Consider the following 40726-nt stretch of genomic DNA (forward strand, 5'->3'; position numbering starts at 1 on the left):
CGATGAAGACGCAAGGTTTTGAAGCACGATTCTCTCAAAATCTTGCACCTGTTTCGCGAGAAAAGCCACAAAACCCTTACCTTGCCTACATTTCACCTTTATTCAGCAAGCCCTAATTAGTTTAATTTTCTTTCTGGAAAACTTGAACTTTAAGTCTCCTGGTAGTCAGTACACTCGGCGCAGCCTCAACCCTCAAGCGCAAACTAAAACCATCCAAATCTACTGAAAAAGAAACCAGAAAAGTAGGCTAAATTGCTTCTAAAAATACCATAAACGCCCCTTCATTTACTCCCTTGAAGGGGATTATTTTTTTCCACCTTTTTAAACTCTAAAAATTTCAGAGTTCACAGCTTATCGCTTACTTATAGCGGTGTGCAGTCGTATGAGGTACAGTGTCACGAGCTATAAACCATGCTAGGCAAAGCTTGGTCTGTATCTCACTCAAGCGCTTACCGCTATAAGACGGATGATTATTAGGATTTTCCATCAGCAATCCCTCACTGATCACAGCGACATTCAATTCATTATCTGCCGAGACAAAAGTGATAGAAGGTAAACCACTAGCTAGGCAAAGTGTATTAACAGCACAACCTACTGCTAACTGGATTGCGTCATAACCTCTTAAACCATAAGTTTCCGCTAATACCATTCCTGAATTAATTATACTTTCGGTAATTTCAATGACTTGATAATCTTTAAGCGAGTCCTTTCTCAACTGATGAACTATTGCCGTTGCATCCGTAACCCTAATACTTCCAGTGCGGGATCTTCGCGTAATAGCAGCCACAATTTCTACCTTGGCGATTGCGGCAATAAATATTTCATTATTTAAAGCAGCAGCAAATAATCCCAATACCCACGCTGAACCGGTTTCGCTGATATAACGCTTGACCAAGGCACTACTATCTAGGAAATAAAGTGCCATTTAACGGCGTTCCTCAATAATCGTTTCTGAAATAGGTTTTCCCTCGATTTCAATCAATCGTCGCTCAGTTATCGGTTGAGATGAAGGACGCTTAATCTGCTTGACTAATCCAGCATCAAGAAGAGATTGGTGAAATACCGCTTGTTTCTCAGCTTCTTCTTTATCCATAAGATACTGTTGAATCTTCTGATTAAGCAGCTGAAGTTCTTTTAGCTCAAGAGTCTCAAGCTGATTCAAGATTTGAGTAAGGATTGCCTGTGTCATAATCTGCTACTTTTTTTGCTGTCTGAGTAATTAATATTTTATAGCAAAGTTATAATTGAGTTAGTACAATGGACAGTATCATAAAAATTCACTCTTTAGACCTGCTTGATCGTAAATTTTTAGATTCTAGGCGCTTAATATCCTCTTGCCAGTAGCTGTTGAAAAGCAAAATGATCAAATCCTAGAGAACCGCTTGGATATTTGTTTGATTCTTGGCTAATTCTGCCAATGTCATTCCCTTTGTAAGTCGTTCAATTTCACTGCATCAGCTTAATTCCTTGCCAATGAATCAAATAAAGACAAAGACTTTACCCCCAGTTTTGGCAACTATTCTCGGTGTGAGAGGAGGAGGCAGATTTTGCTGCCGTTTCCTCCTGATAGCTAAGACAGGATCAGTTTTTGCGGTAAAAAATCTTACTGCCTTGGTCACTGACAAAATGACAATTGCGGTAGGACCGCCAGAGAGATTTGAAAATCGGTTCTTTCGAGACGCGATAATAGTCTCCTAAGACGGGACGGATGGCCTCGGTTGCTTCTTGGAGATGATAGTGGGGAATAGTGATAAAAATATGATGGGCGACGTGAGTACCAATTTGGTGATGGATGGGATTAAAGATGCCATAATCGCGATCGATGGTAGAAAGCGCCCCTTTGAGAAAGTACCAGTCTTGACCGCGATACCAGGGAATATCATCTTCGGTGTGGTGTAGGAATGTCACTAGGTCTAACCAAACCACAAAGACGATATAGGGCATGATGTAGTAGTTAAACAGAAACCAAAAGCCGTAGCTGATACCCACCCCGATTAATAGACCTAACATAAAGGTACAGCAAACGGTGCTAGTCAGTACCTGCCACCGTTCCGAGGGGCGAAAGAGGGGGCTTTCGGGCATAAAATGGGACCCCTGTTTATTAGGGGAACGACGGAAAAGATAAAGGGGATAAACAAATAAAATTAGCTGAAAACGAGCTAATTTTTCGTACCAGGCCATATTGTTATACTGGGTTTCCGTGACGGGATACCAACTTTCATCGGTGTCGATATTGCCGGTATTAGCGTGATGGGTGCGATGACTGATACGCCAACCGTGGAAAGGTACGAGAATGGGAGTATGACTGAGATGACCGATTAAGTTATTTAACCAACGATAACGGGAAAAGGAACCGTGACCGCAATCGTGACCGACGACAAATAAGGCCCAAAACATGGTTCCCTGCATAAACCAAAAAAGTGGGAAGAACCATGCTTGATTAATCTGGTAAGTTATCCAGTAAAGTAGGGTAATGATGCCAATATCAAAAAAAAAGTAGGCTAAAGAGCGAAAAACGCTTGATTGGAAGCAACGGGCCGGGATAGCTAGACGGACATCCTGTAGGGTAAATGGCAAAAATTCTCTTTTTAGGGAGGGTTTAGGTAGGGTTTGGGACACTAGGTTATAACTCAAGATAGATGACAAGGGCAGTATTGACGAAAGCTTGAGAGATCAAGTTTTCTGTTTCTCGATGCGCTATCTTTTCTCTGTCTCAGCTAGGAGCAGATAAGACCGAGCGATCGAGCGAATTTCGTCTAACTCACCAGAATTTTATTGTAGGGCTTAATGTAACTTAACAAAAGCCCCGATGAATTATCAATTATGAATTATGAATTATGAATTAACGCAATGTGCAACTGAAAACGACAGAATCAGGGTTCCAGAGGATACTTTATCTCTGCTGATTTCTGAGAGCCTTGTAAATCAAGACTAAAAATATAGTTGCACAGGGGGTGAATCATGAATTATGAATTGGGGAGCAGGGAGACTACTTCGCGTGCGTTGCGGGGTAGAATAAATAAAAGCTGACGGCTGAAGGCTAATAGCTAAGTGGTTAAAACCAAAAAAAAGGGCGAACAAAATTCACCCTAACAGACAAAGTAATCATCCTACAAAGTACCGATAAACTGATCAAGGCGATCGAATCCTTTTTCAATCGTCTTTAGGTCTGTAGCGTAGGAAAGACGAATACAATCATCGGCACCGAAAGCAATACCGGGGATAGCAGCTACTTTTTGGGTTTCGAGGAGTTTCTGACAAAAATCCCGGGATTTTAAACCAGTTTGACTAATATCGATAAACACATAAAAAGCACCGTTGGGAGTAGGACAATTGAGTCCGGGAATGGCTCGCACTCGTTCTAAAATATACTGTCGGCGCTCGCTAAAAGCTTTGACCATTTCCTCGATGCAATCTTGGGGACTCTCTAAAGCAGCGATCGCACCGTATTGGGCAAAAGTGCAGACATTGGAGGTACTATGACTTTGGATCTTAGTCATGGCCTTGACAATTTCCACCGGTCCTGCTATGTAACCGACGCGCCACCCCGTCATCGAGAAAGCTTTAGCAAAACCATTACTAATAATACTGCGCTGAAAGATTTCCGGACCAAAAGAAGCGATACTGCGGTGAATTGCGCCATCGTAGAGGATTTTCTCGTAAATTTCATCAGAAACGACTAAAATATCCTTTTCAACCACAATTTTTGCTAAAGCTGCGATTTCTTCGGGAGTATAGACAATACCGGTGGGATTAGAGGGAGAATTGAGGACAAATAATTTAGTTTTCGGTGTAATTGCCGCTTCTAGCTGTTCGGGGGTGATTTTATAGTGATTCTCTAGGCTAGTGTTGACGATAACCGATGTTCCCCCCGCTAACGTTACCATTTCAGGATAACTCAACCAGTAGGGTGCGGGAATAATTACTTCGTCCCCCGCTTCAATTAACGCCATGATCAGATTGTAGAGAGACTGTTTACCGCCATTGGTGACGATGACATTATCGGCATTGTATGCTAATTGATTATCCCGCAGCAATTTCTCGGCGATGGCTTTTCTTAACCCCGCTTCCCCGGCAGCCGGTCCGTAGCGAGTTTTTCCCTCATCGAGGGCCTTTTTCGCGGCAGCTCTGATGTGAGTGGGTGTGTCGAAATCTGGCTCCCCGGCGCTAAAACTACAGACATCTTCGCCGTTTTTCTTCATTTCCTTGGCCAGAGAGTCGATAGCTAGGGTAAGGGAGGGGGTGACTTGATTGACTCGTGACGCTAGTTTCATAGTATTTTACCCTGAAAGGGCTTTTCTGATGACCTACACAACCTTTAGTATTGTCCATCACCTCGATTGTTCTGGGTGTTTTTTTATATAATCTCCGGAATTGCGGCGCTTAGGTATGGGAATGGGGAAGTGGGGTGTGGGGTGTGGGAAGTGGGGTGATGAGGAAGTGGGGTGGTCACTGCGTGCGCGTTGCGGGGGGAAGTGGGGTGATGGGGAGAATAAATAAAAATAATCTCCTTTTGACTATTGCCTATTGCATATTGCCTTCGTTATTGAGGATTTTTTCTTTTCGGGGGTTTTTGTTTGCTGGTAGGGAGTAGGGGAGCGGTTAATTTTTCATAGAGTTCAAAAAGGTATTCAATGCGGTTTAATTCACTGGTAAAGGGTTGGTGACGATAACACAAATCAACGGCTTTGTCAAGTTTTTGGTGAGCTTTGAGCAAGTCGGGAGGCATGGTTAAAGGATCGTATAAATCCGCAAGGCTACTATCGGGATATTTTACCCTAGTATCTAGCACAGTTTGAGCGCAAGTTTCGACGGTTTGTTTTTGTTTGTCGGTGATATTTTCTGGAAAAGGAAAATTATTATAAACAATATCTTTTGAATAACGATAATCACTTTTTAATCGTCCACACACATATTTAACCCATGCCATGTGCATTTCTGAAGTAAGAATACCAAATAAATATAAATTTGCATTAGGAATTAATAAAACTTGATCATTACCAATCACATTTTTATTCATAAAACCTATTGGAATATATTTTCTTCTTTCAGATGAGACGCGGGGAACAAGTAAATAATTCGTTTCGGGTTGTGCTATTTGACAGAATAGAGTAGGTGTCGCCGCAAATTTGCGAGTAGAAGCAGCTTTACTTTTTAATCTAAAATTTTTAACCTTATCTACTTTTTTTATGACTTCTGGTAATGTCTTTAATTCCCTGGGAGAAATATCAATTAACCATAGACAGTAGCGACTATAACCATTAATAAATTCTTGCGCTCCTGTATAAGGTCTAATCCATTTTTCTGCCTTCGGCTCTAATTTTAAAAATTCTTCTTTTTCTGGTTCTGTAAAAATAAAATTACCACCATCTCTTGGCATACTACCAAAACGCATTAATGGAACATTAGATAAAGGAAAACTTCGGTTAGAAATAATGATGTCACTTCCATCAACCAAATAGGGATTAATATTATTAGACTGAATGACTAATGATTCACCTTGAATATCTTCATAATCAAAGAGGATTTTATTTGTTATATTAAAACTTCCAAAGCCAATAATTATACAATGAACTGCGGCGTTTCCTTTGGCTTCATTACTCCATTTAAAAGTACGATGGGCAAAATGAATTTTTAACTGATATTTTTGAAAAAGAATATTCCAAAGTAAGGCAACTTGCTCCCCTTGAGATATAGAATTTGTGGAAACAAAAGCAACCCTGATTCTATTGCCATGAATTATTTGAGCAGCCTTAATATACCATGCACACACATAATCTAAAACGCCTATTCCTTTCTCACTGTCGAAAACATAAGCCATATCATTCCTTTGCTGTTCGTTCATAATCATCGCACCAACAAAAGGAGGATTTCCTAAAATAAAATTGAGCTTCTCTTTTGATATAACTTCCTCCCAATCAATCCGCAACGCATTTCCATTAACAATCTTTGCCGCTTTCTTTAATGGCAAACGCACAAAATACTGACCAAAAGTATTACTAACCTTAATATTCATCTGATGATCAATTAACCACATCGCCACCTCTGCAACCCTCACCGCAAACTCATCGTATTCAATACCAGCAAACTGATTCACATCCACCTGAATAATGGTACTAATATCTGTTACTAACTGCCCCGTTTTATTTAATTCCTGTAATACCAAAATTTCTAAATCCCGTAACTCCCGATAGGTAATAATTAAAAAATTGCCGCAACCACAGGCAGGATCAAGAAAATATAAATTAGCAATCTTTTTGTGAAATTCTAGTAATTTAGTGCGATTGCCTTTAATCTTCTCAAATTCTCTGTGTAAATCATCTAAAAATAACGGTTTAATCACCTTTTGAATATTCTTCTCGGAGGTATAATGCGCCCCTAAATTGCGTCGTTCTTTTGGATTCATTACCGACTGAAACATAGAACCAAAAATAGCAGGAGAAATTTTTCCCCAATCAAAAGCACAAGCTTCTAATAACATGACTCGCATCTTGCTATCAAAAACCGCTAAAGGTAACGATTCCTCAAATAAATTGCCATTTATGTAGGGAAATTGAGTTAAATTTTCATCGAGATTTTTTAATCTTTTTTCTTCTGGTGTATTCAAAACCTGAAAAATATAAGCGATGTGCATCGCCAAATCACTGCCATCTTCCTTGGTATGTAGATCGATATATTCCCAGAAAATCCCCTTATTAAAAATACCCGTATCATCGGCAAATAAACAAAATAATAAACGCACTAGATAAACTTCTAAATTATGCCCCATATAACCAATTTCTTTGAGGCAATCATGAAGTTTTCCCATTAACTCGGCAGCTTGAAGATTGACGGGATCTTCGTCTTTATAAACTCGCTTTTCGTAACCGGCAATAAAATCAAATAAATGAACATTATCAACAAAATTACTTAATTCAAATTCCCATTGATTACCCGAATCTAAATCATATAATTTAAACCGTTGAAAATCCGAGACTAAAATATAACGCGGTAACTCATGTTCCTTTAAATTTGGGAAATAATCCTTAGCCTGTTGTGTGGCTTTTTCTAAATCTTTCCCCTTCGATTTATGCTCAACTAAAATCGTTCCTTTCCAGAGTAAATCAATAAAACCCTGCTTATTATCTGCTTTTTTTATCGGTTGCTCAAAACTGGCTACCCTACGCCGTGAAATGCCAAAGACATGAAAAAACTCATTCCAAAAAGATTGAGATTCTGCTTTTTCTGAAGTCTCTCCTTGCCACTCTTTTTGAAAAGCGATGGCGCGATTTTTTATTTCATTCCAACTTAAAGGCATAGTTTTAACTCCTTATCTTTCGCCGGTTTGCTCAAAGATAGTAGAAAATGGTGTAGGGAGCCATAGGCAGTCAGCAAGGGATACAGATAAGTAGCTGGTTATAATTAAATTGAAGATAAATTTTAGGTTCGATCCCCCCTGCCCCCCTTGATAAGGGGGGTGCCGATAGGCGGGGGGATCTCCCCTTAATAAGGGGGGTGCCGATAGGTGGGGGGATATCCCCTTAATAAGGGGGGTGCCGATCCCCCCTTAGTCCCCCCTTGATAAGGGGGGCATCTGATAATTTTTAACGCCTACCTACTTAGTTTCCATTTTAGGTGATTTTTTGGTAAACTACAAGGGAAGCTAGAAATTAGCAACGCCTTGAGAATTGTATTCCCTTAGTTATCAATGCAGTTATTGACTCCAACGAACAACTTATCGCTATGTCCAAAACTCTCTACGAACAAGATTTTCAAGTATGGCTCGCAACAACAATTAGCCACCTACAGAAGCGGGAATTTGCTGCGCTGGATACTGATAACTTAATTGAGGAGTTAACCGAGTTGGGAAAATCGGAAAAAAGAACTTTAGAAAGTAATTTGATGATTCTTTTAGCTCATTTGCTCAAATTAAAAGTACAGCAGGACGCACCGCCATCAATGAAGGATAGCTGGTATTGTTCTATTATTGAGCATCGCCAGCGAATTGAGAAAAACTTACGCGATACGCCTTCCCTGAAATCCCATCTAGAAACTGCTATCGAGGAAGCTTATCCAGATGCTCGTCAAGTGGCAATTAAGGAAGGGAAACTTGCTCAATTTGGTGTTCGGATTCCCCCAGAAAATGATTATCCTAAAATTTGTCCTTTCTTGCCAGAGCAAATCTTAGATGAGAACTTCTATGGCAATTGACCAAATGTGTCTCAGCTTATAATAATATGAACAACCACAAAGGCACAAAGGACACAAAGATTAGGTTTTTCTGGCAACCCTAACTAAAACTTACCTAAACAAAAGCCCCCAGAAAACATCACTTTCTAGGGGTTTAATTACAATTGACGGAAAACAAACTTATGGGGAGGTTAACCTCCAGCCACCGCAGGAACGATACTGACTTCATCGCCATCTTTTAAGGGGGTTTGTGTCCCATCGAGGAAGCGAATATCTTCACTGTTGACGTAGAAATTTAAAAAGCGCCGGGGTGCGCCCTCTTCATCGCATAAGCGGGCTTTAATACCGGGGAAACTTGCTTCTAAGGATTCGATTAAATCACCGACATTACTAGCACTACACTCGACGGTAGCCTTATTTTTTGTAAGTTGTTGCAGGGGAGTAGGAATGAGAACTTTTACAGCCATAGATATCAAGGAAAAAGTGGAAAGGACAGTAAGCTGCGCGCGAATTTAAATTGCTTGTGGAGATGAGGCAAGAGGATAATTGCCCCATCATCCCTGAACATCAATTCTAGACGAGAACCTGTTGCCATTCGAGGCGTTCGAGGGTGCGGGAACGTTCCAGGGCCCGTTCAAAGCTTTCTAATTTCGGTTCGATTAACAGGGGTTCACCGATATAACCCTGTACCGCTTCTTGGGTTTTTAGACCATTACCGGTGATATAAACGACCGTGGTTTCTTCGGGGTCGATTTTACCTGCTTCTACTAATTTTTTCAAGACAGCGATAGTCGTACCGCCTGCGGTTTCTGTGAAAATGCCTTCCGTTTCTGCCAAAAGTTTAATACCTTCGATAATTTCGGCATCGGTGACGGATTCAATATTACCGCCAGTTTTACGCGCAATATCAAGGGCATAAACACCATCGGCGGGATTACCAATAGCGATCGATTTGGCGATAGTATTGGGTTTAACTGGGGCGACAAAATCCCGTCCTTCCTTGAAAGCTTGGGCAATGGGGGAACAACCCTCCGCTTGAGCGCCACTAAAACGCACTGCTTTATCTGCCACCAAACCGACTTTAATGAATTCTTGGAAGCCTTTATAAATCTTGGTAAAGAGCGAACCACTGGCTAAAGGTGCGACAATATGATCGGGGAGTTTCCAGCCTAATTGTTCGGCTACTTCAAAGCCTAAGGTTTTGGAACCTTCGGAATAGTAGGGACGCAGATTGATGTTGACAAAACCCCAACCGTAGGTATTGCCCACTTCTGAACAGAGACGGTTGACCTGATCGTAATTGCCTTTAACCGCCATTACCGTGGGATTATAGATTAGGGTTCCGAGAATTTTACCCGCTTCTAAATCGGAGGGAATGAAAACACAACAGTCTAAACCGGCGTGAGCGGCAATAGCGGCGGTGGAATTGGCCAGATTTCCCGTACTAGCACAGGAAACGGTGGTAAAACCTAATTCTTTGGCGCGGGTAAGGGCGACGGATACCACTCTATCTTTGAAGCTGAGAGTGGGCATATTGACGGCATCATTTTTAATGTAGAGATTTTTTAGACCCAAGCGCCGGGCTAAACGGTGGGATTTAACTAGGGGAGTCATACCCGTACCCACATCGATAGGATTTTCACTTTCCACCGGCAAAAAGGAACGATAGCGCCAGATGGAATTGGGACCTGCTTGAATGCTTTCTCTGGTAACGGTGCGACGGATGAGGTCGTAATCGTAGTCCACTTCCAGGGGGGCAAAGGTTTCTTCGCAGATATTCAGCGCTTTCAGGGGGTAGGATGTCCCTCCTTCCTTAGAAACCAAGCGGGTAAAGGTGGGGATGAATTTTGAGGTTTCGATGTTTGTCGCTAGGGTCATGATTTTCCTGTCTTGCCGTCAACTAAATCTACAAGCATCCTATCACCGGCAAAATCTTGGTGTCAAATATACCCGACTATTTTTGTCGGGTATAAATTTATACAAAAACTAGGGGATAATCTGGGGAGCAGCAAGGGTTAAGGGGAAATGGTTAAGCTGCCGTGTCAGAAAACTTCGGTGTAGTTTCAGGTCAAAAAAAGGACTAGGAGAAGGGATTTAAGTTTTTTAGGAGGCTATAGCCTATTTACTGCGAATTTTATCGAAATAAGCCCTAATTTTTCTTTAAATAGCTTAAACAGGAGGCGATTAACTACGGTTGTCAGAAAGTTTCTCGCTTTACTCCGGATGATTGTCAAGAAAAGTGACAAATTATGTGATTTTGTTGAGAAATAATAATTTTTTCTGGACTGTCAAATAAAATTGACCATTTTCGGCGGTCGGCAGGAGATTATTTTTATTTATTCTCCCTTCTCCCTAGGAAGGTAGGGTTGATTCATGAATCAACCCTACGGGGGCAGGGGGGATCAAACCTTAAGAGTCAGTGGTCAGGAGACATCTGCTTTTTGATAAAAAGTTAAGGTGGTATTGCCGTAGCGTTTCTGACGACAAATGGTTAAACCTTCTAGATTAATTGCTTGCCAAGATTTGGGATTATGTTCCACGGCAATTTCCCCCAGAGAATCTAATAAATTAAATTGAGAGATGGCAGTTAGTACGGGTAAATATAAACCGCTTTCGTAGGGAGGGTCAAAATAAATTAAATCAAAACTTTTCCCCGCTAAAGTGGCTAACTTTGTCACCACATCCCCCCGAATTACTTGGAATTGCTGGGGAGAAGTTGCTAAATTGCGCCAATTTTCCTTGATAATTTCGCCAGCGCGTCCTGATTGTTCAATTCCGATTACTAGACTCGCACCTCGACATAAAGCTTCCGCACCCATGGAACCATTACCCGCACAAAGATCCAACCAACGACAGCCAGATAATTTCTGTTGCCAGATATTAAATAAAGCTTCTCGCACCCTTGCTGTCGTCGGACGGGTTAATTGTCCTGCTAGGGTTTTTATGGGACGATTGCCGTAAATTCTCATTAGTTAAAAGGCAAATTCAGTTAATCTTTTTTGTAATAAATCAGGAAAAAGAGCATAGTATCTTTGATTGAGAGGAGAGGGATGGGGGAGAGGCAATAAAGTCACTTTCTTTTGCTGTTTTAATCCATCTTCATCGGTAGCGGTAAGGGTAACTAGCAGTTTTTTAGTAAAGCGTTCTTTATCAAGATAGAATTTATCCACTTCTTTGGGTTTCCCGTAGGGTTCAAACCATTTAAAAGCTTCCGTGCCAAGGGGAATGATATGATCACCTTGCCAATAAAAAACTAGCAGTTTTTCTATAAATGGACGAAAACGATCTTTCACTTCCCCAGAATAAGCTTTATTACCAGGAGGTTTGTAGGGAACTGTATTAGTTAGGAAAATTCGATCGCACACGGATAATAACTCTTGACGATCATGAGATTTTCTCCCCTGCCAAGCTTGAAAAAATCCCTCTCTCACCATTCTACCGGCAGCCCCGATCAAAGGTTGTCCTGCATACACTTCATCTCGTCCTAAATCCCGCCCAAAAAAGCATAACTGACTAGCCAGATTACCTGCATACAAAACCGGTTCAAAGGGGTCTTTTTTGGCCTCTTGGTAAATTAGGGTATCGATCGGAAAATCCTCTTTTTTTGCCTCTTGGTGTACCTGTTTAATTAGGGTTTTAATATCGGTCATTTCAGTTATCAGTTATCAGTTATCAGTTATCAGTTTTCAGTTATCAGTTTTCAGTTATCAGTTCACTGTTTACCGATCACTGAAAAAAGCTTCTCCCTACACCCTACACCCTACACCCTACACCCCACACCCCAATTCACTCCTCGGTGCGATAGCCAAATTCTGCTAAAAGTGAGCGAGATTGTCGCCATTTTGGTTCTACCTTCACAAATAATTTTAAATATACCTCCCCGGCGATTAACTTTTGAATAGCCGATCGAGCCGAAGAGCCGATCGCTTTTAACATACTGCCATTTTTACCGATGACGATCCCTTTTTGGGAATCTCGTTCCACGTTAATGGCGGCAAAAACCTTGGTTAAAGCGGGAGTTTCCTCGACGCGTTCAATCACCACTGCCACAGAATGGGGAATTTCCTGACGGGTTTGCCGTAAAATCTGTTCGCGGATTAATTCGCCCATAATAAACCTTTCCGGTTGATCGGTGACTAAATCGGGGGGATAGTAATAGGGACCGACTTCCAGGGAATCAATTAACAGATTTTGCAATGCTTCGATTCCCGTCCCCTCCAGTGCCGAAAATTTGAGTAGAGACCAGTTATTTTCCGCCGCTAAGGTACGATAACTATCGTCTAGAGGCTCCGGGTCTTCCGGTTGCTGATCGGCTTTATTTAGCCCTAAAATCGTGGGATTTTGGTTTTTAGTCAGTAAATCGGCGATATAGCGATCGCCACCACCCAAAAAATTGCTACTATCGACAACAAATAAAACTAAATCTACAGAATTTATGGCGTTTTCAGCATTTTTAACTAAAACTTTGCCTAATTCGTGATGAGGCTTGTGAATGCCGGGGGTATCGACAAAAATCATCTGGGCGCGCTCGCTGGTGACAATGCCGCGTAAACGGTTGCGGGTAGTTTGAGCGATGGGGGAAGTAATGGCGATTTTTTGTCCCACTAATTGATTCATCAGGGTAGATTTGCCCACATTAGGACGGCCAATAATGCCAATAAAACCCGATTTAAAACCGGTCGGTGCGATGGGAATTACTGCCGAATCGAGATTAACGGCTTGAGAGTTGATAAAATCGTTCATAATTAAAGAATATTACTTAAAAAATATTTTTACCCATGCAAAGGATAATTTTGTTCTTGTTAGTATTGATTCTAGGCTGTAGTAACCATTTAGAATTATCTATAGCGGGAAATTTAAGCGATCGCTTAACCGATTATCCTCGCTGGATGACTAAACCGGTGGTTAGTTTTGCCAGCGGAGATTTAGTTTATCCCGATTGGATGGTAGGCAATTGGACTGTCACCAGTACCCTGATTGATTTAACCGCTCCTCTTGCTCCCCAGATTATCACACCTGGTTTTGAAAGTAATCGTCGTTACCTAGAACAATCGATCGAGTTTCCAGTGAGATTCATTGAGAAAGCTATGTCCAGACCGATAAATGCTGCCTTTTTATCCACCATTATCAGTAAACCATCAACTGTGGCCGATCGATCCTTTAATGGTTTAGCAATTAGTCGCGCCTATTTAGGTAATCAATCGGTATTATCGGTAAAAACTGACCCCAATAATCCCAATCGTCAGATTGCCTTTTTACGGGGCGCTCATCAACTAATTTCCACGGTAATTGCCAGAAATAGCGAAACTCCTAGCCGAAATCAATTTATTGCCACAGAAATTATTCAACAAATTTTCCGGGGAGAAACCAATACTTATCTTAATGAGGTGGAAACCACCACCGCCTATCAGTTATTATCTCCTAATAAAATTCTAGGCGATCAGGTGACAGCCATTTATCTTTCCCCCCAATCGCCTGATTATTTCCAAGCGCCGAATCGTCCTGTGGCTTTGTATCGTTATCGCTTACAATTGCTGAAAGATTAATATAGATCCTGAAAAAATCAAAAATCTTCCCTTAGGTGAGGAGACAGGAAGAGAAAAAGACAAGAGACAATTCTAGCCATAAAACCTAAGATTATGTCCAAAAGGAATTAAGAGAACTTTCCTGGGCCTAGTTTTCGGACTTTATTGGAGGACTTGGGGACGATTTGCTTGAATACTCTTAATCCCTCCTACAGCAGATGTTATGGCCTTTTGTCAACGGGGAAGTTCAGTTATACTGCCTTTTAGTCAGCCAAGAAAGCGAGGCTCCCACCGCCATTAACTGCTCAATGTCAGCTAAGTTTCTTTTTCTTGAATTGGTCTTTGATGGGTTTGTAGGTGGGGTTAATAGTCCAGTTATTCAACCTTTTTTAACGCATTATTTCTGTGAGGTAAATGTTATGACTAATATAGCGGTAAGCGCTTGAGTGAGATACAGACCAAGCTTTGCCTAGCATGGTTTATAGCTCGTGACACTGTACCTCATACGACTGCACACCGCTATATCATAGGGTCTGCTGAAAAAGTAGGGGCGAAGCATTCGGGCAATAACCTATCGGTGAAACCGTAGATTTTCTATCCGAATGCTTCGCCCCTACAGGACGCGGGCCGATGAAGACACCAGGTTTTGAAGCACGATTCTCTCAAAATCTTGCACCTGTTTCGCAAGAAAAGCCACAAAACCCTTACCATGCCTATATTTCACATTTATTCAGCAAGCCCTATCATAGGAATAGGTTCTTCTGCAGCAGGATTAAGCACTTATCTTGCGACTTTAGCTTATCATCAAAAACATCAGGTAAAATCTAAAAAGGTTTTATCTTGTCAAGTAACACCGAGTAATCCGTCTGCAAGAAACTTGAGTTATAAGGCAGAAAACATTTTAAAAAAGCAATTGATGTTAGACGCAACACAATTTAAAGGTAGCTTTTGCGATCATCCTTTCTATCGTTTTACTATTACTCTGGAAATAAAAGGATTATTTTGGGCTAAAAATACAGAAGAAGTTTCATTTGATATCTACGATATGCCAGATAGTCTCTTGAGAGATATTAGAAAGTTTTCATCATCTCATAGCTTCACAGAATATTATGATGATTTATTTAGTGATATAGGTGGATATTTCTTACCAATAGATGGAACATCTCATCGAGAAGATGAGGTATATGCTAAGTCTTTAGAAAAATTTACTACAGATTTAACACAGCGTAACCCTCAAGGTTGTCCTATCGCTTTTGCTGTCACGAAATGTGATTTATCAGAACTTTGGGTTAATCGAGATGATCCTCGTGGTATGGTACAAAGACGCTTTCCTAAAATGTATGAAATTCTAGAAAATTGGACTCAAGAAAACAAGGAAAAAGTTGAATATTTTACCACTTCATCCTTCGGAGTATTTGGTCAATATTGCGACCCTAATTCAATTATTCAATCAAAAAGTAAAGAGGGAACATCGGCCGTGATTAGAAATCCTCAAGAATGGCAACCTTTTGGCCTAATTGAACCCTTATATTGGTTATGTACGGGTAAAATGCTATAATTATTGTAGGAAAAACTAATATTGCTTGCCCAAAAAAATATTGAGTGATTCGGGAAATTATGAAAATGAAACGCTATCAACTTCTTCAAGAAAAACGAGAGAATATTATAAAAATTGCTCGAAAACATGGAGCATTTAATATTCTCATATTTGGATCAGTTGCCAGAGGAGAAGACAGCAATGACAGTGATATTGACTTTTTAGTAGAAATGGAACAAGGGCGCAACTTATTAGATAGAATTGGTTTAATTCAAGACTTAGAAGATTATTTAGGCTGTAAAGTTGATGTGGCTACTATTAACAGTTTACGAGATTGTTTTCGGGAAAGAATCATGAAAGAGGTGATTCCTTTATGGGTGATGACTTAATTTATTTAGGTGATATTTTAGATAGAATTGAACGAATCGAATCTTATACACAGGAGGGAAAAGACAGATTATATCAATCTTTATTAATTCAATCATCAAATTATTGCCAATGAAAAGAATTACAATTAGTTGACAACATGGAGGTTAAACAAGTGAATCAAATTATTTGTATCGGCGATCGCGTTGCAGGAAAAACACATCTTTGTCTAGAAATTCTTAATCCTGATGGTCATTATATCAAAGTTGTAGAACCCGATTATAAATTCATGAAATCTTTGATACTTGACGATAGAGGAATTACAAGAGCAGGAACAATAAACGGGTGCAGGTTTTCTGAAACATATATGGAGTTTAAGGCTTATTTAACAGCTGGTCTTCAAACAATTGACTTAGATATAATTGATACATTAGGAGAAATTTGGCGAAAATCTTGGCAAGATGTTCATGATGAGATGTGGCAAGAAACATTAAATAAAATTCAGACAGCAGATGCGGTTTTAGTTATTTTAGAACCTTATCGAGAGATTATTAATCCTGAAAAAGACAATCTAGATCATTTTATTACTCGTCAACAATGGATCAAAAGATTTGAAAAATGGGTTGACTTTTTGCTCAAAGAATGCTCTCAAGTTTCTCACTTATTAATCTGTTTAAATAAAGTGGATCTCTGTCCGATTAATCTCACGGAAGAAGCTAAAAAACTAGCTTATGATCCTCATTATCAATACCTTAATTGGCAAGAAAAAGACAGTTATGTTTATCATCGTTATTTTACCCCCGTACAGTCTCAAATTCAACGACTAAATCAGCATCGAGAAAAGGCTGCACGTTTCTTTATTACTAGCATTTATCAGCGAGATTTACTAGAACTTCCGTTAATTTATATCAGTAGTTATGTAAATTTCTCTTAATTATTTCAAGACAACTTTATTATACAATGCTATAGGCGATCGCTTTGATTTAATTCCTCAAATATAGCGTTATTGGTTGTGTACGGGTAAAATGCTATGATCAGGAAAGAAAATTTTCATCAATGACAAGTATTATTTATAGCGGTAAGCGCTTGAGTGAGATACAGACCAAGCTTTGCCTAGCATGGTTTATAGCTCGTGACACTGTACCTCATACGACTGCACACCGCTATATTAGATTGCAGGGTGTAACTATCTAATATTTTTTTTATTTTCTTCAAGATAATTAAACCAGTTAATTAAATCAGATTGAGAGGTAAAATCTAATAAAGCTTCTCCTAAATCTTCTAATTGTTCTAAAGATAATTCTTGAATTTTGTTGACCCAATCAGTTGAAATATTACCAACTCGGCGATTAATTTGTTTAAGAATTAGATTGGCTTCGCCTTTTTTAAAGCCTAAAATCTCACCTTCTGTGATTCCTTTAGCGAGAATTTCTTGATAAATAACCGATTCCTTCATAATTTCCTCCTTGAGTAATCTTTTAATGATAGATTGATTTAAAACTAACCCTGCAATAATACCAGTTGAGGCAGCAATGTTATTTCTCTCTATGTTATCAGAAATTTTTTCAATTTGACGAGCTACTTGTTGTAATACTTTTTCTGGATTATCAGTTTGAGACAACACTGCAAACGGAAGTAAACCTGATACATCTAGAAAGGTTTCACTGGGAACTTCCCAGAGTCTAACTACATTATAACGATGTTGTAGTTCTAATAACTCAAAGGTATTAATTTTGACAGCAGCAGATTGATTTTTTCTCAGATAAATAACCACTTGATAAACTCTTTTTCGAGGAAGCCAACGATAAATCCTCAGACGATAATCAGCCATTCTAAAAGGAATATCTTCTTTCGGATCTGTCTGAAATTCGATGTGAAGAATTAAGTCTTCTGATTGTAAAAAAATAAAACTATCTACTCTAATTGGATCTAGCAGTAACTCAGTCGGTTCCAACTCGGTTAATGTAGTCGGTTCTCCCATTAACCAAGTGGCTATATCCCTTGAAAAAAGTGACGCTAAGGTTCGACAAACATTATCATACATTCTTTCATCATATCATAAATTAGTCTCATTGTAGAATTTGCCATCTCAATTGTTAAGTAACAATCGACCAAATAAGTCGAGTTTGTAACTATTCTAATTGCTAGTATCCCTTAAAATTCTTATAGGCAAGTGTATCACAAAATTGGCCAATTGCCAATAGCGTTTGACATCCTCTGCACCCAGGGTGAGGATGTCAAACAATCATCAAAAATAGCAGAGGTTGCCCCTTAGTTATATAATGAGATCACGGCTAATTTGATTGGCTATCGACCCTATTCATGTCTATCTCTCCACCCCGTTCAGGTTACACTTTACCGGTTTTTGCCTGTGCCAGTGCGATCGCATCTCTCCAGCATCTCCACGGCGAAAATGAGCTAAATTCCGTTACTTTTAATCTTTTAGAACCGCCAGAAGCCGTTACTATTGCCATCGAACAAGTTGCCCGACTGAACCCCGATGCTGCCCTAGCCATCACCCGCAGCGATCCGGGGGACAATTTAGATTTAACTAGAAATACCCCTATATGGGCGTTAGTAGAAAGAAAGACGGGTAATCAAGAGATAGAGATTCAAGGCGGCGAAGGAATCGGCCTACAGGTTGATAATAGCGGAAAATCAGCTATCTATAGTTATGCCCAGCGTCTCCTGCAAGAAAACCTCAGACCCCTGTTACTGCCCCAAGAAAGCCTCAAAGTGACGATTATCCTTCCAGAAGGCAAAAAACTGGCCACAAGGACTTCTAACGCCGCTTTTGGGGTGGTAGAGGGATTATCTTTGTTGGGTACCACCGGCATTTCCCAACCCCTCAGCGCCCCCGGACAGTTAGAAATCTTTCGTGAGCAATTAAAAAATTTATCCCGTCGTTTCGATCGCTTGGTGTTTTGTATCGGGGAAAATGGCTTAGATTTAGCCGCTCAAATGGGTATTAATCCTGATATTTTGGTAAAAACAGCCAATTGGATCGGGCCGATGTTATTAGAGGCACAATTACAGGGAATCTCTGAAATTCTTTTGTTTGGTTATCACGGTAAATTAATTAAACTTGCCGGGGGAATCTTTCAGACTCACCATCATCTCGCCGATGGTCGTCGGGAAATTCTTACCGCCTACGCCGCTAAAATGGGTTTAGCTACCCCCCATCTCCAGCAAATTTTTGACAGTAGCACCAGCGAAAACGGTCTGGAATATCTGCGTCAATTAGACCGGCAAACGGGAGATAATTGGGTGGAACGCATCTATGGAGAAATGGCTAATACGATTGATCGCCGTTGCCAAGAATACGTTTATAACCACAGTAACGGTCATCTTAGGGTCGGTTGTATTTTATTTGATCGCTCTCGTTCTTTGATCAGCAAAAGCGAAAATGGCCTTAAATTTTTGCAAAATCTACAAGTTACCCCCCAGTGACCGTGCTATGATCGTGGGAATATTTAGTCTTAAAAAATGAAAATAATAAGGCTAGACTATTCTAGCTTATTTTCAGAACAATAGCCGATTTAGTTCACAAATCTTTAACCTTTTCCTGCCAGTTTCTTTTTTTGATCGCAGTGACAACTCAAACCCCCCTTCCCACCCCCCAAGAGACTTTGCCCTCAGAGTCCTTCACTAATAGCCTTAATCGTCAAATAATCATCATTCTTGACTTTGGCTCCCAGTATTCTGAATTAATCGCCCGCAGAATCCGGGAAACGAACGTTTACTCCGAAGTTCTCTCCTATCGTACCAGTGCCGAACAATTGGCACAAATCAACCCGAAAGGAATAATTCTTTCGGGCGGCCCCAATTCCGTCTATGATCCTGGAGCGCCCCACTGTGATCCCGAAATTTGGAATTTAGGTGTACCCATCCTCGGAGTTTGCTACGGGATGCAATTGATGGTACAGCAGTTAGGGGGCAGGGTAGAACGGGCAAAACGGGCCGAATACGGCAAAGCATCCCTATTTATCAACGATCCTACCGATTTATTAACCAATGTCGAGAACGGCTCCACCGCATGGATGAGTCACGGAGATTCCTGCGTGGAATTGCCCGCGGGTTTTGAAATTCTCGCTCATACCGATAATACCGATTGTGCGGCCATTGCCGATCACAAGAAAAAACTCTTTGGAGTGCAGTTTCACCCGGAAGTTGTCCATTCTGTGGGAGGAATCGCCTTAATTCGCAATTTCGTCTATCATATCTGCAAATGCGAACCCACTTGGACCACGGAAGCTTTTGTCGAGGAATCGATCCGAGAAATTAGGGCAAAAGTGGGCGATAAGCGAGTTTTATTGGCTTTATCCGGCGGTGTGGACTCCTCTACCTTAGCATTCCTCTTGCATCGAGCGATCGGTGATCAACTAACCTGTATGTTTATCGATCAGGGATTCATGCGTAAGGGTGAACCAGAACGATTAATGCAGATATTTAACGAGCAATTCCATATTAGAGTCGAGTATGTCAACGCTAGAAAGCGATTTTTAGCGCAAGTGGCCGGTGTCACGGATCCCGAAGAAAAGCGCCGTCGTATCGGCCATGAATTTATTCAGGTGTTTGAAGAAGAATCGAATCGTTTGGGACCCTTTGATTATCTGGCCCAAGGAACTTTATATCCCGATGTGATTGAATCGGCCGATAGTAATGTAGATCCCAAAACCGGGGAAAGAGTAGCGGTTAAAATTAAAAGTCATCATAACGTTGGTGGACTGCCGAAAAATCTCCGGTTTAAATTGGTCGAACCCCTGCGAAAATTATTTAAGGATGAGGTGAGAAAATTAGGTCGATCGATCAGTCTTCCGGAAGAAATTGTTCGTCGTCAACCTTTCCCCGGCCCCGGTTTAGCAATTCGCATTTTAGGGGAAGTGACCGCAGATAAATTAAATATTTTGCGCGATGCAGATTGGGTAGTGCGCGACGAGATTAATAAGCAGGGAATGTATCACGATTTCTGGCAAGCTTTCGCGGTTTTATTGCCTGTCCGCAGTGTGGGAGTGATGGGAGATCAACGCACCTACGCTTATCCTATTGTCCTACGTTTAGTCAGCAGTGAAGACGGAATGACTGCCGATTGGTCCCGGGTTCCCTATGATTTATTGGAGACAATTTCTAATCGCATTGTCAATGAAGTTAAGGGAGTTAACCGCGTGGTTTATGATATTACTTCTAAGCCTCCCGGAACTATAGAATGGGAGTAGTATTGAATTATTGATTGATTGTTAGTCCCGTCCAAATATTGGGGCGGGATTTTTGCAGAATAGACAATTGAGGAGATTAATTACTACCATGGCACAGTTAGAGATGTGGGAAGAAATAGAAGCGGTGGATTTTGCGGAAGAAGAAGAAGATATTGAAGGAGAATCAGCAAACCAAAAAAAGCTACAACTCAAAGAAATCTCCGAGACTGTTGTTGCTGGAAGTGATTGGACTACCGCAACGATCCGCGATCAATTAATTCGAGAAAATATTCAACTCAATCCGCGCTTTCAAAGACGAGATGCTTGGAGTATTACTCGTAAAAGTCGATTTATTGAATCCGTAATTCTAGGGTTTCCAGTCCCACAGATTGTCTTAGCTACTAATAATAAGGAAAAAGGGAAATTTATCGTTCTTGATGGCAAACAACGCTTACTAACAATTTTACAGTTTTATGGTGACAGTGACACACCTAATAATAGTTTTACTTTACAAGATTTAGAATTTCTAGATAATCTCAATGGCTGCCAATATCAGGATCTAAAAAATGACTTCAATTTGAATGATATCTTAGACCAACTGGATAATCAAACTATCCGCACGATTGTTATCCGTAATTGGAAAACGGAGAGTTTCCTCCATAAAATTTTTCTGCGTCTCAATCAGGAAAATACCCCTTTGTCTCCACAGGAATTAAGACAAGCATTACACCCAGGGGGTTTTATTAATTTTTTAGATGATCGAGCGATCGAAAGTCAAGCATTAAAGAAAATATTTAAATCTTCCTATCCCGATTTCCGGATGCGCGACACTGATATATTATTGCGTTATGTAGCTTTTCATTATTATTTATCTGATTATCGCGGTGATGTTCAGATGCTTCTAGATAAAACCTGTCAAAATTTCAATCAAGAATGGGAAAAACGCTCAGATGAAATTATCAATGTTGTTGATCAATTTGAAAAAGCTGTCCAAACAACAATTAATATTTTTGGAGAGAAAAACTTTTCTCGTCTCTGGTTATATAAAGAAGGAAAGTATCGAAGTCAGTTGAATCGAGCAATTTTAGATGTGATGGTTTTTTACTTTTGCGATGATCTAATTAGAGCAGCTGCCGAGAAAAACAAAGAACAGATAGAAAATGCTTTTAAAGAATTATTATCTAACCCTGACAATGAATTTAGGAACTCAGTAGAAAAAACTACTAAAAGTATTAGAGCAACTTACAATCGTTTTCATTTATGGGGTCAAGCTTTATCAAAAGTATTAGATATTAACTTCAATATTCCTCAGATGGAAGACAATCGTATTATTTTTAAGGGGTTAAGATAGTTAGTTTTTTTACTATGCCGAAATCTCTGAGATTTAGACAACTAACCAAAGAATTGAATCGACTAAAAAAACAATTCCTACCTCGTAAATTTAGCGAGATAAATGAATATTCTGAAAGACAATTAGCTTTAACTTTTGCCTATCGAGTTTTTGCTCATGCTGAGATTGAATCTTATCTTGAAGATCGAGTTTGGCATACCGTACTGACAGCAAAAAATATCTGGGATAATCAAAAGAAAGCTGGTCGAGTTTTGTTATGTGTAATCGCTTTTTCTGGTCAAGAAATGGAAGCTCCTCCCGACACCCTTACTCCTCTTAAAGGTAAGAAAAATCTGCCTGAAGATAAACTAAAAATAACTAAAAAAATTGACATAGCGATTAGATGTTTTAAATCAGTTATCGATCAAAATCATGGGATTAAAGAAACTAACCTATTAAAATTACTCTTACCAATCGGCATCGATAGTGATGACTTAGATAAAGTTTGGTTACTAAATATGGATACTTTTGGAGAAGAACGCGGTGAAATCGCTCATTCTTCAGCAATAAAAACGAAACAACCGCCTAACCCTGCCGACGAATTAGAGAGAGTTAAACAAATTATTCAAGAATTAGAGAAAGTCGATCAATTGATTACTAACTTGCTCAAGGAATTGCCCTCTTAATAAAACTTAAAATGTTAATTATATCAAAAATACAGTACAATGAAAGGCAGAGAATAGAGAGCTAATCATCAAGGTGAAACATAGACCAATTGCGATCGATTTATTTGCCGGCTGCGGTGGGATGTCCCTTGGTCTAGAAGCGGCGGGATTTGATATTGCTGTAGCGGTGGAGTTTGATGCAGTCCATTCCTTGGTTCATCATTTTAACTTTCCCTATTGTCAAACTATTTGCCGGGATATAGCCAAAGTAACAAGTAGAGAAATATGGGAATTATTAAAACTAAAAGGCTATGCCACCGATGTTAGTTTAATTGCCGGCGGTCCCCCCTGCCAAGGTTTTTCATTGATTGGTAAACGACAAATAGATGATCCTAGAAATTCTCTTGTATTTGAATATCTGCGGATTGTAGCAGAAATTAAACCCAAGTATTTTATCTTTGAAAATGTCCCCGGCATGGCTACGGGTAAACACAAACAATTTTTAGAGGAGTTAATTTCTGAATTTGAAGCTATTGGCTATACAATTAATCAGCCAATTAAAATCCTTGATGCCAGTGAATATGGCGCACCACAAAAGCGCAGAAGATTAATCTTAATTGGTAGTCGAAAAGACGTGCCGATGGCTAAATATCCTTTGACAAAGACCGTCGATTTGAACTCAGCCAAAAAATCAGCTTTTACCAGCGTCTATGATGCGATTTCAGATTTAGAATTAATACCTGCCTTTATCGATACTGATTTAGGCATACCTGCATCAAAATTAGATTATAGTGGTAAGAGGAAAAAATATTCAGTGCAGCCAGGGGATATTTTTAAACTTTGCCATCAAAGAACAGTAGATACAAAAATCTATGGACATATAGGCTCAGTTCATACCCAAAGATCAATTGATAGATTTATCGTAACCGAACCGGGTACAGTGGAACCAAAAAGTCGCTTTTTAAAGCTTTCTCCCACTGGTTTATGTAATACTCTCCGGGCCGGAACTAATAGTGACAAAGGGGCCTATACTGCTCCCAGACCCATTCACTATTCTATTCCTCGTTGTATTACTGTACGAGAAGCCGCCAGATTACATACATTCCCCGATTGGTTTCAGTTTCACCGCACAATATGGCATGGTTTTCGTGAGATTGGTAATGCAGTTATTCCGCTATTATCGAAAGAACTCGGTGATGCTGTGATGGAAGCAATGAATATTAATCCAGCCAATTTCGACCAGCTTATTTTGGAAAGAATGCCCGAAGACTTATTGCTATATAATATGTCTCAGGCATCAAACTATTGGGGAATCTCTGACGATGTTATCCCGAAAAGAAAACGAGGTGTCTCTCAGAGGCTGTTCGGTATTTAAATTATACCAATCAAAGAGTATTTCTTTCAGAAGCACTGCGCTACAATTTGCCGTTAATTCAGGTTCCTTCTGGTGAATTATTTGTCATGGGAGATAATCGTAATAATAGCAACGATTCCCATATCTGGGGATTTTTACCAGTCAATAACGTGATTGGCAATGTAGTTTTTCGCTTTTTCCCACTGCATCGCTTTAGCTGGGTTTAATGGTTCTAATCTAACTTCTGACTTCTGTTTCCCCGCAACCTCAAATACCAGGATAAATGTAAAGATTTATTAAAATATAGTGTAGGATACAACGTTTGTGGCGGGGTGGTGTCTATCGTTGTATATTGGGAAATGTGGTAGAGCGTCCCAACCCTGATCGCAAAAACCGCCACAAACGACTCCCAACTGTATCTGTCTCTTTTAGAACGCCAAATAACCGTGGAGACTTGCGATGACTGCAACACCTGGTCAAAACACACAATCTTCGTCAGCCACTTGCTTGAAGAAACCAGATTTTCGTAAGGAAACTCGCTTAGGATTAGTGCTTTATGGTGGGGTTTCTCTAGCAGTTTATATGAATGGTGTTTGTCGAGAATTTTATAATGCAACAAGGGGTCGGGGAATTTATAAATTAATTAAAGCACTGACAGATTCAGATATTGTTGTTGATATTATATCGGGAACTTCAGCAGGAGGGATTAATGGAGTTCTCTTGAGCTATGCAGTTGCTAATAGCGATCAAGACAGGGTAGTTGATTTTAAAGAATTTGGAGATATTTGGCGAGAAAGTGGAGATATAAATAAATTACTGCGTCCGCTCAAAAAAGAGAATAATCAAAGAGATGTTAATTCTCTTTTAAACGGCGAGGGATACTATCAGGAAGAACTTTTTAAAGCTTTTGAACAAGCTGGAAATAACCAACAATCTGCTCCTGATGGAGAATGGTATTCAGAGTTTAATGAACTAGATTTATTTATCACTGGTACTGACGTTTTAGGAAGAATATATAAAACCTTTGATAACACTGGAAAAGTCATCGAAATCAAAGATCATCGTTGCGTTTTTCAGCTTAAATATCGAGAAGATCAAGATGTTGGTGACCCTTTTTCTACGACAGATAAAGATACTCAAGAAGCCTTAGCTAAACTCTGTCGAATCACCTCTTGTTTTCCCCTGGCTTTTCCCGTAGTACCTGTCGCAATTAAGTCTGATAATAAGGTAGATAACAAACTACAAGAATGGGGAAAACTTCTGAGAAATCGCATCCTTCCGCCAGAACCTCCACAAGAGGGATATAAACTCTATTTTGTTGATGGAGGAGTTCTAGATAATCGTCCTTTTAGTTATACCACTGAAGCCATTTATTATCGTACAGCAGATCGTCCTGTCAATCGTCAATTATTTTATCTCGATCCCAATCCAGAAAGCTTTGTTGACAGTCCCAAATTCAAAAAAATGGAGCAACCTACTGTTTGGGAAGTCATCACAGGTTCTCTAATCAGTTTACCCAGGTATCAAAGTATTGGCAAAGACCTGCAACAAATCAAAGATATTAACAACAAAATTCGTAGCTATAATTTGTTATTAAAGAGTGTTGATGAAGAAGTATCTGAACAAACAACAGAAGCCAAAAATCGTTATTGGCGTTGTCGTTTAGTCAGTTTAAGAGATATTGTTCTCTCCTTAGTTTTTGACAGCCAATATTTCGTTGGACAAGAAAAAAAACAAGAAGAACTATTAGAAAAAAGTGCCAGTTTATTGACCCAATTTATTACTAATTTAGAGGAAGTTAAAAGTCGAGAGGAAACTTTAAATTCCGTAGCTCAAGATATTGAAAATCTAGATATTCAATATGCTATTAGAAAACATAACTTTCTCTTGTCCCAAATTTACTCTCTGATGTCTGATGCTATTACTAAAGATACAGATGATATTACCAAATATGCAGAGTTGAAAAATTTAGCCAATAAAATCACTTGGCTGCTAGAGTTGCTCAAAGTCATTGATCAGGTTGTCAAAGAAATCATAAAATCCGCACCTGTTCGCCAAAAATTTTATCAACTCATTAGAGAAGAGGAAGAGGACAATAATCAAGAATCTGTAAATTTGAAGCGCAAAAAAATATATAATTATCTATTAACGTTGTTGCGTCTTATCTTAGATAGTCGAGATTTAGCCGATGTCACCGTAGAAAATCTCAAAGAGCTAGATTTTGACAAAATCGGTTCTATCCAGGGACAATTACAGAACAGGGTTAAAGATGTAGCTCTGGATCAAGCTACAACAAAAAGCAAAACAATCTTAGAAAAAATAGAAAAAGCTGCTGCGGAGTTGTTAACTGAACAATCGGAGAATGTAGAACCAGCAATTGGCAAATTTGAGAAATTTCAGCTAATTGATCAAGTTATATATCCCTATCAGTATTTGTCCGATGTCCAAAACAAGAGTCTAATTAAACTTGTTCGTATTTCTCCCAATGATGCTGATAAAGGATTTGGCAAAGATAAGGGACTTGAAAAAAAATTAGCTGGAGATCAATTTCGTGCTTTTGGAGGCTTTTTTAAGAAATCTTGGCGTTCTAATGATATACTTTGGGGACGGTTAGATGGAGTCAACCGTATTGTTGATGGGTTGTTAACTTCAGAATCCTTAAAAGCCTTCTCCGGAGTTGTAAGTCGCCAAATTAAACTAGAACAGTTCCCAGGAACTCAGGAAGAGAAAATTCAAGAATACGTCAAGCGACTTGTTGATGAATCTTTTCCCACGGAAACACAAACAGAAAAAGATGGGCTAATTCAAGACTTAATTAAACTTGCTCAACCTAATACAACCCTTGCCAAAGAAGAATTAGAAGACTTCTTAAATAAGCTTGTCAATTTAGGACATAGTGCTATTCTTAAGGAAAATTTAGGGAATGTATTCAAAGACGCAATTTCTGAACAATTGGAATGGAATCAACAAAAAATTGACTCAACTCCTGAGCCAAACTACAAATATGTTGGTGGCTATTTTGACAAAGCAGTAACTCCCTTAGCTGCGGCAGAACTTGCTCAACGTTTCCTAGAAGATTTAAAAGGGAAAGAAAAAGAATACTTCCTGGGTGAATATGGAGTTGGTTCAGAAACAATAGCGAAAGATATACCTTCTAATATTCTCAAAAGTTTAGGCACTCGGTCAGCGATAATTTTGAGTGATATCATAGAATCTAGTAAGACTGGTAAACGACTGCTTAGACTTCAATCTTATCAGCTTCTCAAACAAATTCTGAATATATACTATTTCCTGTCCCAAGGAAGTAGTCCAAGCAGCTATAAAACACAAGCCTCTCCCCTCATCTCTGCTTTGAAATCATTGCTGCTTTTTATTATTGGATTTGGAGTAATAGCCTATCTACTAAATGTATTACCAAGATGGGCTGTGTTGACCATTGCAACCTTAGCATTACTCTGGATAATAAAAAGCTTATTGGGACTATTATTCGGGAGAACCTCTAAATAACCGCTGGAAGCTGTGCCAAAGAAAAATCAAGGTTCTGTAGGAGTTGCCATGGGGGAGAGAATCTGGTTATTAAAAACTGATTATCTATTCCCTCTTTTGCATGAGTGCCTGTTGGATGAGTGCCTGTCTTCATCAGTAGCCTATACTCAACGGATTTAGTATTACTATCTTACTATCATTTTTATTATTCGGGAACCGTCCACCAAGCGAGAGCAAAAGCTTGTTCTTTCTCGTTAACTTGTTGACGATATTGAACCCGAATTTTATAGTTTCCAGAGATGGGGACAGGACAAAAAATATGCTCTAAACTATCACTATCACTCAGGGAAGCACAGGTGTATTTAGCATTATTATCCTCTTGGGCAGGTAAAAGATACACATCTAAATTATTCAGGCCGCGATCTCGGAAACTTTCATCGATATCATAGAGATTATTGCGATTAGTATCGATTAGTTCTACCAAACGATCCCAAGCTAAAGTTATCGAAGTAAAACTATTAGCTTTTAAAGGCTTTTCCAGGGCATAATCTTGATAACCATTAGCGGTAACTGTAGCGTAATCCCAACCAATGGCAGGAATAGATTCTGCGGCAGACCATTGACCATTACTAAACTGTTGGTAGGCGCGAAAAGTGTTAAGATGTCCCGTCCCCATCTGCATATCTAAAGGAATTTTCGGGTCTTTATAAGCATCGGACTCTAACCAAGTTTTTTGGTCTTTAGTTAAGACTGTCCGTCTCATACCTAACCGTAACCCATCCCCCGTATCTTTAATTTTATCGGCAGCATTAAGCATTACTGCCTTCATCACTTGATGATGACGAGAATCGACACTCCAATGGGGATTTTTTTGATTAATTTGTTGATCGCCGTATTCTTGTAAAAGCGCCACGGATGCTGTAATATGAGGAGCGGCGAAACTGGTGCCACTAACAGTATTTAATTTACCTTTGAGATCATAAAGCTCTATTTTATTGCCGGGGGCAACTAAATTAATTGACCGCCGCAAACCATCATTAATTTCCCGTTTAATTAAACTGCGACCAATACCCACTGGCAAAGCACTAATATTAGCAAAATCAACTTTAGTAAATTTTCCTTCTCTTTTCGCTGTATAAGCGGTAGTAATGCCGTTAAAATGATCGGTGGGAATGGGAATTCCTCCCTTACCTTGATTACCGGCAATTACATAAAGAACATCATCAACTCGCGATGACCAATCAACACATTGAGTTAATAAAGCTTGACCATCTAATTTTGGTTCCTGTCTTTGATCTCTTTGCAAAGATTCCCCAAAACTAAAGTTAATGGCGCGCACATCACCGCTATTTTGTCGGGCAATATTTTGACTAGCAAGACATTCTTCCGGTTGTCCGCCCCGTCGCAAAGAACCCACCGCCCCCGAATATAATCTCGCTTTTGGGGCCACTCCGGGGATTTTTTTATCATCACTGACCATCACTGTTGCCACCATAGCGGCGTGATTATCTAGATAGGTGTTGGGTTTGGCAATTTGATCGCGAAAAAAAACACCAGCTAACTTATAGGGAGGCTGCCAAGCTGCCACTTTATCATAACCGAACTGAGCCGGTCGTCCGATTTCCACTTGACCGATGGCAATTTTTCGCCCTAATAAATTATAGGGTTCCGCCCGCAGGCGATCGGCATAAATTCCCTGTTCACCGATGGAATTAGAAAGAACTAGGGAAGGAAGCAGAATTATCGTTACTACTAACCCGACGACAAACCAAAACCCTCTTTTCATCATCAGCAATCCTGCGGCAGTAAGGTGATACCGATCCATTCTAAGACAGAAATATCAGAAAATACCTAAATCTCTTTTTTGGCTAGGCGGGATGGTAATAAAAAGCTACTGCCAAGATTAAATAGGTGGCTAGTAATAGGGTTCCATCTAACCAATTGGAACGACCAGTAAAGCTGATTAAATTAGTAACAATCACCGCTACAATTAAAGCCACCACGTTAAAGGGATTAAAATTTAAATCCATCGGTTGCTGCCAAAATTGACCGATAAAAACTAATAAAGGTGCCACGAATAAAGCCACCAATAAACTATCACCCATCGCCACGGAAACCGTTAAATCCATCTGATTTTTTAGGGCTAATTGAGTGACGGTAACTATTCCAGAAACATCGCTAATTAAAGGAATGAAAATCACCCCGATAAAGAGAGGAGTGAGATTAAATCCTTCCATCACCGATTCCACTACATCAACAAATAAATCCGACTCATAAGCTACAGCTACGGTGGAAGTAAGCAGCACAAGTAACCAAATCCAGACTTGAGCTTTTTCTTCCTCACTAACCTGATTGTCAGGGGTATTTTCATTACTTAATCCCACTTCGTAGAGATAGCTATGGGTTTTGAGGGAAAATAATAAAGTTAACCCGTAAACTATTAATAAAACCGTGGCGGTGACTAGGGAAAGACTGAGAATATCGGCAACTTCCACCACGTTAGAAGTATATATTACCAAAGTTGGTAAAGCGATCGCTATTACTGCTAAAGTCATGGAAGAACCATTTACCCGCGCTAAAATCGGTTTAAATTCCTGCTCTTTGTAGCGAATTCCTCCCGTGAGCATTCCCATGCCCATAAATAATAATAAATCGCTGAGAATACTACCGGTAATACTGGCTTGTACGATGTCCACCAAGCCTTTTTTTAGGGCAATTAAGGCAATAACTAAAGTGGTAGTATTGCCGAAGATAGCATTAACTAATCCTCCCAAAGTTGGCCCGGTGACTACGGCAACTCTTTCCACAGACGTACTTAACCAAATTGACAGGGGAATGATCGATAAAGCGGCAGTGATAAAAATAGCTTGATCTCCCCAATTAAGACGACTAGCGACCACCGATAGGGGAATAAATAATAGGAAAGCAAAGGAGACAATTTTTCTTAAATTCATGGGTTATTAATGGCGATTTCCCCCACCATTCCCGCTTCAGCATGACCCGGAATAGTACAGATTAATTTATACTTACCGGTTTTGAGAGGAACTATTACCCATTCTGCCTGTGCATTAGGTTTTAATTCTAGTTCGTGAATCGCCCCTTTAATCTCCACTTTTCCCGCTTCAACTTTCTGCGTCCAACTAGCATCGGCGAAGTCTTTAGCGGTAAAATAATGTTTAGTGGGACTGGGATTATCGAGAATTAATTTGTATTTTTGTCCAGCAATAAAGTCTAATTGACTAGGAAAGAATTTTAATTCTCCTTGCCCGGAGCCTAGACTAATTTTAACTTCTAGAGGGGCGGAGCCGGCGCAGGCCGGAAAAGTCACTAACCAACAACTAATTAAAACTATTACTACTGCCACAAATTTTTGATAGATATCCTGGGCAGCGAAGTAGGGATTAGAATTCATTTTGCTCCTCCAGCTTATAATAGAGAAAATCTGGCGGCTTTTAAGTAGCTAGACACAATCAATTACACATATCTAACTACTTCTTGCCTTTTGCATGAGTGTCTATCCTAACCAAGAAATTAATTTTGCACGACTACTTAGGATAATTTGACAACAAGTGGTGATTCTGACTGGCTCTCTTCCCTTCCATTCCCTAAAAGTCCCTTGGCTATGGTTAAAACCACGGGACTTCTAGCCACTGTCAGTTAAATCGACAAAACTAATCTAAGCTATCGGGAGAATGGGGATAAAGTTGTTCTGCTTCTGGACAATCTTCCGAGACATTAATATCAGGATTCGTCCGCGACACCGAGGCCAGTTTTCTGCTAACCGCACCAATACTTTCTAAACGCACCATTTCTTCCCAAGAACTAATTTCGTCTTCTTCTTCTGTTTCGTAGCGAATGGTGACGAGATCGCTTTCTAGATCGACAATACGAGCATTATCAATCCATCTTTGCTGATCGCGCAAGAAAATGCAGACTTCCTGACCATCCATACAGAATTGATAAATCTTGCGGTGTAACATAGATTGCTCCTAAACAGCTTCTTTTGTTGAATTCAACTAACGGGAAGTGACAAAATGCCAATCTCAGCAATAGCTCAAAAATTCCCGTGGATAACACAAAAGGGAGAAAAATTCCGCTAGCAGTGGCAAGAATGGGAAAGGAAAGTCAGGTTTCCGGTTTGGGGCTACGTTCTTCAAAGACATCGATTCGATTAATAGACGGCCTCGGCGATCACTAAAAAATCGCCCTTATAGAGTCATTGTGACATAAATTTTCACTTCCTAACAGTATTCCTGGATGGAATCGGGAATAAGGTTTAGGGATGAGGTTATCCCATTTTTCTTTATTCATGGCAGGCATTCTACACCCCTCTCGCGCCCCTCCAACCCCCCACATCGGGGTGGCAGGGGGGGGGTTGGGGGTGAGGGCAATTAACCATATCTGCCATTACTTTTGAAAAATGCTATCAGTATCGTCCCCTTTCCAACCCCGAAAAATAGCTATAGACGCTCTGTCATCTTGGCAAGTCATGGGCCATCGCTCGCCACTTGATTCCGTTGGCCGATAGATAGGGTTTGCTGAAAAAGTAGGGGCGAAGCATTCGGATAGAAAATCTACGGTTTCAGCGATAGGTTATGCCAAATGCTTCGCCCCGACAGGACGCGATCGCCGCTCAAGATGCCAGGTTTTTGAGCCACTAGCTGGAAAATCTTGCAGCTGCTTGGCCAAACAGTCCCCCAAACCCCTTCCCTCGTCTATATTTCACATTTATTCAGCCAACCCTAAATAAAAAATGGCTGTGAGCTCATAGCTACTTCAGGGTAAGCGCATCTTAAGGATCCTTGACAAAATGAACTTTATGTGAGTTGCTTACCCACGATTCAGGCATATTTGAGGAGAATTTGCCATCTCAATTGTTAATAGCGTTTGAGATGCGCTCACCTTGTACATCGAAGGAGCTATTTATTATTTACTCAGACTGAGACTCAGGGGGTAACTTAGGTTGAAATAATTGGGAAGGAACAAAACGAAAACCGCTTTGATCTTCTTGACGAATTAATAATCCTTGTTCTTCCATCGATTTAAGTTGGGGCAAGAGAGCAACAAAGGTTATAGCATCAAGTTTAGCCAAAGTTTGATCAGAAATATTCTCACTAATGCCACCGGCTTGATGAGCAACGTATAATAAATGACGAAACTCAGGACGTAAGGAATAAGTAAAGTGTTCTTGAAGGATTTGCCAAATTGAATAAAAAGCAGTTTCATCAATAATTTCATATCCTTCTGAAGCAGCTTGCCGTAATACTTTTTCACAGATAGTATTCAGTTCTCGAGGAATTCCTTGAGCGTAACCCGTAATTAAATTGATGACTTCCTCTGTGAAAGGATAGGGATCATTTCGCTGTTCGTTTCTGGCACTATTAAGATAATTAATAGCAATGTGACGTAAATCATCCTGACTCATGGGTTCAAGAGGAATATCTTCAGAAAAGATACCAAGGGCTTTTAAGGTTGCTTCTTGAAGCTCGGTAAAGCCTCTTCCTGTCATGATAAATCCTCGATGTTTTCCCATCCGAAATAAATCTAAACTACTTTCTAAAATTGTCTGGACAACAATGGGGTCTTTTTTGTCAAAATCATCAATAGCAATAACAATACGAGAATAAATTTCTTCGGCTCTATTTAATAACCGAATGAGTAGAGGATACGGGTCAGCATTGGCGGTGGGAGTCAGTTGATTAGCAGGGGATTCTTCCTTTTTGCCAAAGGATAAAAAGCCTAATTTAACTTGTCCTTCAGTAGTGGTTTTATTACGTTGAATAGAATACCCTAAAAGCGTATTAGCAATGTCTCTTGATTCTTGATCACTATCCGCTAAACTATCGGCTACAGCTAATAATAAAGCACGATAAAATTCCGTGGAACTTTCCCCAGGAATGCTACTCAAATAAAGCACTAACATTTTTTCATTTAGTTCCGCTACTTCCTGTTGTAACTGATGAATTAAATTAAAAATCAAAGCAGTTTTACCAATACCCCAAGCTCCCCTAACTAGGATATTACGTCCTTCATAGAGGGTCGGAATAACGACATCTAAAACTTGATCGCGTCCATAAAAAATCTTTGCTAATTTTTCGGGATCATCGGGGGGAGTTGGTCGAAAAGGATTTTCTATAAGTCCCCATTTTTTGAGAGTTGATTGATAACGGCTGAGTCTTGACATTTTTTTACGCAGATTGTAGAATTTTTAGTAGATGATTAATTTCCTCTAGTCGTTCCTTATCATTGTTTTCTTGATAATATGTTTGTGCTTCTTTTAAATGACTACAAGCTTGGGAAATCTTGCCAATTTGTATTTCTAGATTGCCCAGTGCAGTTGTCACAGAAGCCACATTATCTTGATCACCTAAACGACGGAATAGACGTAAAGAATCTTTAAAATAAAGTCTTGCCTGTTCGAGCCTACCAGTGCGATGATAGAGACGGGCAAGTTCCAATAAAATTGGAGCCAAACTACTAATATCCTTTTGTTTTTGATAACGTTGCTGACAATTTTCTAAGTGTTCAATAGCTTCTGTATAATATCCGCCCTCAAATAAAGCTTTTCCTAATTGATAGGAATAGTTAAAATATAAGGTTTTGTCTTCGGTTTTTTCAATAATTTCTCTAGCTTGTTTATAAGAGTTAATTGCTTGTTGAATGTCTGTCACTTTACCAAGAAGTTTAAATCGTTCTCTGAGAGTATTGGCTAAATTATATTGTGTCTCTGACCAATCTCCTGGAAAGGCTTGACGGGTATAAATTTGTAAGGCTTCTTGATAACAGACAATTGCATTTTCGATATTCTCGGCTTTATTGCCTCTAATTCGTTCACTGTAAGCATTACCTAAATTGTTTTGAGTAGTTGCCCAGTCAAGAGGAAAGGCATCAAAAGTACGAATTTTTAACGCTTCTTGATAACAGAAAATTGCGGTTTCTATATTCTCTACTATATCTCCTTGGATTCTGTTTATGTAAGCAGCACCCAGATTATTTTGTTCCCTTGCCCATTCATAAGGAAAAGCATCACGGGTCAACACTTCTAAAGACTGGTTGTAAGCAACAATAGCTAACTCTAAATTTTCTGCCCTTTCCTCTCTGATGCGTTGACTATAAGCATTCCCCAGATTATTTTGTGTCCTTGCCCATTCATAAGGAAAAGCATCACGGGTATAGACTTCTAAAGACAGGTTATAAGCAACAATAGCTAACTCTAAATTTTCTGCCCTTTCTCCTCTGATGCGATTACTATAAGCAGTACCCAGATTATTTTGTGTGTTTGCCCATTCATAAGGAAAAGCATCACGGGTATAGACTTCTAAAGACTGGTTATAAGCAACAATAGCTAACTCTAAATTTTCTGCCCTTTCCCCTCTGATGCGATCACTATAAGCATTCCCCAGATTATTTTGTATCCTTGCCCATTTTTCAGGAAAAGCTTGACGGGTATATACTTCTAAAGACTGGTTATAAGCAACAATAGCTAACTCTAGATTATCTGCTCTTTCCCCTCTAATACGATCACTATAAGCAGTCCCTAGATTATTTTGTATCACTGCCCAATCTTCAGGAAAAGCATCACGGGTACAGACTTCTAAAGACTGGTTATAAGCAACAATAGCTAACTCTAAATTTTCTGCCCTTTCCCCTCTGATGCGCTTATTATAAGCATTCCCCAGATTATTTTGTACGCTTGCCCATTCATAAGGAAAAGCATCACGGGTTCTTACTTCTAAAACCGTTTGATAGCCTGTAATAGCGATTTCTAGATTATTAGCCCGACTTCCCAAGGGAAAATCTGCAATCTTAATACATAAATTCTGAATCACCCCGACAATACCCGCCACTTCTTCTGGTTTCCCTTGAGAAAACACATTTCTAGCCCATTGTTGCAACAGTTGGGCAAAGATATCATCTAACAGATGTTGACCGCGTTGTAGGATAGGATAAACCACCGTAGGATCGCTATTACTGTCATATTCTGCTTGTAAGACTTCTGATAAAAACTTCTGATATTCCTCTATACTTCCCGCTTGAGGGTTGAGAAACTGCCCCAATTGTTGCACCATATCGCGTAACCAAGATGATGTGATGGACTATGATTTTTTCGACAGACCGACCCTATGAATATGCTAATAAAAAAGGTGGGTTAAGTCCCACCTTGATGACTGATTAGGATTTTTGGCTGAAATAGGCCTCTAGCGCCTCATTGATGATTTGATTCATCGGCCGTTTTTCCGTTTCCGAAGCTTCCTTGAGACGGACAAACATATCATCGGGGACGCTGACACGGTTTTGATTTTTACGCACGCGTTTGGGTTTTGATTCAGTGGTAGTAGTTTCGGTCATTTTAGGTGTGTAGGTGGCTGAAAATGCTTGTAAAGCAGGGAAATTGACTCGATGACAGAATTCTCCGAAGGTTTCGTTATTTTGTTGATCCTGTTGGAAGTAAACGAAAATCGGTTCTAAGACCTTTTCTAGATCATCGATCGCCATTTTATCCAAATAGGGGCGCGCTAGTCGAGTTTGATCGGCTGTTCCCCCTAACCAGAGTTGGTAGGAATTGGGAGCGCTACCCACAAATCCTAATTCTGCCATATAGGGACGCGCGCAGCCATTGGGACATCCTGTCATGCGGATGACAAATTGCTCTTTGCTTAATCCTAAGCGATTAAGCAGGGCGCGAATGCGTTCAATCACGCTGGGTAAAATTCTTTCTGACTCAGTAATCGCTAATCCACAGGTGGGCCAAGCGGGACAGGCCATGGCATAACGGGTTAAAGGGTCAATTTCGGCGGGATTGGTGATAATTCCGTGTTCTTTCAGGATCGCTTCCACGGCTTGTTGATCCTGGGGTTCAATTTCGTAGAGAATGATATTATGGTTAGCCGTCAAGCGCATGGGCAACTGAAAACGCTCGATAATCACTTTTAAGGCGGTTTTTAGCTGAAAACTGCCTTCATTTTTGACCCGGCCATTCTCCACAGAAAGACCAAAAAATAATTTTCCGTCTCCCTGTTCATTCCATCCCAAAAAGTCTTGATATTTCCAATCGGGGAGGGGTTGGTAGGGGGCGATTTTTTGACCGAAATAACCTTCAACAGTGCTGCGGAATTTTTCTACTCCCCATTCTTCGAGGATATATTTCATTCTGGCATGACGACGATCGCCGCGATCTCCGTAATCTCTTTGGGTTGCCACGATCGCTTTTACCAGATCGTACACATCTTCTTTGTCCACATAACCGATCGGATCGGCCATTCTGGGGAAAGTTTCCTCCTTATTGTGAGTTCTTCCCAGTCCACCCCCCGCAAGGATGTTAAAACCCTGTAATTGACCATTTGCGTCGGTAATCACCACTAAACCGAGGTCATTGGTGTAGATATCGATGGAGTTGTCCCCCGGCACTGTGACACCGATCTTGAACTTACGGGGCATATAATGTTGACCGTAGATCGGTTCGATGGGATCGTTTTTGTTAATGCCATTTGTATCTTTTTGTCTCGCAGCCTTGACTTCTGGCGCTTCTTCTGCACTGATAACTTTTTCGCCATCGAGCCAAATTTCGTAGTAGGCTCCAGTTTGGGGAGTGAGTAAATCGGCGATATTATTGGCATATTCCCAAGCATAGCCGTATTCGGGGCGATTTTTGTAGGGGGCTGGCGGTGCGGTGACATTGCGGTTAACATCACCACAGGCCGCTAAAGTGGATCCCATACTGCGGATAATTTCCCCGAGGGTGGCTTTGAGATTTTTCTTTAAAATGCCGTGCAATTGGAAGCCTTGGCGGGTTGTCACCCGTAAAGTGCCGTTACCGTAGCGATCGGACAAACTATCGAGGGTAAGATATAGTTGCGCGGGAATAAAACCCCCCGGACTGCGGGTCCGCAACATCATTTGATAGTCTTTTTCTTGACCTTTGGCTCTATTGTCGCGATTATCCTGTTGATAGGAACCGTGAAACTTGAGGATCTGCACCGCCGCATCGGTAAAATGGGTTGTATCTTCGAGGAGTTCACTGGCCAAAGGTTCTCGTAGATAATTACTGCGTTCTTTGATACCTTCGACTTTAGAAACCTTGGCGGTAGGAGAAATAGGAGTTGTAACCATCGTCTAACAGCACGATAACCTGTGGATAGGTCTTAGGAATAGGAATTTAGACAAGCTCGATCGATCCTAAGAAGTTTTACTAACATGATCTCTAGAGTTCGTTCCAGACTCTGAGGTTAACAGTAGCGATCGAGACCTTAATTCTATCTTAGCTTCTTACCGTCCCCCGCGAACGCCATCTACCGATCGAGTTTTTATGACCAATTCTCCCAACATTAAAACGGTTATTAGTCAAGAACCCTACATTATTCTTAACAATCAGGGAGAATTTCTCCCTTCTATTAATCTGAGTCGTCCTAATTATAAATTGGGGCGGGATGGTCAACAGGTGGATTTAGTTGTTCCCCAACACTGGACGGTGGTGAGTCGAGTACAAGCTTGTTTTCGTCGTCAGGGAGATGATTACTATATCTACGATGGAGACGGGACTAATCCTAGTTCCAATCAACTTTTTATCAACAATCGCGTGATTACTCCCAAAGAGGGCTATCTTTTACGAAATGGGGATGAGATTAATATCGGTCAAGATGTCAAAAATTCGGTCAAGATCACCTATTATCATCCTAACCAACCGGTAAAAAGCCCACCTTTAGCTTTTAAATCGGTTTCCCTAGGCAATCGCAGTGTAGTTTTAGGACGAGATAATACCGCAACTGTGGTTTTAGACGCGCCGACAATTTCCCGACAACACGCAATTATCGATATCGATAACCAGAATCGTTATATTCTCTACGACAAAAGCACCAATGGAGTCTTTATCGACGGAGAAAAAGTATCGGGTAGTGCCATTTTAACTAACGGTTGTACGGTGAGAATCGGCCCCTATAGTTTTCGGTTGCAGGGAGATGACTTAGTTTTATTAGATACGGGGGATAATATCCGTCTGGATGCCGAAAATATCGTCAGGATGGTGCGGGATAAAAAGAAACAACCTTTGATAATTCTCAATCATATCTCCTTACCGATCGAACCGAGTCAATTAGTGGCGATTGTCGGGGGAAGTGGTGCGGGAAAATCGACTTTATTAAAGACTTTATTGGGAATTGAACCCACCACCTCGGGAACTGTTTATCTGAATGGGGAAGAGCTGCGCCAGAATTTTAATATCTATCGCACCCAAATCGGTTATGTTCCCCAATACGATATCGTTCACAGGGATTTAACTGTGGGAGAAGTGTTGTATTATGCTTCTAAATTAAGGCTACCTCCGGATCTTAATTGCCAAGAAGTGATCGAGAAAACCCTGGAGCAGGTGGAATTGTTAGAAAGAAGAAATACTTTAGTCAGAGACTTAAGCGGTGGTCAGTTAAAAAGGGTGAGTATTGCGGTAGAATTATTAGCCAATCCCAAATTATTCTTTTTAGATGAACCCACCTCGGGATTAGACCCCGGTTTAGATAAAAAGATGATGGAATTGCTGGCAAAATTGGCCAAAGAAGGCAGAACAATTCTCCTAGTCACCCATGCTACTAATAATATCAATCTCTGCGATCAATTAGTTTTCCTCGGTCAAGGAGGCAATTTATGTTATTTTGGTTCTCCGGGGGAGGCCTTAAATTTTTTCTCTTTACCTCAGGGGGATTTTGCCGATATTTATATTCATCTGGAAACTAGCGAAAAAGTTGAGCAAGAATGTCAACGTTTCCAACAATCCGACTACTACAAAAATAATATTGAAGCAAGAATCGGTAAAATATTTCAGCAAAATCATAGTAAACCGCAACAGGTTCAACAATCTTTTTGGCAACAACTACAGGTCTTATGTCAACGCTATAGCCAGTTAATTATCCGTGATCAATTTAGTTTAATTTTATACCTATTAACCGCCCCGATCGGAATTTTATTAATGGCCATGGTTTTAGGGGGCAAAAATCCTTTATTTTTGGAGGATAATCCCAGTTTTAATGAGGCTATCCAATCGGCACCTTTAGCCTTAAAAACTCTCTTTGTTTTTACCTGCGCGCAATTGTGGGTAGGTTTTGCCTGTTCCCTACAGGAAATTGTCAAAGAATCAGCAATTTATCAGCGAGAAAGATTAGTTAATCTGGGATTATTACCCTATTTATTCTCAAAAATTCTGGTTTTAGCAGCCTTAGCTTTTCTGCAAACAATTGTAATTACCTGCGTGATATTTTGGCGATTTACTGACCAACAACCGGAATTAATGACTTGGTTAATTGGCTTTTTTATTACCACATTTTTAACTATATTTGCGGCGATTAATCTCGGTTTATTAATTTCTGCTGGCGTTAGTAATATCACTCAAGCAAATAGCGCATTACCTTTAATTTTAATTCCTCAGATTATCTTTGCTGGGGTATTATTTAACTTAGAAGGTCTGGGAAAATATCTATCATGGTTGATGATTAGTCGCTGGTCGATTGGTGCCTACGGGGTATTAGTAGAGGTGGAAGCTATGATTGCAGAAGCGAAAGAACAAAATACTTTTAATTTCCCTTTACCCTTTGAGGATACCAATCAAGTTTATCAATTATCTATCAATAATTTGTTATTGAATTGGGGAGTATTAATTCTTCATTCCCTTATTTATTTTCTCCTTACCTATTGGTTGCAAAAAAGAAAAGATATTTTGTGATCTGAATGATAACTGATAACTTATAAGTAGGGAGGCACAATTATTTGTAGGATGGGTTAGCGGTAGCGTAAACGTGCCAATCTCTACGAGTATTAGACAGTTTTTCATGTAATCTTGCTATCTTCTCCTGAAGTTTTAACCAATTGTTTGAGCCTTTGACTTGATGTTTTAAGCGTCTTTGTAGCAATTTAAGCTTACTCTGTACTTTCAACAAAAATCGAGGGGCTTTGATTAAATCTCCCCGTGAAGTAGCCACAAAACTTTCGATCCCCGCGTCGATTCCTAAACAGGTTTTCCCGGCCGTTATATCGGGGACGGATTCTTGGGATTGGAAGGAAACCGAAACGTAAAATCCCGACGCTTTTTGGATAATTCGAGCTTGTTTAGGCTCGA

Annotated in this window: 30 protein-coding genes and 3 pseudogenes; 14 read left to right on the forward strand and 19 right to left on the reverse strand. The window is 40.0% G+C overall.

The features are described from left to right. Positions 1–146: 146 nt before the first annotated feature. Positions 147–251, forward strand: a pseudogene (locus IM477_RS02870) (PEP-CTERM sorting domain-containing protein); the annotation flags it as partial. Between the two features lie 107 nt (positions 252–358). Here IM477_RS02870 and IM477_RS02875 read toward each other — a convergent pair. The 5 genes from IM477_RS02875 to IM477_RS02895 all read right to left on the reverse strand — a co-directional run bounded on the left by IM477_RS02875 (position 359) and on the right by IM477_RS02895 (position 7297). Continuing rightward, complete coding sequence (locus IM477_RS02875; protein WP_287730465.1) at positions 359–925, reverse strand: type II toxin-antitoxin system VapC family toxin; 567 nt, start codon at positions 923–925, stop codon at positions 359–361. Continuing rightward, positions 926–1189, reverse strand: a complete 264-nt coding sequence (locus IM477_RS02880) for a hypothetical protein (RefSeq protein ID WP_002800342.1) — start codon at positions 1187–1189, stop codon at positions 926–928. It lies immediately after the preceding gene. A gap of 392 nt (positions 1190–1581) precedes the next feature. After that, a complete protein-coding gene (locus IM477_RS02885) occupies positions 1582–2619 on the reverse strand; it encodes a fatty acid desaturase (protein WP_287684196.1) in 1038 nt (345 codons plus the stop codon). A gap of 491 nt (positions 2620–3110) precedes the next feature. Beyond that, positions 3111–4274: a pyridoxal phosphate-dependent aminotransferase gene (locus IM477_RS02890; protein ID WP_287730466.1), complete on the reverse strand. Its 1164-nt coding sequence runs from the start codon at positions 4272–4274 to the stop codon at positions 3111–3113. A gap of 269 nt (positions 4275–4543) precedes the next feature. Beyond that, entirely contained in the window at positions 4544–7297 is a 2754-nt protein-coding gene (locus IM477_RS02895) for a DNA methyltransferase (protein ID WP_287730467.1), read from the reverse strand. 425 nt (positions 7298–7722) lie between these two features. Here IM477_RS02895 and IM477_RS02900 point away from each other — a divergent pair, with 425 nt between their 5' ends. Further along, entirely contained in the window at positions 7723–8190 is a 468-nt protein-coding gene (locus IM477_RS02900; RefSeq protein WP_287730468.1) for a DUF29 domain-containing protein, read from the forward strand. A gap of 170 nt (positions 8191–8360) precedes the next feature. Here the strand turns inward: IM477_RS02900 and IM477_RS02905 are convergent, their stop codons facing one another. From IM477_RS02905 to era, 5 genes are all read right to left on the reverse strand, one after another. Further along, positions 8361–8636 carry a MoaD/ThiS family protein gene (locus IM477_RS02905; RefSeq protein ID WP_287730469.1) on the reverse strand — a complete coding sequence of 92 codons (276 nt, stop codon included), beginning with the start codon at positions 8634–8636 and terminating at the stop codon, positions 8361–8363. A gap of 106 nt (positions 8637–8742) precedes the next feature. Beyond that, positions 8743–10047 (reverse strand): threonine synthase, encoded by a 1305-nt coding sequence (gene thrC / locus IM477_RS02910; protein WP_193961737.1) that lies wholly within the window; start codon positions 10045–10047, stop codon positions 8743–8745. 545 nt (positions 10048–10592) lie between these two features. Continuing rightward, a complete protein-coding gene (gene rsmD, locus IM477_RS02915) occupies positions 10593–11138 on the reverse strand; it encodes a 16S rRNA (guanine(966)-N(2))-methyltransferase RsmD (protein WP_287730470.1) in 546 nt (181 codons plus the stop codon). Between the two features lie 3 nt (positions 11139–11141). Beyond that, on the reverse strand, positions 11142–11819 hold the full coding sequence (locus IM477_RS02920; RefSeq protein ID WP_002750869.1) for a uracil-DNA glycosylase family protein: 678 nt from the start codon (positions 11817–11819) through the stop codon (positions 11142–11144). Positions 11820–11955: 136 nt separating this feature from the next. Continuing rightward, on the reverse strand, positions 11956–12912 hold the full coding sequence (gene era / locus IM477_RS02925; protein ID WP_287730471.1) for a GTPase Era: 957 nt from the start codon (positions 12910–12912) through the stop codon (positions 11956–11958). Positions 12913–12947: 35 nt separating this feature from the next. On the opposite strand from era, the gene IM477_RS02930 reads away from it, so the two are divergent. The 4 genes from IM477_RS02930 to IM477_RS02945 all read left to right on the forward strand — a co-directional run bounded on the left by IM477_RS02930 (position 12948) and on the right by IM477_RS02945 (position 16531). Further along, positions 12948–13715 (forward strand): DUF6816 family protein, encoded by a 768-nt coding sequence (locus tag IM477_RS02930; protein WP_287730472.1) that lies wholly within the window; start codon positions 12948–12950, stop codon positions 13713–13715. A gap of 688 nt (positions 13716–14403) precedes the next feature. Continuing rightward, complete coding sequence (locus IM477_RS02935) at positions 14404–15252, forward strand: hypothetical protein (RefSeq protein WP_287730473.1); 849 nt, start codon at positions 14404–14406, stop codon at positions 15250–15252. Positions 15253–15317: 65 nt separating this feature from the next. Beyond that, complete coding sequence (locus tag IM477_RS02940; protein ID WP_287730485.1) at positions 15318–15620, forward strand: nucleotidyltransferase family protein; 303 nt, start codon at positions 15318–15320, stop codon at positions 15618–15620. Between the two features lie 152 nt (positions 15621–15772). After that, positions 15773–16531, forward strand: a complete 759-nt coding sequence (locus tag IM477_RS02945) for a hypothetical protein (protein ID WP_287730474.1) — start codon at positions 15773–15775, stop codon at positions 16529–16531. A gap of 252 nt (positions 16532–16783) precedes the next feature. Here the strand turns inward: IM477_RS02945 and IM477_RS02950 are convergent, their stop codons facing one another. Further along, complete coding sequence (locus tag IM477_RS02950) at positions 16784–17641, reverse strand: Rpn family recombination-promoting nuclease/putative transposase (RefSeq protein WP_287075709.1); 858 nt, start codon at positions 17639–17641, stop codon at positions 16784–16786. Between the two features lie 278 nt (positions 17642–17919). Here IM477_RS02950 and cbiD point away from each other — a divergent pair, with 278 nt between their 5' ends. The 7 genes and pseudogenes from cbiD to IM477_RS02985 all read left to right on the forward strand — a co-directional run bounded on the left by cbiD (position 17920) and on the right by IM477_RS02985 (position 27648). Continuing rightward, on the forward strand, positions 17920–19047 hold the full coding sequence (gene cbiD, locus IM477_RS02955; protein ID WP_287730475.1) for a cobalt-precorrin-5B (C(1))-methyltransferase CbiD: 1128 nt from the start codon (positions 17920–17922) through the stop codon (positions 19045–19047). A 140-nt stretch (positions 19048–19187) separates the two neighbouring features. Next, positions 19188–20813 carry a glutamine-hydrolyzing GMP synthase gene (gene guaA, locus IM477_RS02960; RefSeq protein WP_287730476.1) on the forward strand — a complete coding sequence of 542 codons (1626 nt, stop codon included), beginning with the start codon at positions 19188–19190 and terminating at the stop codon, positions 20811–20813. An 88-nt stretch (positions 20814–20901) separates the two neighbouring features. Beyond that, the gene (locus IM477_RS02965) at positions 20902–22143 is read left to right on the forward strand and encodes a DUF262 domain-containing protein (protein ID WP_287730477.1); all 1242 of its coding nucleotides are present in this window, start codon (positions 20902–20904) and stop codon (positions 22141–22143) included. 14 nt (positions 22144–22157) lie between these two features. Next, positions 22158–22808, forward strand: coding sequence for a HEPN domain-containing protein (locus IM477_RS02970; RefSeq protein ID WP_287730478.1), 651 nt, complete (start codon positions 22158–22160; stop codon positions 22806–22808). Positions 22809–22881: 73 nt separating this feature from the next. Next, on the forward strand, positions 22882–24162 hold the full coding sequence (locus tag IM477_RS02975) for a DNA cytosine methyltransferase (protein WP_287730479.1): 1281 nt from the start codon (positions 22882–22884) through the stop codon (positions 24160–24162). Beyond that, a pseudogene (lepB, locus tag IM477_RS02980) lies at positions 24138–24368 on the forward strand (signal peptidase I); the annotation flags it as partial. The gene IM477_RS02975 and the pseudogene lepB, both read left to right, overlap by 25 nt. A 232-nt stretch (positions 24369–24600) precedes the next feature. Further along, on the forward strand, positions 24601–27648 hold the full coding sequence (locus IM477_RS02985; protein WP_287730480.1) for a patatin-like protein: 3048 nt from the start codon (positions 24601–24603) through the stop codon (positions 27646–27648). A gap of 184 nt (positions 27649–27832) precedes the next feature. Here IM477_RS02985 and IM477_RS02990 read toward each other — a convergent pair whose 3' ends face one another. The 7 genes from IM477_RS02990 to sir all read right to left on the reverse strand — a co-directional run bounded on the left by IM477_RS02990 (position 27833) and on the right by sir (position 37737). Further along, positions 27833–29452, reverse strand: coding sequence for a S8 family serine peptidase (locus IM477_RS02990; RefSeq protein WP_287730481.1), 1620 nt, complete (start codon positions 29450–29452; stop codon positions 27833–27835). Between the two features lie 43 nt (positions 29453–29495). After that, complete coding sequence (cax, locus tag IM477_RS02995; RefSeq protein ID WP_072925943.1) at positions 29496–30581, reverse strand: calcium/proton exchanger; 1086 nt, start codon at positions 30579–30581, stop codon at positions 29496–29498. Beyond that, the gene (locus IM477_RS03000; protein WP_147069076.1) at positions 30578–31039 is read right to left on the reverse strand and encodes a cupredoxin domain-containing protein; all 462 of its coding nucleotides are present in this window, start codon (positions 31037–31039) and stop codon (positions 30578–30580) included. The genes cax and IM477_RS03000 overlap by 4 nt, the downstream gene beginning before the upstream one ends. Before the next feature lie 259 nt (positions 31040–31298). Next, positions 31299–31607, reverse strand: a complete 309-nt coding sequence (locus IM477_RS03005) for a DUF6679 family protein (RefSeq protein ID WP_002757875.1) — start codon at positions 31605–31607, stop codon at positions 31299–31301. Positions 31608–32557: 950 nt separating this feature from the next. After that, positions 32558–33811, reverse strand: coding sequence for an ATP-binding protein (locus tag IM477_RS03010; RefSeq protein ID WP_147069077.1), 1254 nt, complete (start codon positions 33809–33811; stop codon positions 32558–32560). A 4-nt stretch (positions 33812–33815) separates the two neighbouring features. Beyond that, on the reverse strand, positions 33816–35696 hold the full coding sequence (locus tag IM477_RS03015) for a tetratricopeptide repeat protein (RefSeq protein WP_287730482.1): 1881 nt from the start codon (positions 35694–35696) through the stop codon (positions 33816–33818). A gap of 103 nt (positions 35697–35799) precedes the next feature. Further along, positions 35800–37737 carry a sulfite reductase, ferredoxin dependent gene (sir, locus tag IM477_RS03020; RefSeq protein ID WP_287730483.1) on the reverse strand — a complete coding sequence of 646 codons (1938 nt, stop codon included), beginning with the start codon at positions 37735–37737 and terminating at the stop codon, positions 35800–35802. A gap of 196 nt (positions 37738–37933) precedes the next feature. Here sir and IM477_RS03025 point away from each other — a divergent pair, with 196 nt between their 5' ends. Further along, a complete protein-coding gene (locus IM477_RS03025) occupies positions 37934–40333 on the forward strand; it encodes an ATP-binding cassette domain-containing protein (protein ID WP_287730484.1) in 2400 nt (799 codons plus the stop codon). 73 nt (positions 40334–40406) lie between these two features. Here IM477_RS03025 and IM477_RS03030 read toward each other — a convergent pair. Next, positions 40407–40726, reverse strand: a pseudogene (locus IM477_RS03030) (RNA-guided endonuclease InsQ/TnpB family protein); the annotation flags it as partial.

The sequence above is a fragment of the Microcystis sp. M090S1 genome, assembly GCF_020246295.1.
In the GTDB taxonomy this organism is placed as follows: domain Bacteria; phylum Cyanobacteriota; class Cyanobacteriia; order Cyanobacteriales; family Microcystaceae; genus Microcystis; species Microcystis aeruginosa.

What these genes read in the sequence shown, in the direction of transcription:
- IM477_RS03005 (WP_002757875.1), bottom strand. Translation starts at nt 31,607, where the DNA reads ATGTTACACCGCAAGATTTATCAATTCTGTATGGATGGTCAGGAAGTC.
- era (WP_287730471.1), bottom strand. Translation starts at nt 12,912, where the DNA reads ATGAACGATTTTATCAACTCTCAAGCCGTTAATCTCGATTCGGCAGTA.
- IM477_RS03010 (WP_147069077.1), bottom strand. Translation starts at nt 33,811, where the DNA reads ATGTCAAGACTCAGCCGTTATCAATCAACTCTCAAAAAATGGGGACTT.
- IM477_RS02900 (WP_287730468.1), top strand. Translation starts at nt 7,723, where the DNA reads ATGTCCAAAACTCTCTACGAACAAGATTTTCAAGTATGGCTCGCAACA.
- IM477_RS02985 (WP_287730480.1), top strand. Translation starts at nt 24,601, where the DNA reads ATGACTGCAACACCTGGTCAAAACACACAATCTTCGTCAGCCACTTGC.
- IM477_RS02920 (WP_002750869.1), bottom strand. Translation starts at nt 11,819, where the DNA reads ATGACCGATATTAAAACCCTAATTAAACAGGTACACCAAGAGGCAAAA.
- IM477_RS02905 (WP_287730469.1), bottom strand. Translation starts at nt 8,636, where the DNA reads ATGGCTGTAAAAGTTCTCATTCCTACTCCCCTGCAACAACTTACAAAA.
- IM477_RS02930 (WP_287730472.1), top strand. Translation starts at nt 12,948, where the DNA reads ATGCAAAGGATAATTTTGTTCTTGTTAGTATTGATTCTAGGCTGTAGT.
- IM477_RS03025 (WP_287730484.1), top strand. Translation starts at nt 37,934, where the DNA reads ATGACCAATTCTCCCAACATTAAAACGGTTATTAGTCAAGAACCCTAC.
- cax (WP_072925943.1), bottom strand. Translation starts at nt 30,581, where the DNA reads ATGAATTTAAGAAAAATTGTCTCCTTTGCTTTCCTATTATTTATTCCC.
- IM477_RS02875 (WP_287730465.1), bottom strand. Translation starts at nt 925, where the DNA reads ATGGCACTTTATTTCCTAGATAGTAGTGCCTTGGTCAAGCGTTATATC.
- IM477_RS02990 (WP_287730481.1), bottom strand. Translation starts at nt 29,452, where the DNA reads ATGGATCGGTATCACCTTACTGCCGCAGGATTGCTGATGATGAAAAGA.
- IM477_RS02950 (WP_287075709.1), bottom strand. Translation starts at nt 17,641, where the DNA reads ATGTATGATAATGTTTGTCGAACCTTAGCGTCACTTTTTTCAAGGGAT.
- rsmD (WP_287730470.1), bottom strand. Translation starts at nt 11,138, where the DNA reads ATGAGAATTTACGGCAATCGTCCCATAAAAACCCTAGCAGGACAATTA.
- IM477_RS02940 (WP_287730485.1), top strand. Translation starts at nt 15,318, where the DNA reads ATGAAACGCTATCAACTTCTTCAAGAAAAACGAGAGAATATTATAAAA.
- IM477_RS02890 (WP_287730466.1), bottom strand. Translation starts at nt 4,274, where the DNA reads ATGAAACTAGCGTCACGAGTCAATCAAGTCACCCCCTCCCTTACCCTA.
- thrC (WP_193961737.1), bottom strand. Translation starts at nt 10,047, where the DNA reads ATGACCCTAGCGACAAACATCGAAACCTCAAAATTCATCCCCACCTTT.
- cbiD (WP_287730475.1), top strand. Translation starts at nt 17,920, where the DNA reads ATGTCTATCTCTCCACCCCGTTCAGGTTACACTTTACCGGTTTTTGCC.
- IM477_RS03000 (WP_147069076.1), bottom strand. Translation starts at nt 31,039, where the DNA reads ATGAATTCTAATCCCTACTTCGCTGCCCAGGATATCTATCAAAAATTT.
- IM477_RS03015 (WP_287730482.1), bottom strand. Translation starts at nt 35,696, where the DNA reads ATGGTGCAACAATTGGGGCAGTTTCTCAACCCTCAAGCGGGAAGTATA.
- IM477_RS02895 (WP_287730467.1), bottom strand. Translation starts at nt 7,297, where the DNA reads ATGCCTTTAAGTTGGAATGAAATAAAAAATCGCGCCATCGCTTTTCAA.
- IM477_RS02880 (WP_002800342.1), bottom strand. Translation starts at nt 1,189, where the DNA reads ATGACACAGGCAATCCTTACTCAAATCTTGAATCAGCTTGAGACTCTT.
- IM477_RS02970 (WP_287730478.1), top strand. Translation starts at nt 22,158, where the DNA reads ATGCCGAAATCTCTGAGATTTAGACAACTAACCAAAGAATTGAATCGA.
- sir (WP_287730483.1), bottom strand. Translation starts at nt 37,737, where the DNA reads ATGGTTACAACTCCTATTTCTCCTACCGCCAAGGTTTCTAAAGTCGAA.
- IM477_RS02965 (WP_287730477.1), top strand. Translation starts at nt 20,902, where the DNA reads ATGGCACAGTTAGAGATGTGGGAAGAAATAGAAGCGGTGGATTTTGCG.
- IM477_RS02935 (WP_287730473.1), top strand. Translation starts at nt 14,404, where the DNA reads ATGCCTATATTTCACATTTATTCAGCAAGCCCTATCATAGGAATAGGT.